The sequence below is a fragment of the Halomonas sp. genome (assembly GCF_029263665.1).
GTDB lineage: Bacteria > Pseudomonadota > Gammaproteobacteria > Pseudomonadales > Halomonadaceae > Halomonas.
The window spans coordinates 1-57671 of sequence record NZ_JAJUFQ010000007.1; the positions used below are offsets into that span (position 1 = coordinate 1).

At 57.1% G+C, this 57671-nt stretch carries 58 protein-coding genes (1 of these 58 running past the window's edge); 11 read left to right on the forward strand and 47 right to left on the reverse strand.

Annotated elements, in window-relative coordinates; translation table 11 throughout:
- On the reverse strand, positions 1-3659 hold a 3659-nt coding region (locus Q1K07_RS09130; RefSeq protein WP_300310036.1), incomplete at its 3' end, for an Ig-like domain-containing protein.
- 868 nt (positions 3660-4527) lie between these two features.
- Entirely contained in the window at positions 4528-4770 is a 243-nt protein-coding gene (locus tag Q1K07_RS09135; protein ID WP_300310038.1) for a hypothetical protein, read from the reverse strand.
- A 174-nt stretch (positions 4771-4944) separates the two neighbouring features.
- On the opposite strand from Q1K07_RS09135, the gene Q1K07_RS09140 reads away from it, so the two are divergent.
- From Q1K07_RS09140 to phrB, 3 genes are all read left to right on the forward strand, one after another.
- Positions 4945-5742 carry a TlpA disulfide reductase family protein gene (locus Q1K07_RS09140; RefSeq protein WP_300310041.1) on the forward strand — a complete coding sequence of 266 codons (798 nt, stop codon included), beginning with the start codon at positions 4945-4947 and terminating at the stop codon, positions 5740-5742.
- Positions 5743-5945: 203 nt separating this feature from the next.
- Positions 5946-8888 (forward strand): RNA polymerase-associated protein RapA, encoded by a 2943-nt coding sequence (gene rapA, locus Q1K07_RS09145; RefSeq protein ID WP_300310043.1) that lies wholly within the window; start codon positions 5946-5948, stop codon positions 8886-8888.
- A gap of 192 nt (positions 8889-9080) precedes the next feature.
- The gene (gene phrB, locus Q1K07_RS09150) at positions 9081-10490 is read left to right on the forward strand and encodes a deoxyribodipyrimidine photo-lyase (RefSeq protein WP_300310047.1); all 1410 of its coding nucleotides are present in this window, start codon (positions 9081-9083) and stop codon (positions 10488-10490) included.
- 106 nt (positions 10491-10596) lie between these two features.
- Here the strand turns inward: phrB and Q1K07_RS09155 are convergent, their stop codons facing one another.
- On the reverse strand, positions 10597-11514 hold the full coding sequence (locus Q1K07_RS09155) for a TIGR01777 family oxidoreductase (protein WP_300310049.1): 918 nt from the start codon (positions 11512-11514) through the stop codon (positions 10597-10599).
- Between the two features lie 182 nt (positions 11515-11696).
- Here Q1K07_RS09155 and Q1K07_RS09160 point away from each other — a divergent pair, with 182 nt between their 5' ends.
- From Q1K07_RS09160 to fabB, 4 genes are all read left to right on the forward strand, one after another.
- On the forward strand, positions 11697-12074 hold the full coding sequence (locus tag Q1K07_RS09160; RefSeq protein WP_300310051.1) for a sirohydrochlorin chelatase: 378 nt from the start codon (positions 11697-11699) through the stop codon (positions 12072-12074).
- Positions 12071-12982: a MerR family transcriptional regulator gene (locus tag Q1K07_RS09165; RefSeq protein ID WP_300310053.1), complete on the forward strand. Its 912-nt coding sequence runs from the start codon at positions 12071-12073 to the stop codon at positions 12980-12982. Before Q1K07_RS09160 ends, Q1K07_RS09165 begins: the two co-directional genes overlap by 4 nt.
- 127 nt (positions 12983-13109) lie before the next feature.
- Positions 13110-13625 carry a 3-hydroxyacyl-[acyl-carrier-protein] dehydratase FabA gene (gene fabA, locus Q1K07_RS09170; protein ID WP_300310055.1) on the forward strand — a complete coding sequence of 172 codons (516 nt, stop codon included), beginning with the start codon at positions 13110-13112 and terminating at the stop codon, positions 13623-13625.
- A gap of 13 nt (positions 13626-13638) precedes the next feature.
- Positions 13639-14856: a beta-ketoacyl-ACP synthase I gene (fabB, locus tag Q1K07_RS09175; RefSeq protein ID WP_300310057.1), complete on the forward strand. Its 1218-nt coding sequence runs from the start codon at positions 13639-13641 to the stop codon at positions 14854-14856.
- Positions 14857-14964: 108 nt separating this feature from the next.
- On the opposite strand, the gene Q1K07_RS09180 is transcribed toward fabB, so the two are convergent.
- The 5 genes from Q1K07_RS09180 to Q1K07_RS09200 all read right to left on the reverse strand — a co-directional run bounded on the left by Q1K07_RS09180 (position 14965) and on the right by Q1K07_RS09200 (position 19566).
- The gene (locus tag Q1K07_RS09180; protein WP_300310059.1) at positions 14965-15723 is read right to left on the reverse strand and encodes a 1-acyl-sn-glycerol-3-phosphate acyltransferase; all 759 of its coding nucleotides are present in this window, start codon (positions 15721-15723) and stop codon (positions 14965-14967) included.
- Entirely contained in the window at positions 15720-16625 is a 906-nt protein-coding gene (locus Q1K07_RS09185; protein WP_300310061.1) for a sugar nucleotide-binding protein, read from the reverse strand. The genes Q1K07_RS09180 and Q1K07_RS09185 overlap by 4 nt, the downstream gene beginning before the upstream one ends.
- Positions 16626-16767: 142 nt before the next feature.
- Entirely contained in the window at positions 16768-17829 is a 1062-nt protein-coding gene (locus tag Q1K07_RS09190) for a Gfo/Idh/MocA family oxidoreductase (RefSeq protein WP_300310063.1), read from the reverse strand.
- Positions 17826-18605: a ThuA domain-containing protein gene (locus Q1K07_RS09195; RefSeq protein WP_300310065.1), complete on the reverse strand. Its 780-nt coding sequence runs from the start codon at positions 18603-18605 to the stop codon at positions 17826-17828. The genes Q1K07_RS09190 and Q1K07_RS09195 overlap by 4 nt, the downstream gene beginning before the upstream one ends.
- Before the next feature lie 178 nt (positions 18606-18783).
- The gene (locus tag Q1K07_RS09200; RefSeq protein WP_300310067.1) at positions 18784-19566 is read right to left on the reverse strand and encodes a helix-turn-helix transcriptional regulator; all 783 of its coding nucleotides are present in this window, start codon (positions 19564-19566) and stop codon (positions 18784-18786) included.
- 270 nt (positions 19567-19836) lie between these two features.
- Here Q1K07_RS09200 and Q1K07_RS09205 point away from each other — a divergent pair, with 270 nt between their 5' ends.
- Entirely contained in the window at positions 19837-21558 is a 1722-nt protein-coding gene (locus tag Q1K07_RS09205; protein ID WP_300310069.1) for a 2-isopropylmalate synthase, read from the forward strand.
- 12 nt (positions 21559-21570) lie between these two features.
- Here Q1K07_RS09205 and Q1K07_RS09210 read toward each other — a convergent pair whose 3' ends face one another.
- From Q1K07_RS09210 to Q1K07_RS09225, 4 genes are all read right to left on the reverse strand, one after another.
- Complete coding sequence (locus Q1K07_RS09210) at positions 21571-22350, reverse strand: sulfite exporter TauE/SafE family protein (RefSeq protein WP_300310070.1); 780 nt, start codon at positions 22348-22350, stop codon at positions 21571-21573.
- 65 nt (positions 22351-22415) lie between these two features.
- The gene (locus tag Q1K07_RS09215; protein WP_300310072.1) at positions 22416-23387 is read right to left on the reverse strand and encodes a LacI family DNA-binding transcriptional regulator; all 972 of its coding nucleotides are present in this window, start codon (positions 23385-23387) and stop codon (positions 22416-22418) included.
- Between the two features lie 102 nt (positions 23388-23489).
- Positions 23490-24152 (reverse strand): single-stranded DNA-binding protein, encoded by a 663-nt coding sequence (gene ssb / locus Q1K07_RS09220; protein WP_300310074.1) that lies wholly within the window; start codon positions 24150-24152, stop codon positions 23490-23492.
- 191 nt (positions 24153-24343) lie between these two features.
- Complete coding sequence (locus Q1K07_RS09225) at positions 24344-25729, reverse strand: MFS transporter (RefSeq protein WP_300310076.1); 1386 nt, start codon at positions 25727-25729, stop codon at positions 24344-24346.
- 174 nt (positions 25730-25903) lie between these two features.
- Here Q1K07_RS09225 and uvrA point away from each other — a divergent pair, with 174 nt between their 5' ends.
- The 3 genes from uvrA (at position 25904) to Q1K07_RS09240 (ending at position 33230) form a co-directional block, all read left to right on the forward strand.
- Positions 25904-28804: an excinuclease ABC subunit UvrA gene (gene uvrA, locus Q1K07_RS09230; protein WP_300310078.1), complete on the forward strand. Its 2901-nt coding sequence runs from the start codon at positions 25904-25906 to the stop codon at positions 28802-28804.
- A gap of 628 nt (positions 28805-29432) precedes the next feature.
- Entirely contained in the window at positions 29433-32210 is a 2778-nt protein-coding gene (locus Q1K07_RS09235; RefSeq protein WP_300310080.1) for a flavocytochrome c, read from the forward strand.
- A 60-nt stretch (positions 32211-32270) separates the two neighbouring features.
- Positions 32271-33230 carry an FAD:protein FMN transferase gene (locus tag Q1K07_RS09240; protein WP_300310082.1) on the forward strand — a complete coding sequence of 320 codons (960 nt, stop codon included), beginning with the start codon at positions 32271-32273 and terminating at the stop codon, positions 33228-33230.
- A 340-nt stretch (positions 33231-33570) separates the two neighbouring features.
- Here the strand turns inward: Q1K07_RS09240 and Q1K07_RS09245 are convergent, their stop codons facing one another.
- From Q1K07_RS09245 to rpoB, 35 genes are all read right to left on the reverse strand, one after another.
- Complete coding sequence (locus Q1K07_RS09245) at positions 33571-33792, reverse strand: hypothetical protein (protein WP_300310084.1); 222 nt, start codon at positions 33790-33792, stop codon at positions 33571-33573.
- A 379-nt stretch (positions 33793-34171) separates the two neighbouring features.
- Positions 34172-34558 (reverse strand): 50S ribosomal protein L17, encoded by a 387-nt coding sequence (gene rplQ / locus Q1K07_RS09250; protein ID WP_300310086.1) that lies wholly within the window; start codon positions 34556-34558, stop codon positions 34172-34174.
- A 39-nt stretch (positions 34559-34597) separates the two neighbouring features.
- Entirely contained in the window at positions 34598-35596 is a 999-nt protein-coding gene (gene rpoA / locus Q1K07_RS09255) for a DNA-directed RNA polymerase subunit alpha (protein WP_149283047.1), read from the reverse strand.
- 80 nt (positions 35597-35676) lie between these two features.
- On the reverse strand, positions 35677-36297 hold the full coding sequence (gene rpsD / locus Q1K07_RS09260; RefSeq protein ID WP_300310091.1) for a 30S ribosomal protein S4: 621 nt from the start codon (positions 36295-36297) through the stop codon (positions 35677-35679).
- 12 nt (positions 36298-36309) lie between these two features.
- Positions 36310-36696, reverse strand: a complete 387-nt coding sequence (gene rpsK / locus Q1K07_RS09265; protein WP_013331014.1) for a 30S ribosomal protein S11 — start codon at positions 36694-36696, stop codon at positions 36310-36312.
- Positions 36697-36793: 97 nt separating this feature from the next.
- On the reverse strand, positions 36794-37150 hold the full coding sequence (gene rpsM / locus Q1K07_RS09270) for a 30S ribosomal protein S13 (protein WP_300310092.1): 357 nt from the start codon (positions 37148-37150) through the stop codon (positions 36794-36796).
- Positions 37151-37274: 124 nt separating this feature from the next.
- Positions 37275-37388 carry a 50S ribosomal protein L36 gene (gene rpmJ, locus Q1K07_RS09275; RefSeq protein WP_008959154.1) on the reverse strand — a complete coding sequence of 38 codons (114 nt, stop codon included), beginning with the start codon at positions 37386-37388 and terminating at the stop codon, positions 37275-37277.
- 97 nt (positions 37389-37485) lie between these two features.
- Positions 37486-38817 carry a preprotein translocase subunit SecY gene (gene secY, locus Q1K07_RS09280; protein WP_149283041.1) on the reverse strand — a complete coding sequence of 444 codons (1332 nt, stop codon included), beginning with the start codon at positions 38815-38817 and terminating at the stop codon, positions 37486-37488.
- On the reverse strand, positions 38818-39252 hold the full coding sequence (gene rplO, locus Q1K07_RS09285; protein ID WP_149283039.1) for a 50S ribosomal protein L15: 435 nt from the start codon (positions 39250-39252) through the stop codon (positions 38818-38820).
- A 3-nt stretch (positions 39253-39255) separates the two neighbouring features.
- Positions 39256-39438: a 50S ribosomal protein L30 gene (rpmD, locus tag Q1K07_RS09290; RefSeq protein ID WP_149283037.1), complete on the reverse strand. Its 183-nt coding sequence runs from the start codon at positions 39436-39438 to the stop codon at positions 39256-39258.
- 6 nt (positions 39439-39444) lie between these two features.
- Complete coding sequence (rpsE, locus tag Q1K07_RS09295; RefSeq protein WP_149283035.1) at positions 39445-39945, reverse strand: 30S ribosomal protein S5; 501 nt, start codon at positions 39943-39945, stop codon at positions 39445-39447.
- Positions 39946-39956: 11 nt separating this feature from the next.
- Positions 39957-40307 carry a 50S ribosomal protein L18 gene (gene rplR / locus Q1K07_RS09300; RefSeq protein ID WP_149283033.1) on the reverse strand — a complete coding sequence of 117 codons (351 nt, stop codon included), beginning with the start codon at positions 40305-40307 and terminating at the stop codon, positions 39957-39959.
- A 9-nt stretch (positions 40308-40316) separates the two neighbouring features.
- Entirely contained in the window at positions 40317-40847 is a 531-nt protein-coding gene (rplF, locus tag Q1K07_RS09305; RefSeq protein WP_300310099.1) for a 50S ribosomal protein L6, read from the reverse strand.
- Between the two features lie 9 nt (positions 40848-40856).
- Entirely contained in the window at positions 40857-41249 is a 393-nt protein-coding gene (gene rpsH, locus Q1K07_RS09310; RefSeq protein ID WP_300310101.1) for a 30S ribosomal protein S8, read from the reverse strand.
- A gap of 32 nt (positions 41250-41281) precedes the next feature.
- Entirely contained in the window at positions 41282-41587 is a 306-nt protein-coding gene (gene rpsN / locus Q1K07_RS09315) for a 30S ribosomal protein S14 (RefSeq protein ID WP_149283027.1), read from the reverse strand.
- 10 nt (positions 41588-41597) lie between these two features.
- A complete protein-coding gene (gene rplE / locus Q1K07_RS09320; RefSeq protein ID WP_149283025.1) occupies positions 41598-42137 on the reverse strand; it encodes a 50S ribosomal protein L5 in 540 nt (179 codons plus the stop codon).
- An 18-nt stretch (positions 42138-42155) separates the two neighbouring features.
- A complete protein-coding gene (gene rplX, locus Q1K07_RS09325; protein WP_149283023.1) occupies positions 42156-42473 on the reverse strand; it encodes a 50S ribosomal protein L24 in 318 nt (105 codons plus the stop codon).
- Between the two features lie 14 nt (positions 42474-42487).
- Complete coding sequence (gene rplN, locus Q1K07_RS09330; RefSeq protein WP_149283021.1) at positions 42488-42859, reverse strand: 50S ribosomal protein L14; 372 nt, start codon at positions 42857-42859, stop codon at positions 42488-42490.
- Between the two features lie 53 nt (positions 42860-42912).
- Positions 42913-43173: a 30S ribosomal protein S17 gene (gene rpsQ / locus Q1K07_RS09335; protein WP_149283019.1), complete on the reverse strand. Its 261-nt coding sequence runs from the start codon at positions 43171-43173 to the stop codon at positions 42913-42915.
- A gap of 1 nt (position 43174) precedes the next feature.
- Positions 43175-43366 carry a 50S ribosomal protein L29 gene (gene rpmC / locus Q1K07_RS09340; RefSeq protein WP_021819611.1) on the reverse strand — a complete coding sequence of 64 codons (192 nt, stop codon included), beginning with the start codon at positions 43364-43366 and terminating at the stop codon, positions 43175-43177.
- Positions 43366-43779 carry a 50S ribosomal protein L16 gene (rplP, locus tag Q1K07_RS09345; protein ID WP_021819610.1) on the reverse strand — a complete coding sequence of 138 codons (414 nt, stop codon included), beginning with the start codon at positions 43777-43779 and terminating at the stop codon, positions 43366-43368. Before rplP ends, rpmC begins: the two co-directional genes overlap by 1 nt.
- Before the next feature lie 15 nt (positions 43780-43794).
- The gene (rpsC, locus tag Q1K07_RS09350) at positions 43795-44493 is read right to left on the reverse strand and encodes a 30S ribosomal protein S3 (protein WP_149283016.1); all 699 of its coding nucleotides are present in this window, start codon (positions 44491-44493) and stop codon (positions 43795-43797) included.
- Positions 44494-44504: 11 nt separating this feature from the next.
- Complete coding sequence (rplV, locus tag Q1K07_RS09355) at positions 44505-44837, reverse strand: 50S ribosomal protein L22 (protein ID WP_021819608.1); 333 nt, start codon at positions 44835-44837, stop codon at positions 44505-44507.
- 18 nt (positions 44838-44855) lie between these two features.
- On the reverse strand, positions 44856-45131 hold the full coding sequence (rpsS, locus tag Q1K07_RS09360; protein WP_021819607.1) for a 30S ribosomal protein S19: 276 nt from the start codon (positions 45129-45131) through the stop codon (positions 44856-44858).
- A gap of 33 nt (positions 45132-45164) precedes the next feature.
- A complete protein-coding gene (gene rplB / locus Q1K07_RS09365) occupies positions 45165-45995 on the reverse strand; it encodes a 50S ribosomal protein L2 (protein WP_149283014.1) in 831 nt (276 codons plus the stop codon).
- A 17-nt stretch (positions 45996-46012) separates the two neighbouring features.
- Positions 46013-46309 (reverse strand): 50S ribosomal protein L23, encoded by a 297-nt coding sequence (gene rplW / locus Q1K07_RS09370; protein WP_300310111.1) that lies wholly within the window; start codon positions 46307-46309, stop codon positions 46013-46015.
- Entirely contained in the window at positions 46306-46914 is a 609-nt protein-coding gene (gene rplD / locus Q1K07_RS09375) for a 50S ribosomal protein L4 (protein ID WP_149283010.1), read from the reverse strand. Before rplD ends, rplW begins: the two co-directional genes overlap by 4 nt.
- A gap of 14 nt (positions 46915-46928) precedes the next feature.
- Positions 46929-47567, reverse strand: a complete 639-nt coding sequence (gene rplC, locus Q1K07_RS09380) for a 50S ribosomal protein L3 (protein WP_300310114.1) — start codon at positions 47565-47567, stop codon at positions 46929-46931.
- Between the two features lie 158 nt (positions 47568-47725).
- Entirely contained in the window at positions 47726-48037 is a 312-nt protein-coding gene (rpsJ, locus tag Q1K07_RS09385; RefSeq protein WP_010626466.1) for a 30S ribosomal protein S10, read from the reverse strand.
- A 159-nt stretch (positions 48038-48196) separates the two neighbouring features.
- The gene (tuf, locus tag Q1K07_RS09390) at positions 48197-49390 is read right to left on the reverse strand and encodes an elongation factor Tu (protein ID WP_300310118.1); all 1194 of its coding nucleotides are present in this window, start codon (positions 49388-49390) and stop codon (positions 48197-48199) included.
- A gap of 29 nt (positions 49391-49419) precedes the next feature.
- A complete protein-coding gene (gene fusA / locus Q1K07_RS09395) occupies positions 49420-51540 on the reverse strand; it encodes an elongation factor G (RefSeq protein ID WP_300310120.1) in 2121 nt (706 codons plus the stop codon).
- A 78-nt stretch (positions 51541-51618) separates the two neighbouring features.
- A complete protein-coding gene (gene rpsG / locus Q1K07_RS09400) occupies positions 51619-52089 on the reverse strand; it encodes a 30S ribosomal protein S7 (protein WP_021819599.1) in 471 nt (156 codons plus the stop codon).
- Positions 52090-52201: 112 nt separating this feature from the next.
- A complete protein-coding gene (rpsL, locus tag Q1K07_RS09405) occupies positions 52202-52576 on the reverse strand; it encodes a 30S ribosomal protein S12 (protein WP_149283002.1) in 375 nt (124 codons plus the stop codon).
- 200 nt (positions 52577-52776) lie between these two features.
- Positions 52777-56994, reverse strand: coding sequence for a DNA-directed RNA polymerase subunit beta' (rpoC, locus tag Q1K07_RS09410; RefSeq protein ID WP_300310123.1), 4218 nt, complete (start codon positions 56992-56994; stop codon positions 52777-52779).
- Between the two features lie 86 nt (positions 56995-57080).
- On the reverse strand, positions 57081-57671 hold the final stretch of the coding sequence (gene rpoB, locus Q1K07_RS09415; protein WP_300310125.1) for a DNA-directed RNA polymerase subunit beta. 3489 nt of this gene lie beyond the right edge of the window; 591 of the gene's 4080 nt are visible here — the last part of the coding sequence; the start codon falls outside the window, past its right edge; it ends in the stop codon at positions 57081-57083.

Below are 57671 nucleotides of genomic sequence, written 5' to 3' on the forward strand. Positions count from 1 at the left end.
CCGTCAGCGGCAACGATTCCCTCGTAGGACTTGCCGTTGAGTTCGACGTCGACCTTGTCACCCGCCTCCAGCTTGGAGGTCGTACCCGTGATGGTCAGCGCCTGCTCATGCTCGCTGGCATTGACGATATCATCACCCGCAATGGTATCGATGGTGATCTTCGGCAGGTTCTCAGCACTGGCCACCACGCTGAAGTCACGCTGATCGGTGCCGGTGTTGCCCGCAGCATCGGTCACGGTGGCGGTCACGGTGTAATCACCATCGGCCAGCGCAGCAACGTCCGCAGCCGCTACATCCACTGACCAGCCGCCATCTGCAGCAACAGTTGCCTCGTAGGAGTTACCATTCAGCTCGACATTGACCTTGTCACCGGCCTCCAGATTAGTGGTGGTACCGGAGACAGTCAGTGCTTGCTCATGCTCAGTGGCGTTGACGATGTCGTCACCGGCGATGGTGTCGATGGAGACCGTCGGCAGATTGGCAGCATCAGCGACCACGCTGAAGTCACGCTGATCGGTGCCGGTGTTGCCCACAGCATCGGTCACGGTGGCGGTCACGGTGTGATCACCATCGGCCAGTGCAGTGACGTCCTGTGCGCCAACATACAGCTCCCAACTGCCATCGGCTTTCACTGTGGTGGTGTAGTCCTCACCATTCAGCGTCACCGTGACTACTTCGCCACCAGTCAGCCCCGTGGTGGTACCACTCACGCCCAATGCCTGCTCATGCTCGGCGGCATTGACAATGTCATCACCCGCAATGGTGTCGATGGCGATTGTCGGCAGCTTGTCGGTACCGGCAACCACGCTGAAGTCACGCTGATCGGTACCTTGGTTGCCGGTAGCATCGGTCGCGGTGGCAGTCACGGTGTAGTCGCCATCGGCCAGCGCGGCAACATCGGCAGCAGCGACATTTACTGACCAGCTGCCATCAGCAGCAACGTCAACCGCGTAGGACTTGCCATTCAGCTCGACTTCAACCTTGTCACCAGCAACCAGCTTGGTGGTCTCACCAGTGATGGTCATTGCCTGACCATGCTCGGTGGCGTTGACGATGTCATCACCCGCGATGGTGTCGATGGATACTGTCGGCAGGCTGTTAGCACCGGTTGCCACACTGAAGTCACGCTGATCAGTGCCCTGGTTGCCCGCGGCATCGGTCACGGTGGCGATCACGGTGTAGTTGCCATCGGCCAGTGCGGCAACATCCGCAGCAGCGACATTTACTAACCAAGTACCATCAGCGGCAACGATTCCCTCGTAGGACTTGCCGTTGAGTTCGACGTCGACCTTGTCACCAGCGACCAGCTTGGTAGTCGCACCAGTGATGGTCATTGCCTGGCCATGCTCGGCAGCATTGATGATATCGTCGCCAGCGATGGTATCGATGGATACCGTCGGCAGGCTGTCGCTACCGGCCACCACAGTGAAGTCATGCTCGGCATTGCCTTCGTTACCTGCGGCATCTTTCACTGAAGCTGTAACGGTATAATCACCGTCACTCAGAGCCACGACATCCTTGACCCCTACGTTCAGCTCCCAGGTGCCTTCTTCTGTCACCGCAGTCGTATAGGTCTTGCCGTTCACTACCACTGAGACGACTTCGCCACCCACCAGGCCTCCCGCTGTTCCGCCGATCTCCAGCGCCTTGCCATGTTCAATGGCATTGACAATGTCATCTTCGGCGATGGTGTTGATCGTCAGGGTCGGAGGGACGGTATCCAGAATCACGTCGCGAGTCGCGCTACCTGCGCTGTTATCGGTAGTGATAGATGCTGTCACCTCAACAGTGCCGTCGGCGATGCTGCTCCAGGCGCTGGCTGGCACATCGGCAGACCAGCTGCTGTCCTCAGCCACCCTGGCGTAGTACTTGCTACCACCGATATCCAGAATTACGACATCGCCCGCGTCCGCCCCCTTGGCCATACCTGTGATGGTCATGTCCGCGGCTGCCTCGGCAGCATTGACACTGTCATCGCCCGCAATCATGTCGATATCGACATCGATCACTTTCACGGTAGAGTCGACGATGACGGCATGGCTTTCTTCAGCACGGTTTCCGACCGCGTTCTCGACACTCGCCGAGATAATGTGCAAGCCATCTGCCAGATCACCAATCTCGGAACTGTAGATACCGAGGTACCAGCTTCCGTCTGCCTCGACGAAGGTGGTGAAGACCCTGTCATTGAACCCAATGGTAACCACATCACCTTCGTTCTGGCCGGTCGTGGTTCCGCTGATTTCCAGCGGCAATCCCAGCTCGAGCCTGTTGATGATGTCATCACCCGCCACCGGTGTATTGATCGTCAGAGTCGGTGTGAAGGTATCTACATTGAAGGTATGGCTGCCTGTTCCTGTGTTCCCCGCATCCGTCGTCACCGATGCGTTCAGGGTGTTTTCGCCATCAGCCAGAGCTTCTACGTCACTGGCGCGCACCACCACGGACCAGTTGCCTGCTGCATTCACTACAGTGGTATAGCTCTCGCCATTGAGTTCGACAGTGATGACTTCACCACCGTCGAGCCCCGTGGTCGAACCGGTTACCTCGAGTGCCTGGCCATGTTCAACAGCATTGACGATGTTGTCTTCGGCAAGCTCATTGATGGTCACCGTAGGAATCACGGTATCCAGTTCAATGTCAGTCTCAGCTTGGCCGATGTTACCTTCGGCGTTGGTCACTGTTGCCGTAACATGGATCTCACCATCCGCCAGGCGCTCCCAGAGGGAAGTTGGCAGTTCGACACTCCAGTTACCGTTTTCATCGATCTGACCAGTAAATTGGCGGTCCAGCAATTCCAGGACGACTGTTCCACCATTCGGTGCGTTGGTGGCTGAGCCAGTTACCATCAGGGGTGACGTGATTTCTGTCGCATTGAGCAGACCATCAATCCCAATCGGGTCAATGTCGACCTGTACACTACCGAAGATGACGAAGATGCTGTGGCTATCTTCAACAGCCTCGCCGGATGCTGTCTCGGCAGAGGCTGTGATCGTCACGACTCCCGCTGACAACTGTTCTGTGACTTCGGGCAGCAACACCACGCTCCAGCTACCATCAGCCTGCACCCCAGCCGGATACTCGGAGCCGCCGACATCGACGGTAACGATATCTCCCTCTGCCAATCCGGTGGAAGTACCGGTGATGGTCAGAGACTGGCCATATTCAGCTGCACTGATGACGTCATCATCAGACAAGGGAGAGGTGATCGTGACAGAGGGTTCATCGGCAGTGTCGTCTGCGGTAGGGGCGGACGCTTCAGGCTCCTCCAGGGTTACTGCCGTACCACGGGCGATTACGGTGTTTTCCTGTGAGAGAGGTGCAACAGATGAAACCAGCCCGACGGTTTCTCCGGGTGCAGGAGCTTCAGGCTGATTGTCGAAGATCACATGGGAGCTTCCCTGATCTGCCTCGCCCACGACGAGCTCACCCAGGTTGCCTACAGAGTCCTGTGTAAAGAACTGTGACACCTGAATGACACGGCCATCATTGTGGATGAGCAAGTCGTCACCCGTGCGCTCATAACGCATGGCATCGCTGATAGGTTCTTGAAGAAACACCACGCTGGGCTCAGCAAGTTCGACAACTGCCGTGTCACTTGCCGAGAAAACCTGCCGGCGGTCCTGATTAGCGATAGTAATAAGCGTAATCATCGTTTCCATGAACGACCTCTTGATATAGGTGTTAATACTCTCCGCGACTTAATGCATTCAGTCGGAAAATATCGATGCCAAAGCCCTTTGGCATAATTACCGGGAGTCTTGACTCATCCTGAATCGAGCAATGTTTGCGTAATGAGACAACGCTCTTGATTCCTCAGTGAAGAGTCTGCCTTTGCATACAAGGTCAACGAGGCCCACTCTTTCATCAGCCAACCTGGACAGGCATGCCGTGCGGACTTCGTAAGAAGTCTCCCAGTAAGCAGCAACCGGAATAAGTCGGACATTTCTTACATCAAGAGTCCGACTTCCCAATGCCCCTTTAAAAAGAAGCCATATAAAAAAGCCGGTCTTCACTACATCAGTGATAGCAACAAAAAACCCAGTAAAATCCTGAAGGCTGCTGCATGAATAAATGGTCTATAGGAATATATGAAACACCGCATATGACGATGATGCCTCATCCATCACTGGTGCCCAGACCCATCAACCTGCGTTACCGCCCTTTAGAGAAACTCCTGAAAAGTGAGCAAGAGCCCACAAGAAAGAGTTTGGAGACAAGTACCGCAACCGACATTAGGCTGCAGAGAAGATCACGGAAAATGATCAGACAAGGCGAAATTCGCGGACAGACAGCAAGAGGCGAACGATACGGAGGTTGGCAAAGCGAGCGCAGCGGGAGTACGCCCGTCAAGAAGCGCAGTTTATGGAAGTTGAGGTAGATTGATTCGTCTGCCACAAAGGACAGGTCTACAGGCTGTAGCTCTGCATGTCATGAAAGCGCGGTGTCCGCAAGCGCGATACTGTCGCTCTCTTCTAGACACATCATGAGTTGCACTGGTTCTAGATAACACCATCTGAACAGAGCGCACTACTCATCGTCATCGAGCAACCTGGCACGGCGCTCGTCACGCTCTTTCTGCAGGCGCTTGCTACGATAGCGGCGAACAATGGCAACGCCGAGAGCCACACTGATCATGATGGCCAAGGTCACACCTTGCCATGGGCGAGGAGATTCCAGAGTCGTACCCAATACAAAAATCAGAATGAAACCGATAGCCTGGCTGGCGATGGCCAAGATACGCAGGGAGTCAAAAGCAGGTTGGTGCGCCATGCTGTTTCCACGTCAGATCTGTGTTGGACGGCACCCGAGACATCGAGCGACAGGATGGGCTAGTGTACCCCCAAGCGTTTCTCTTTACCTGCGTGACTGTCTGGCCGGTATCACTAGTTTCAACCAGCCCTTTCAGAACGACTTTCGATATCCGCCTTCAGGAGTCAGATTTTCATGGATGCATTCGCCATCGGCCCCTTGTTGATCAGTGTTCCACGCCTCTATGCCATTGTGGTCACTCTGGTGTTGCTGGGCGCCAGCGCCTTTCTTCTTGGGTTACCGCGCAAGCGGCATGGACGTTGGTTCAATGGCCTGTTGCTCAGTTGGCTTGTTGGCGCTCGCCTGGGATACGTGCTGACACATTGGAGTGCCTATCAGGATGCCCCTCTGGATATCGTCAAGCTATGGCTGCCAGGCTACAGCGCTGTCTGGGGACTGGTCGTGGGGCTGCTGTGGAGCCTGTGGTATCTACGTGACCGCATCGCCCCTCTGCTCGGCGCATTGGGCCTGACCATAGTGGCATCACTCGCATGGTTGGCCCTCGTCACCTGGGGGCCACTGGGATCGGCCCCCATGCCTCGAGAAGTGCCGGCACTTACGTTGGAGGATATCGATGGCCATTCGGTAGAACTGAGCACGCTTTCCGGAAAGCCCTTGATCATCAACCTTTGGGCAACCTGGTGCCCTCCCTGTCGTCGGGAAATGCCGCTACTGGAGAAGGCTGCCAAGCGAGATGACGTTACCGTGGTCGTTGCCAACCAGGGGGAAGACCTGCTCAGCGTGACACGTTACCTCGATGCAGCTGAACTGGATTTTCGCTATGCCCTGCTCGACCCCAGCCAGCACCTGCTCACCGCTTCCGAATCTCCTGGCTTGCCGACGACGCTACTGTTCGACGTCGATGGCAAGCTGGTCGAGCGCCATATCGGCGAGTTGACACAGCCACTGCTGGATGGCTGGCTACAACGTTGAAGCCCTGCTAATGATGAGTACATCAACATGCATAAAACCATATAAAACCATAAGGGCGTCGAGGTACCTTCCCGGTATCTCGACGAGACACTGCTGAAAGACACATCAGACATACTTAAGCCGCAGAGAACTTTGCTGTAAGATACCGCGCCCTGTTGCCAGCGGGCCTCCTCCCCGCCATCACGAACCTAATCCGAGGCATCATGAGCGAATTCTCTCCCGGCCAGCGCTGGATCAGCGACGGCGAGGCCGAACTCGGCCTGGGCACCATTCTCAGCTGCGATGCTCGCAGCGTGACCGTGCTCTTTGGCGCCAGCCAGGAAACCCGTACCTACAGTACCCGCCAGGCCCCTCTCACACGGGTGGCCTTCGGCAGCGGTGACCGTATTCAGTCAGCCGAAGGCTGGCAGATGATTGTCGATGACACCAAGGAAATCGGCGGCCTGGTGGTCTATATCGGCGAGAAGGACAATGGCGAACTATGCGAGCTGAGCGAAGCTCAACTCTCCGACAGCATGCAGTTTGACCAGGCCAGGGACCGACTGCTCACCGGTCAGGTGGATCGTAACGACTGGTTCGACCTGCGCTTCCGCACACTGCACCACTATCACAGAGTGGAACAGAACCCAGCATTGGGCCTGGCTGGCGCCCGCATCGACCTGATTCCGCATCAGCTGTTCATTGCCGAAGAGATCACTCGGCGTCAGGCTCCACGGGTATTGCTGGCGGATGAAGTCGGCCTGGGCAAGACCATAGAAGCCGGGCTGATTCTCCACCGCCTGCTGCTGACCGGGCGCGTGGAACGAGCACTGATCCTGGTCCCTGCAAGTTTGACCCATCAGTGGTTGGTAGAACTACTGAGGCGCTTTTCCCTGTCGGTTACCCTGCTAGATGAGCAGCAGAGCCTGGCCCATGGCGATACCAATCCCTTCGAGACAGGTCAATTGATCCTGGCCAGCCAGGACTGGCTATTCGCCAATCCCCGTCGCCAACGCCAGGCCGAGGCATGCCAGTGGGATCTATTGATTGTCGACGAAGCGCACCACCTGGAATGGAGCGAGGAGCAGACCGGCCCCGGATACGCCTGTGTCGAAACGCTGGCAGCAGCAACTGATGGCCTGCTCCTGCTGACCGCCACACCGGAGCAGATGGGCTTGGCCAGTCACTTTGCGCGCCTGCGCCTGCTTGATCCTGAGCGTTATTCCAGCCTGGAGGAGTTCCGCACAGAAGAGCAGGGCTATGTCGCCGTGGCAGAGGCCATTGATGCCCTGCTGGATGCCAGTGACTCGGCACCCCTGAATGCTGCCGCCCGGGACACCATTGGCGCTGTCGCCGATGATACTGATAGCCAGGCCCTGCTTCAGGCGTTGTCGGCGCCGGAATACAGTGAGGCCCAACGTGCCAGTGCACGTTCACAGTTGCGCGACCAGTTGCTCGATCGCCATGGCACAGGCCGAGTCATGTTCCGCAACAGCCGGCGGCATGTGGGAGGATTCCCCGAACGCCGCCTGCATGTCGAGCACCTGGAGTTGCCATCTTCCTACCGCCGCGTGCTGCGTCGCCTGGCTCGGGACGAGGATTATCTGGACGAGCTACTGATCGAGACAGGCCTCGACCACCCGGAAGTCATGATCTATCTCGATAGCATGTACCGAGCTCTGCCTGACGACCCCCTCAATACCGAACCTTGGTGGCAATTCGACCCACGTGTCACCTGGCTGCTCGAACGCCTCACGCATCTCGCCGATGAGAAAGTTCTGGTGATTGCCCATGAGCGAGAAACGGCGCTAGGTCTGGCCGAAGGTTTACGGGTCCTTGGCGGTATCCAGGCTCCGGTATTCCATGAGGAGATGTCTCTCATCGAGCGTGACCGTGCTGCGGCCGCCTTTGCCGATGAGGAAGACGGTTGTCAGGTGCTGGTATGTTCGGAAATCGGGTCTGAGGGCCGCAACTTCCAGTTCTGCCATCACCTGGTGATGTTCGATCTGCCATTGCATCCGGATCAACTCGAACAACGTATCGGTCGCCTCGACCGGATTGGCCAGCAGCATCCTATTGACATCAGTGTGCCGGTATTTTCCGACAGCCCAGGGGAAAAGCTGCTGCGTTGGTACCAGCAAGGTATGGATGCCTTTGCCGCGCCTCATGGCCTGGGCAACGACATGTACGATGCCTTTGCCGACGACCTGGCCGAAAGCCTGCTCGACGACGAGTCGCTGGATGAGGTAGTCCAGGAGACTCGAGCATTGTTCGAGACCAAGCTGGCCGAGCGCGATGCCGGCCGTAACCGGCTACTCGAGCTCAATGCCTGCCATCCAGATCGCGCAGAAGCGGTAGCGACAGCGATTCGTGAGCTGGATGAGGACCGTGCCCTGCCACGCTACCTGGAGCAGGCGCTGGATATCTTCGGCGTGGATAGCCGCGACCTGGGTGGAGATATGGTCCACCTGATCCCCGGTCCCCAGATGCTCGACGGTCTTCCCGGTCTGGTGAAGGGGGAAGACGGTTTTACCGCGACCACGTCACGTGCCCGAGCCCTGGCACGCGACGACGTTCAGCGCCTGTCCTGGGAGCACCCTCTGCTGCGTGAAATGATGGCACGCATTCTGGATGGCAGCATGGGCAATACCGCCCTTGCGCTGCTCAAGCACCCGGCGATTCCCGCAGGAAGGCTGATGACTGAGCTGGTTTTCCGCACCCACTGCCCTGCACCAAAGCGGCTGCACCTCAATCGCTTTCTGCCACCTACTGCGGTACGCGTGCTGCTTGATGAGTCCGGTGCCAACCTGACTGACAAGGTGTCCTTCACCGGCCTGTCAAAAAACCTGCGCAAGGTAAAGAAAGCAGTTGCCAGAGACCTGATCAAGAGTCGCCATGATCAATTGCGAGACCTGCTCGACAAGGCTGAAACCGAAGCACAGTGTGAGCTGCCGAGCATCATCGAGGCCGCCCAGAGCCGCATGCGTTCTGCCCTGGATGCGGAGCTGACCCGGCTCGAAGCACTTGCGCAGCGCAACCCCTCGGTGCGTGCCGACGAAATCGAGGCGCTGCGTCATGAACGTCATGCATTGGACGCTGCCATCGAAGGCACTCGGCTACGCCTGGACTCAATACGGGTGATCGTCACCATCGGCGACGACAAGTAATCTCAGCGCCATACCTCCATCACCTCCGTGCTTTCCATGGCGGAGGTGGTGGCGGGACAGACTCAAAGTCTCTCTCCATTACCCTCTCGCCATACCTCACCATGTTCATCTGCACGCTTGCACGTTATATGATGGCCCTCGCTGCCTTCTTTCCCACTTTGCTTTACATCATTTCGGTCTTACAGGAACTCTATGTCACTCACACTGATGTGGTTTCGTAGCGACTTGCGAGTGCATGACAACACCGCCCTGCATATGGCAGCACGCCGTGGCCCCGTCGTTGCCGTGTTTCTTCGCAGTATGGAACAGTGGCAACAGCACGGTCATGGCGCCAACAAGATCACCTTCTGGCTGCAAGGAGCCAATGCTCTGGGAAAGGCCTTGGCCGAGTACAACATTCCGCTTCTTCACCGCCATGTGCCAACCTTCGATGCCGCACCTGGCGCCTTGTTGGCACTGGCTGAAATGCTTGGCGCCACATCGCTCTATTTCAACCGCGAATACCCATGGAATGAGTGGCAGCGCGACCAGGCTGTCATCAACTCCTTCCGTCACGCAGGCCTTGATGTGCAGTCCTTCAGAGACACCATTGCCTTCGAGCCGGGCGAGCTGACCACAGGAAAGGGAGACTTTTATTCTGTCTTCACACCGTTCTCCCGAGCCTGGCATCGTAGTATTGAAGCATCTCGCCTCAACATGTTCGATGCGCCAGCATGTCAATCACTTGCCAGCATATCGGCCGACCCTGAACCTGAATTACCGGCCTTGAGCACTCATTCCGTTGCCACACAACAGTGGGTCTCGGGTGAGCAGGAAGCCTCTAACCATCTTCACCACTTCCTGAGCCAGCAGGTACATCGCTATGCCAGGGATAGAGATTTTCCCGGTATGTCTGGCACCAGTCTGCTTTCCCCCTATCTCAGCCTCGGCATGATCTCGTATCGCCAGTGCATGCAGGCAGCAATGGCGATGAATGAAGGCCTGCTTACGGAAGGAAACCCCGGACTTGCCACCTGGGTCAAAGAGCTTATATGGCGCGAGTTCTACCAGCATGTCGCCTTTGGATTCCCGCGCGTCTGCAAGGGCCGTGCCTTCCAGCCACATACCGAGATGCTGGCCTGGCGCAATGATCCAGAAGACTTTGCCGCATGGTGTGAAGGGCGCACAGGTTACCCCATCATCGACGCTGCCATGCGCCAACTGCGAGAGACGGGATGGATGCACAACCGCCTGCGCATGATCACCGCCATGTTCTTGACCAAGCACCTGCTGACAGACTGGCGCAAAGGCGAAGCCTTTTTCCTGCACCATCTCGTCGATGGCGACTTCGCTGCCAATAATGGCGGCTGGCAATGGGCAGCATCCACGGGTACCGATGCCGCGCCATATTTCCGCATTTTCAACCCAACGACCCAGTCCAAGCGTTTCGATCCTGATGGCCAGTTCATTGGCCATTGGCTGCCTCAGCTTCGTGAACTACCGGCAAAACAGCGGCATGCTCCTGATCCCGCTCTTCTCTCGAGAGCCGAATACCCATTCCCGATTGTCGATCATCGAGCAGCTAGGCTACGCGCACTCGAGGCTTTCAAAGCCCTTTCCTAGCGCCAGACACATTCCAGACAGAAGTTCTTGGGGCAATTTCTCAGAACAGCTTTCGCCACGACAAGACGAAGACTGCCTTGCACCGTCATGGCCCGCTGAGGCGCCATCACCGGCCCATAATGTCATCAAGTGCTTCGTCCAGCGTCGGATAGCGAAATGCAAATCCTGCCTCCAGAAAACGCTTGGGCACCATACGCGCCCCGGTCAGCAACAGGCATGACATTTCACCAAGGGCCATCTGCAGCACCACTTCGGGTACCGGCAACAAGGTTGGGCGATGCAGGTGGCTGCCCAATGCACGGGTAAATTGAGCATTGGTGACAGGATTCGGTGCACTGGCGTTGAATGCTCCTGACAGATCCTCCCGATTCAGCAGCATAACTATCATTTCGACCAGATCCTGTCGGTGGATCCACGGCATGTAGTGCTCTCCGCGGCCCATGCGCCCTCCCAGCCCCAGGCGGAAGGCAGGCAACATGCGTTTCAGCATGCCACCATCCTTGTCCAGCACCAGCCCTGTACGCAGAATGGCCAGACGCACGCCATGGGCCGTGACGCTCTGGGCAGCTTCCTCCCAGTGCCGGCACAGGCGATGAGCGAATTCATCGTGGGGTGGTGTCTCTTCATCGACCTCCGGTGCATCGCTACCTTCTGCCTGTGCACCATAGAATCCCATGGCTGAGCCTGATACCAGCACTGTCGGTGCCTGGGCGGTATGTTCCAGCTGCTCGCATAGCATCACCAGCTCACGGGTGGCATTGAGGCGGGAATCACACAGCACTTCCTTGTGCTGGACACTCCAGCGTTTAGCGGCTATCGGCTCTCCTGCAAGATTGACCAGGGCAGCGGGGGGACGAGTGACAAAATCCAGCGCACTGGTGCGGATATCCACTCCCTTGGGCAGACGTTTCCGAGCGGCTTCGGGTTTTCTGGATACCACCTGTATACTATGGCCACAGGCCTTCAAGTGGCGGCAAAGACTCTGGCCAACAAAGCCACTGCCCCCGGTTATCAGAACCCTCATGGAAATCTCCTTGTCCACTGTCTCGGCTAGCGTCCCACCTGCACTGCGTGGGTTTTGGAAATCGTCTTTCCCTTAGCCTAGTCCTGGTGGTCTGTCGTTGAAGCGAATGACCGCATTCCTTTGTTACCATGAAGCGAACGGCCTGTCCGATCCAGACAGACTGACACCTCAGGAATGCCGCCATGTCCTACGCCCTGATTCTGCTCGCCCATGGTTCCAGCGATCCTCATTGGCGCGCCCCTTTCGAACGCTTCCGCGAAGCACTGGCTCCTCGGTTGAACACCCCGATCCGATTGGCCTATATGGAGATCAGCGAGCCCTCCCTGGAGAGCACCGTTGCCGAGTTGGTTGAGTCACAGGTCTCGCGCATCGAAGTACTGCCACTATTCTTCGCTGCAGGCCGACATCTGCGTCATGATGTCCCCGCCCAGATTGCCGCCCTGCACACCGTTCACCCTGGGGTAGAAGTCACTTTGCTGGCTCCAGTCGGTGAGCACCCCGCCTTCATCGAGGCTCTCTCCTGTGCAGTAGCGGACCAGGTGGGAGAAAACCTGGCATGAGCGACCCAGCATTATCCGCCGAGTTGCCGCTCTATCCCATTCGCGAAGTATCGCGCCTCACAGGCGTCAATGCGGTCACCCTGCGAGCCTGGGAGCGACGATATGGCTTGATTGAGCCTCGCCGTACCCCCAAGGGGCATCGTCTCTACGCGCGCGAGGATATCGTGCGTATCGAACGTATTCTGAAATGGCTCAACCGTGGCGTTCCTGTCAGTCAGGTCAGAGCGCTACTGGAACAGCCAGAGCCTGCCGATTCCGCCCACTCCTCCTTGGGCAACTGGGCCAGCCAGCGCAAACAACTGCTGGCAGCGGTGGAAGCCCTGGATATGAATCAACTGGAACGCCTTTACCAGCAAGGGCTAGCGCTCTATCCGGTAACTACGGCTATCAGCGAACTATGGCAGCCAGTGGTCCAGGACCTGGAAGAGTCCTGGGGTCACCAGCCGGGAGCAGCATTGCAACGTCGCTGCCTGGAATCCTTCCTGCGTACTCGTATTGGTATCCGCCTGTTCCATGCCAACCAGGATACTGCGGGTCCTGCACTGTTGATCGATACGCTGCCCGGCGATGATGGTCCACTCTGGTCCCTGATCATAGCCCTTGCAGCGAGTGATCGTGGGTATCGAGTACAACTCATGGATGCACCGTTGTCCCTCAGCGAGCTTCCTCTGGCAGTGGAACGGTTGGACAGTGACGCAGTCTTACTTTGTAGCGGCAAGGCAGAACGTCCTGATATGATTCGTCGCCAGTTGCCACGTCTGGCCGATCAATTACCTATTCCGCTGGCCTTGTGCGGTCCTGTTGCACGTATTCGCAGCGGTGATTTGTCCGATAGCACAGTGGCTGTGCTGGGCGATGATATTCCCCTTGCACTGGATCGCCTGCGTCCTCTGGTCAAGGTATCTTGAATGCCAGTATAGATCTCTTGAACGACCGTGACGTGCATTCATCCTGTGTGGACAGTAGACTAGACAGGCCGCGCTGCGGCAGGTTGCCGTGCGCGGCGTACATCACTTCGACTTTCGGAACGACCCTGTGACCAAGCAACACTCCTTTGATCGCGATGAACTGCTGGCTTGCAGCCGCGGTGAGCTGTTCGGCCCGGGCAATGCCCAGCTGCCGGCCCCCAACATGCTGATGCTCGACCGCATCACGCGTATCCACGAAGAAGGTGGAGAGTACGGCAAGGGTGAACTGATCGCCGAACTCGACATCTGCCCTGACCTCTGGTTCTTCGATTGCCATTTCCCGGGCGATCCTGTCATGCCTGGCTGCCTGGGCCTCGATGCCATGTGGCAACTGGTAGGGTTCTATCTTGGCTGGCTCGGCCATCCCGGCAGGGGCCGCGCCCTCGGCTGTGGCGAGGTCAAGTTCAGTGGCCAGATTCTGCCTGAAGCCAAGAAAGTCACCTATCGTATCAATATCAAGCGCGTCATCAGCCGCCGCCTGATTCTGGGCATCGCGGACGGTACTCTCTCCGTTGATGGCCGCGACATCTATCAGGCCAACGATTTGCGAGTCGGCCTGTTCACCTCCACCGCGAATTTCTGATCAGGAGGCTTCCATGCGACGAGTGGTAGTCACCGGCCTGGGCATTGTGTCCTGCCTGGGCAACGACCAGCAGCAAGTCCTCGAGGCTCTCAAGAACGGCCGCTCCGGCATTCGTTTCAAGGAAGAGTACGCTGAACGAGGTTTCCGCAGTCATGTGGCGGGCTCCGTGGATATCGATCTGGATGCCCTGGTCGACCGCAAGTTGCGTCGCTTCATGGGTGATGCAGCAGCTTACGCCTACGTTGCCATGGCTCAGGCCATTGAAGACTCCGGCCTGTCGCCGGAGCAGGTATCCAACGAGCGTACTGGACTGATCGCCGGCTCCGGCGGTGCATCCAGTGCCAACCAGGTCGAAGCCGCCGATGTGATGCGTGAAAAAGGTCTGCGCCGCGTAGGCCCCTACCGTGTCACGAGGACCATGGGCAGCACGGTTTCCGCCTGTCTGGCCACCCCGTTCCAGATCAAGGGCGTCAACTACTCCATCTCTTCTGCGTGCGCGACTTCAGCTCACTGCATCGGCAACGCCATGGAGCAGATCCAACTAGGCAAGCAGGACATTGTGTTCGCCGGTGGTGGCGAGGAAGAGCACTGGACACTGTCCTGTCTGTTCGATGCCATGGGCGCGCTGTCCACCAGCTACAACGATGCCCCAGCAACCGCATCTCGCCCCTATGACACCAGCCGCGACGGCTTTGTCATCGCTGGCGGTGGCGGCATGCTGGTGCTTGAGGAGCTGGAGCATGCCCGAGCCCGTGGCGCGAAGATCTATGCTGAGGTCGTGGGCTATGGTGCGACTTCCGACGGCAAGGACATGGTAGCCCCGTCCGGCGAAGGTGCCGTGCGCTGCATGCGTCAGGCACTGTCGACCGTCGATGGCGGTATCGACTACGTCAACACTCATGGCACTTCCACTCCCGTCGGTGATGTGGCTGAACTCAAGGCCATTCGCGAAGTGTTCGGCGATACCACTCCCGCGATGAGCTCCACCAAGTCCTTGACCGGACACTCGCTGGGAGCCACTGGGGTGCAGGAAGCGATCTACTCCTTGCTGATGATGAAGAACAACTTCATCGCGGCATCTGCCAACATCAAGGAGCTTGACGAGCAGGCTGCTGGTTTCGATATCGTCATCGAGACCCGCGAAGGTGTGCAACTGGACCGGGTGCTGTCCAACAGCTTCGGCTTCGGCGGAACCAACGCCTGCCTGGTGATGCAACGTTACGAGGGCTGATAGCCCTCAAGCGTTGCCCCACCGCAATGAAAACGGCGCCCCGCTCTTTTGCAGGGGCGCCGTTTTCATTTTCCAGCCCGGACTGGCATCCATGTCACGGATTCGGGATCAGGACGCCACTCTTGTCCTGGAATGAGGCTCCATGGGGGGACGCGGCACACGCGAGACCTCGCTCAAGCGGGCCTCTATCCAGGCTTCAGTCTCGACCAGAACATCCTCCGGGCTGCGCCCCTCGGTCACAATAGGCTCGCCCACTACCAGGCTGATGGTGCCTGGTTTCTTGATCCAGTGGCGTCCTGGCCAGCATTCTCCAGCATTATGGGCAACAGGCACGACTGGCAAGCCCGCACGACAGGCAATCACCGTCCCACTCTTGTTGTAACGCCGCCGCTGGCCGGGATCGACACGGGTCCCCTCAGGAAAGATCAACACCGACAGCCCTTCCTGGAGTCGCTGCCCCCCTTGGACCAACACCTGCTTCATGGCCCGAGCCGGTTTGGAACGATCAAGCGCAATAGGGTGAAGCAGACGCAACCCCCAGCCAAACAGGGGGATATTCAGTAGTTCCTTTTTCAGCACCGTACAGACAGGTGGCTTGATCAGCTGCAGATAGACCGTCTCCCATTCGCACTGGTGGTTGGACAGGATAACCACAGGTCCGGCGGGCAGGTTCTCTCGCCCGCTAATCTCGTAACGCACCCCGCAGGCGATGCGAAACCAGGCGATGATGAAATGGTTGTAGAGATTGAGCAGGCGGTAGCGCGAACGCAAGGGCAAGAAAGGAGCTGGCGGCAGGAACAATACGCCACAGACCAGCATCGCGAGAAAGTAACCGATATAAAAAATGATGCTGCGTATCAGATTCATGCAGGGCTTTTTCCTTCGTCCGTAGGCTCATCCGTTGAGATGTCGTCTTCCTGGGCACGGCACCATAGGTCCAGCATCCGCCCAACCTCCAGACGCCAGGGTTTCTGGTGCACACCAAACACGTCCAGCACCCGACGGCAGTTCAACACTCGACGCAGCGGCTGATCGTGATGATGGCTGAGCGCCTTGACCTCTCCTAGCGCAATGTCCTGTCCTCTACCTTCCAGACAGGTGCTCAGTTGGGTTCGCACATTGGAAACGAAGGTATAAGCACTGACTGGCTCTACTCCAGCCAGATGATAACTCCCCCAGGCATCAGCACCATTGGCCTGCTGATGCAACATGCCAATCAGTGCCATCGCCACGGAGTCTGCTGACGTCGGGCACAGAATCACATCGGCCTCAGCGCGCACCATGCCGCCCGCCACCAGGGTATCTACCAGCTCGCTCAGCCAGGCATGACTGCCCTCAAGTGCGAATAACGGTCCGAGGCGAACAATCAGATGATGTGGCAACTCTGCCCGAATCCGGTCACCGACCTCAACTAACCGACGCAACCCCTCATCGCGGGGCGCAGGCACGACATGCTCATCTATGGGCGATACATGACCATCCTCATATAGCTGGTCTGACACGCACCACACCAATGGCACCCCAGCCTCTCCACAGGCTTCCATGCAAGCGGTAACGGCATCGGCATGTTCCCCGACAGCGGCGGGCGGCACACTGAAGGGACGCGACAACGGTGGAATGATCAGCGCATCAGGCTCCAGCTCTTCCAGCGTCTCACGGGTCACTCGATTGGAAGGCTGAATGACCAACTGTGTATCACTACGCCGGCTGCTGGCACGCACCAGCGCCAGTGACAAGCAATGACCGGCATCTAGAATCAGCAGCTTCACGACGACTCCTCGTCCTGAGGGGAGAGACCCGGAACTCCGTCAGTCCTGTCAATCCTCTGCCCCTGGCGTTATGACCGACACTCTGCCCATTTCATCTCCGCCAAGGAGAGAGAAGCAGAACAGAGCGTCAAAGGGCCATATTCTACACCAAGACGTCGCCATGCAGAGTACAAGCCGTATCACCTGCATCAGCCTCGAAACAGGCATCCAGCACTTCCTGCAATTCTGCACCACGAGCAAAGTCCGGCGCATCATTGACACCATGCATGATACTGGCAACGAAGCGCTGATAAATCGACGGTGTGGCAGGTGCTTCCACCTCGGTCCAACGCGATGTGTGCACATCCTCGCCCAGGCACACATCAAGGTGATCCCAGGCTTTGTCCAGGTCCAGACGCAGCGCACCACGGTCGCCATGAATGCTTAGTGCTACCGTGTTCTGATGTCCGGTCGCCCAGCGCGTAGCCTGAATGCAGCCCAATGCACCACCATCGAACTCCACCGTCATCACCGCACTGTCATTGGCGTCCAGTACATAGTCACCGATCCGGTTGTCAGGTGCTTTGTCGAAACATTTCAGGCGACAGTTCACCCTGGAGATATTGCCAACCGGGAAGCTGGCAAAATCGAGGATATGGACCCCCACGTCTCCCAATACCCCTTTGCTGCCATGGGCCTGGGACAGGCGCCACAGCCACTGGGGGTCCTTGTCCCAGCGCCCCCAGGCATGGCTGACCAGCCAGCTCTGGGAGTAGCGGGCATCGACGTGCATGATCCTGCCTAGTGCTCCCGAGTTCACCAGCTCTCGTGCTTTATGCAAGGCTGGTGCATCTCGATAACTCAGGTTGATCATGTTGATCACGCCAGCCTGACGAGCGGCCTCTGCCATCTCTTGAGCATCTGCAGCATTGGTTGCCAGTGGTTTCTCGCACAGTACGTGCTTGCCAGCGGCGATGGCGGCCAAGGATGTCGCTTTATGGACACCATCGGGAGTGACGTTACTGATCGCCTGGATATCTTCGCGTGCCAACATCTCGATGAGATCATCATGGACATCAGCGATACTATGCTGATGCGCAAAATCACGCGCCTTGGCCGCATCCAGATCGCATACTGCCACAATCTCCACATTGTCCATGGCATTGAACTGGCGAGCATGTTCCGCCGCCATGCCACCAGCCCCAAGAATCGCCAGACGTATCATCGGAAGCCCTCCTCACCCGGCTTGTGCAGGCTTTCACCTTTGACCTCAACTGGGTTGGGGGCCTGGTCCGGCGGTACATTAGGGCAACTATCCACCCAGCGCGATCCCTCGGGGCGCAGCCAGTGAACCGCATTACGCAATACCCGCCGCACTTTTGCATCGTAATAAATGGGGTAGGTCTCATGGCCTGGTCGGAAATAGAAGACCTTGCCGTTGCCACGCTTGTAGGTCAGCCCTGAGCGAAACACCTCTCCGCCCTCAAAGGCACTGATGAAGACAACCTCATCCGGGTTGGGTACGGCAAAGGGCTCGCCGTACATTTCGGTATGAGGCAGCTCGATATAGTCCCCCACTCCCTGGGCAATGGGGTGCCCTGGATTGACCACCCACAATCTTTCTCGCTCACCGGCCTCGCGCCATTTCAGCGAGCAGGTGGTACCCATCAGACGCTTGAAGATCTTCGAATAATGGCCGGAATGCAGCACCATCAGGCCCATACCTTCCAACACCCTCTTCTGCACTCGATCGACGATTTCGTCGCTCACCTGGCCATGTGCGGCATGTCCCCACCAGGTCAATACATCCGTGTTTTCCAGCACGTCTTCGCTGAGCCCATGCTCTGGCTCCTGAAGCGTGGCGGTACGCGCCTCGATGGCATCATCCTCGTTGAGCGCTTCGGCAATACACGCATGCATTCCCTCTGGATACAGGCGGGCCACGATATCATTCGTCTGTTCGTGGACATTCTCACCCCATACTGTCACTCGTAGCGTCATTGGCTTGACTCCTTGGAGGCTTGACATTGTGCATATCAACGGAGCAAAACGTAAACGTTTACTCTTCAATAGTAAACGTTTACTTTCGTCTTACTCCAAGCACAATACTGCCAGGAGACTATTTCTCTTCTCTTTCTTCATTGATTCGCACTGCACCATTGGAAAGCGCCGTGAAATCTCAATCTGCCAGGTTATCCGGGAGAAAGAAGGCTGAAGGTGGCACACCAAATTGACGCTTGAAAGCTGCCGCAAAGGCACTCTGGCTGTCGTATCCGTGCTGAAGAGCCACTTCCAGAACGGGGCGGCCCTGTGCCAGAAATTCCAGTGAATTCAACAAGCGGGCCTGCTGTCGCCAGCGGCCAAATGTCACTCCAGTGCTGTGCAGGAAACGGCGGTGAAAAGTCTTGCTGCTCATGGCGAGCTGTTGAGCCCACTCATCTGCCGTCATGCTGATCGCGGGCTGCTGGCTCAGTGTCAGGCAAACAGAGGCAATACGCGCATCATCAGGCCATGGGAGATGAAAGGACTGCACTTGCACAGCGCCTAGTTCATCAAGAATCAAGCGCATTAGACGCCCGTCGCGACTATCACTGGAATATCCTCCAGTTACTTGAGTAGCGGCCAGGATCAGCTCGCGCAACAGAGGAGAAACGCTGATAACGCAGTTGTCCTGAGGAAGGCCAACGACGGCATCAGGATTGACGAACAGGCTTCGCACCCGCGTGACACCACGCATGCGCAACGAATGCTCAATGCCTGCATGCACCCAGACACCATGCGAGGGGGGTGTGATCCAGCGTCCTGCCGGTGTCTCGACCACCAGCACTCCCTCTATGGCATAGACCAGCTGTGCACGCGGATGACGGTGAGGCTTGACGATATGACCACTGGGATAGTCGACAGAGACGCCAGTAACCGGCGTCTCCAGCGAGTCGTAGTCAGGCTGACAGATGTCGACCATATCTTGTCCACAAAATGACCATTTCACGATAATGAATGACCATTTAACGCGATATCAACCAGGAAATAGAAGTTTATGCTGACTGGCACCTCTCATGGAGTCTTCAGACGTATGTGCAGCCATTCCTTGCCATCACTATCCCTGGCCCAGCGCCGGGGACTGCCGCCAAGTGAATATTGGTCGATTTCCCCCTGTCCCCGGCCTCGAACGACCTGCTCCAGCAGGTAGGGGAAATCGTCGACTTTCCTTTATCCGTTCGAGATCATCACTATGCTCCAACATCCTGAGCACAAATACCGCCCCTTCCCAAACGTAGATTTGCCATCTCGTCGCTGGCCCTCGCGCACTATTACCCACGCTCCTGTCTGGCTCTCCACCGACCTGCGAGATGGCAACCAGGCGTTGTTCGAGCCGATGAGCGTCGAACGTAAGCTGTACCTGTTCAACGAGTTAGTGCGTCTGGGCTTCAAGGAGATAGAAGTCGGCTTTCCTGCCGCCTCACGTACCGACCATGACATGGTCCGTCGGCTCATCGATGAGCAGCTCATCCCCGCGGATGTCACCCCGATGGTGATGACCCAGATGCGTGCCGACCTGATGGAACAAACCGTACACAGCGTCGCAGGAGCAAAACGCGTCATTATCCATTTATACAACGCCATCGCTCCCGTGTGGCGGCGTGTCGTCTTTGGATTATCGGTCTCAGAAGTCGAACACCTGGTAGCCCATCACGTACAACTGCTTCGTCAGGAAATCGAACATCACCCTGAAACTGAATGGGTACTGCAGTATTCACCTGAAACGTTCTGCATGGCAGAGCTGGAGGTTTCTCTGCGCATCTGCAACACGGCCATTCGCTGCTGGGAGGCAGGACCAGGACGTCCGATCATCATCAACCTGCCCACGACAGTGGAAGTTTCCACAGCCAACGTTTTCGCCGATCAGATCGAGTGGATGAGCGAACGTCTTGAGCGCCGCGAACATGTGGTGCTTTCCGTACACCCTCATAACGATCGTGGCACAGGTGTCGCATGTGCCGAACAGGCCCTGCTGGCTGGAGCCCAACGGGTCGAAGGTTGCCTGTTCGGCAATGGTGAGCGCAGCGGCAACCTCGATCTGGTGACATTGGCCCTCAACCTTTATACCCAAGGCATCCACCCAGGGCTGGACTTCTCCGACATCTCGGCAGTGGCTCGTATCGCGGAGAAATGCACGGCCTTACCCATACATCCTCGCCATCCATATGTCGGTGATCTGGTCTTCACTGCTTTTTCGGGTTCGCATCAGGATGCCATTGCAAAAGGCTTGGCAGCCCAGGATGCCGAAGGCATCTGGGAAGTCCCCTATCTGCCCATTGACCCTCATGATCTGGGACGTACCTACGACGGTATCGTGCGGGTCAACAGCCAATCGGGAAAAGGCGGGATTGCCTTCCTGTTGCAGCGTGATCATGGCATGAAGATACCCAGGCGCATGCAGGTCGAGTTCAGTGCCATCGTTCAGAAACAGGCCGACTCCAATGAAACAGAACTGAGTAGCCAGGATATTTGGGAGCTGTTCGATACCACCTATCTGGCACCGGCACGGATAGGAGGTGTACTGGCCTACCTTGGTCACCGCCTGCATGATACCGACGAGGGGCATGGTATCGACATCGACATTGAGCTTGCCGACGGTACTCGCCTGCGATTGTCCGGAACAGGCAATGGCCCGATTGATGCTACGGTCGCGGCGCTGGGCATGCCGCTGCGTATCGACAGCTATGAAGAACGTAGCCTGGAGAGTGGTGCTGACGCTTCCGCTCTGGCTATCGTGGAAGGTAGCTGGTCAGGCATACCGGGGTCGCACTTCGGTGCCGGCCACCACTCGAACATCACCATTGCGTCGATACAGGCAGTCCTCAGTCTCGCAGCACGCTTCGTTCAGGCTTCAGGTAGCCAGCCCGTCATCTCATCGTCCGCCTTCAATTCACCGCCGCAGCATACTGCCTGAGGCCACGGTTCCTCAGTGTGGTGAGGCGACCAGCCCCACCACACTGACCAGAACCAGCACAGCACCGAGTACACGGAAGAACACTTCCGAACGTGCCCCCACCAGGTAGCGATGCACACGCTCGCCAAGCATGTGGCCGACCCAGGCACAGGGTAATAGCCACAGGTGATGGATCAACTGCAGGTCAACACCTGCAATGATGAATGACACCATCTTGATCACCACCAGGATGAACCACAGCACAAACAAGGTGTCACGCAACTGGTGCTTGGCGACATGGGAAGCAAATACCGCCACGATCAGGGGAGCACCGATCAAGGAAGTCCCGCTGACGTATCCTCCCAACGCCAGAAGTACAACATCCACCACCTTGCTGTTGCTTCTAAAAGGACGATTCAACGCATAGCTGGCACCATAGATGATGACAATGGTGAAGATCACTGTCGTCATCAGCGATGCGGGGAGCGTCAGCAGTCCCACTACACCAATGATCTTGGGCACTATCATGATCGACAGCGCCTTGCCCAGATAACGCCAGTCGATGTTACCATCGCGCGCGGTATCCCCCCCGGCAAGTTTTGCCTGACGATGGCCTTGCCAGGCGATCCAGCTGGAAAATATCAACAGATGGACAGCGATGAGAGGCAGGAAAATCAGAGGGCGGTTGACTACCAGCAACAAGAAAGGTAACGCCAGCACTGCACCACCGAACCCCAGGCTGGAGCGGACAAAACCACTCCAGCAGAAAATCAGGCCAATGAGTGCGTACTGATACCAAAACAGATCGGCCATTCTTTCCTTCCTTGTGAGTCTGCAGAATCTCGCTAGTCAGCAACGCTTCAAGACAGCTTCAGCCATCAGCCAGTCTCCCGTGGAACCAGCTCGACCGGGATCATCATATGACGTGGCGGCTCCCCTGCCAGCGCCTCCACCAACAGCGCCACTGCTTCTCTGGCCAGCAGAGCAATATCCTGACGTACTGTGGTCAGTGACCCAGCCAGAGCGGGCAAGTCATCGAAACCGGTCACTGCCACCTGGTCGGGGACAACGATGCCATGATCCTCGAGTGCCGCCACTGCCCCAAGAGCCAGCTCATCTGTTTCACATACCAGGCCATCGAAATCCAACCCGTATCGCTTCAGGTGCCGGGCCAGCTCACGATAGGCATCCAGGGCAGATTCAATGGTGAAAGGCAGGCTGATGCTACGCTCAGCCAGTCCCGCATCCTGCATGACCTGCTGGTATCCTGCCAAACGGTGACGACAGTACGGCAGTTCCAGCTCACTACCAAGAAACACCAAACGCCGACGTCCTTTGTCGATCAGGTAACGGGTTGCCAGCTCGATACCATAACGATCATCCGGAGCCAGGGAGAACCCTTCCCCGGCACTCCCGACACGCACCCAGGGAATGCCTTTTTCCGTCAGAATGCGGGCCCGGGTGTCATCAGGAGATTCCCCCAGAAGAATTGCTGAGCCGGCCTGGTCGGACAGAGTCTCGAATTGGTCATGGGCAAAGAACATCGGCACCCGACCATGCTGATGCAGCGCAAGAGTCAGATGCTGGTAAAGCAGGATGTAGTAGGGGCGCAGCTCAATTTCCTGGCGTCCAAGAGAGATCCCCACCACAGCCGCCTTACCGCTGATCAGCGCCCGTGCTGCGGCACTTGGCCGATATTCCAGTTCACGGCTTATCTTGAGAATGCGCTCGCGCAACGCTTCACCGATCCCTGGCTTGCCGTTCAGTGCGCGGCTCACAGAAGCGATCGACACCCCCGCACGACGGGCTATTTCGTGGATGGTGGAGGACTTGCGGGAGTCTCGGGTCATACTGATGTCTCAATGGCGAAGGTTTCAGTGGCGAACCATCGCAAGAAGCCCCTGCAAAACAGGGGCTCCTCGACGCACGGGCAGGTAGACAAACGCCTGTTCTTAGAACGGGATCTCGTCATCAAAATCATCGAAGCTGCCGGGATCCGGAGCACCGAAACCGCCTTTCTGGCCGCCTGAACTGGGCTGCTGGGGCTGCTGGGGCTGTTGTGCCGGCTGGCCACCACCATAACCGCTACCTTGCTGACCGTTGAAGCCGCCTCCCTGCTGGCCGGCGAAGTTGGACTGCTGCTGTGGAGCCTGGGCCTGCTGAGGCGCAGCCGCGCCATAAGCCGCCTGCTGGCCACCGCCAAAGCCGTCGCCCTGCGGGGCGCCATAACCACCTTGCTGGCCACCACCGAATCCACCAGCCTGTTGGCCACCATCGCCACGCCCATCGAGCATCTGCATGTCGTTGGCGACGATCTCGGTGGAGTAACGATCCTGACCATTCTGATCCTGCCACTTGCGAGTCTGCAGGCGGCCTTCGATATACAGTTTGGCGCCCTTCTTGACGTATTGCTGGGCGATTTCAGCCAGCTTGTTGAACAGCACCACACGGTGCCACTCAGTCCGCTCCTGACGCTGCCCGCTCTGGCGGTCCATCCAGCTATCGGTCGTCGCCAGGTTGAGGTTGGCCACCGCGGTACCGGACGGAGTGAAACGGACCTCAGGATCCTGACCGAGGTTACCGATGAGGATGACCTTGTTGATGCCACGGGCCATGGTTGACTCCTTTAACTTGGGCTATGCAAACCAGGGCTATGCGAGCCCTTCAAAATTCAATGCGAAAGTTGATCCCGCTACTATACGCGAGATCCCGATATCACGCCGCAGTCATCAGCGTATCAGCATTGGCTGTAAGACAAGAGCAACATGACATGCAAGACATTCATGCACTATCGGATCAACCTGAGTCAGGCGGCATGGCCTTCCTGATTCTCGGTCAAGCGTGCTAAAGCTTCACGATCAAGCATGGTGCGGTCAACCTTGAGATAAACCGTGCGTTCTTCCGGCACGACCATCACGTCTTCGACACCAGCCACTGCAGCAAAGCGCTCCATCAAACTATCGAGCGTATCACCTTGCTGCTCTGGCCCCAGCGCCACTACCTCACTGGAAAGATGTCTTGGTGGCGTCATACCGAGCATCAGCAGGAACCAGACGAACCCAAATACGGCTGCACCTATGAATACCGCTGTCAGTCCATATTGCTGGGACAACCAGCCACCCAGTACGCCGCCCAGGAAGGCCCCCAGGAACTGGCTGGTGGAATAGATGCCCATGGCGGTGCCCTTGGCCCCGGCAGGCGCCATCTTGCTGATCAATGACGGCAGCGTCGCCTCCAGCAGGTTGAAAGCCGTGAAAAAAGCAAACAGCCAGGCCATGAGAGCCACCAGTCCAGAACTGGCCAGTCCCAGCCCTATCAGGCTGAGAGTAATGACGGCAATGGCTCCCAGACACATCAGTTTCATCTTGCGCCGCTTCTCGGCAACAATCACCAACGGCACCATGGCAATGAAGGACAGCCCCATCACACCGAGATAGACCAGGCCATGATGCGCCTCATCAATGCCAGCATTGATCAATCGAAAAGGGACGGCAGTGAAGATTGCCATCAGGATCAGGTGCAGTCCAAAAATGGAAGCATCCAGACGCCATAGATCAAATCGTCCGAGAATGCTTTTGAGCTGGCTGCGATCCATACCGACATCCTGGTGTCCACGGCGCTGTGGTGCCCGAGGCACCAGCTTCCAGAGCACCAGTAGACCAAGTGCCGCAAGCCCTGCCGTCAACCAGAACACTCCGGAAAGGCCAAAGTGGGTACTGACAAATGGGCCAAGTACCATGGCCACACCGAAGGCAACACCGATGGACAGTCCAATGGTAGCCATGGCGGCCGTTCGTACCTGCTCCCGGGTCTGATCAGCAAGCAGTGCCATGATGGCAGCCGCCACAGCACCACTTCCTTGAAGGCTGCGCCCGAGAATCAGTGTTGCAATGGAATCGGCTTCCGCAGCCACGATGCTGCCCAGCAGGAACAGCAGCAGACCGCCGGCAATGATCGGCTTGCGCCCGATGCGGTCGGACAGTAACCCGAAAGGAATTTGCAATACGGCCTGGGTCAGGCCATAGATACCTAGTGCCAGACCTACCAGCAGCGGGGTTGCACCAGCATAGTGATCTGCATTGAGTGCCAGAACAGGTAACACCATAAACAAGCCGAGCATGCGCGTGGCGTAAAGGCCGGCCAAGCCGACAATGGCCCGCCGCTCGGTGGCTAGAAGCAGTGCCTTGGACATAAAAAACCTGGTGTTTGAAAAGAGGACATGAAGCCCGGAGACGGAGCGCGCATTCTACCGTTTTCGTGCCCAACCGTGAAATGCCGAATCACCTTGAATCAGGCGTCCTTTACTTTGCCGCAGCACTGCTTGACCCCCTATAATTGATCTTTTTTCCGCGGCCGCGAGGTAGCAATGGACAAGATTCTGGTCAGGGGTGCACGCACCCATAACCTCAAGCAGATCGACGTCGAGCTCCCTCGGGACAAGCTGATTGTCGTCACAGGTCTGTCAGGCTCCGGCAAGTCTTCCCTGGCCTTCGATACGCTCTATGCAGAGGGCCAGCGGCGTTATGTGGAATCGCTCTCCACCTATGCACGCCAGTTCCTGTCGATGATGGAAAAGCCCGATGTGGATCATATCGAGGGCTTGTCGCCAGCTATATCCATCGAACAGAAATCCACGTCCCACAACCCGCGCTCCACGGTCGGCACCATCACCGAAATCTACGACTACCTGCGGCTGCTGTTCGCCCGGGCCGGTACACCACGCTGTCCGGAGCATGGCGAAGACCTCGAAGCCCAGACCGTGTCACAGATGGTCGATCAGGTCATGGCACTGCCTGAAGGCAGCAGGTTGATGCTGCTGGCCCCTGTCGTCAGTGGGCGCAAGGGCGAGCACCTGCAATTGATGGCCGAACTGCGTGCCCAAGGTTTTGTACGCGCCATGATCGATGGCCAGGTGCTGGAACTGGATGACGTCAAACCGTTGGACAAGAACCGCAAGCACGACATCAGCGTGGTCGTGGATCGTATCAAAGTCCGTGACGGCCTGGCCCAGCGCCTGGCAGAATCCTTCGAGACAGCTCTCGGCCTTGCGGATGGCACCGCTACCATTCACTTCATGGATGGTGAGCACGATGACATCGCTTTTTCTGCACGCTTTGCTTGCCCGGTATGTGGCTACTCGATTGCCGAGCTCGAACCTCGCATGTTCTCGTTCAACAACCCGGCGGGAGCCTGTTCCACCTGTGACGGGCTGGGCGTGGAGCAGTTCTTCGATCCCGACAAGCTGATCAGTCACCCGGAACTCTCCGTGGCAGAAGGAGTGATCAAAGGCTGGGACCGACGCAGTGTCTATTACTTCAATCAACTGCAGGCTGTGGCCGACCACTATCGCTTCACCCTGGAGACGCCGTGGCAAGAGCTTGCCCGTCATGAACAGGAAATCATTCTCCACGGCAGCGGAAAAGATGAAGTTTCATTCACCTATGTCAACGACCGCGGCAAGAAGGTCACTCGCGAACATCCTTTCGAAGGCGTGCTGCCCAACCTTCGTCGTCGCTATCGCGAAACGGAATCCAGCACAGTTCGCGAAGAACTGGCTCGCTATATCGCCGTGCAACCCTGCAAGACCTGTGAGGGCTCCCGCCTGCGCAAGGAATCTCGCCACGTCTATGTGGATAACACCACGCTCCCGGAGGTGGTGCGCCTGCCTATCGGCGACGCTCAGCGCTACTTCGGCAATCTGGTATTACCCGGGCGGAAGGGTGAGATCGCGGTAAAGATCCTCAATGAAATTTCTGCGCGCCTGGAATTCCTGGTCAATGTAGGTCTCGATTACCTGACGCTGGAACGCAGTGCCGAAACATTGTCTGGAGGCGAAGCGCAGCGCATTCGTCTGGCCAGCCAGATCGGCGCGGGCCTGGTCGGCGTCATGTACATTCTCGATGAACCTTCCATTGGTCTGCACCAGCGTGACAACGACCGTCTGCTCAAGACGCTTGAGCATCTGCGCGACCTGGGTAACACCGTCATTGTTGTCGAGCATGACGAAGACGCTATCCGCGCAGCCGACCACGTCCTGGACATCGGCCCCGGCGCGGGCGTGCATGGTGGCGAGATCGTCGCAGAGGGTACCCCCGAGCAGATCATGGCCAACGAGCGTTCTCTGACCGGCCAGTATTTGTCAGGTGCCAGAGCCATTGACGTGCCGCCCTGGCGTATTCCAGGCAACCCCGAGAAGGTACTGCGACTGGTCGGCGCCACCGGCAACAACCTGCAGAACGTCACCCTCGAACTCCCCCTGGGGCTGCTGGTATGCGTGACCGGCGTCTCAGGTTCAGGCAAGTCAACGCTGATCAACACGACCCTGATGCCGATTGCCGCCCGAGAGCTGAACCGCGCCACAACCCTGACGCCCTCTCCCTACACCAGCATCGAGGGCCTGGATCAACTCGACAAGGTCATCGATATCGACCAGAGCCCTATCGGCCGCACTCCTCGCTCGAACCCAGCTACCTACACCGGAATCTTCACGCCGATTCGCGAGCTGTTTGCCGGTACTCAGGAAGCACGCTCCAGAGGCTACAAGCCTGGCCGTTTCTCCTTCAACGTCAAGGGAGGGCGCTGCGAGGCCTGCCAGGGCGAAGGCATGATCAAGGTCGAGATGCACTTCCTGCCCGACATTTATGTTCCTTGCGATGTGTGCAAGGGCAAGCGCTATAATCGCGAGACTCTGGAGATCCAGTACAAGGGCAAGACGATCGACGAAGTGCTGGAGATGACCGTCGAGGAAGCGTTGGAATTCTTCAGCCCAGTGCCCGCCATCGCCCGTCGCCTGCAGACACTTACCGATGTGGGTCTGACCTATATTCGCCTGGGGCAAAGCGCCACCACCCTCTCCGGAGGTGAAGCCCAGCGCGTCAAGCTCGCTCGTGAACTTGCCAAACGCGATACCGGCAAGACACTGTATATCCTCGACGAACCCACCACCGGCCTGCACTTCGAAGATATTCGCCAATTGCTTACCGTGCTCCACCGCCTGCGCGACCATGGCAACACCATCGTCGTCATCGAGCACAATCTTGATGTGATCAAGACGGCAGACTGGATCATCGACCTGGGCCCGGAAGGTGGGTCAGGTGGTGGCCAGATCATCGCCGAAGGCACTCCGGAGCAAGTCGCAGACATGGATGTCTCACATACAGGGCGCTTCCTCAAGCCACTGCTCGGACGTCAGCCCCATCACACAGATGCCGAAGCCAGAGGCAATCGCAAGACAGGGAAAGGCGGCAAGGAAAAGGTGACTGCCTGACGGAAATGCCAGCCCCCATCAGTGACGGTGTTATTGTCATTGATGGGGGCTGGCCCCCCGGAAGTACTGCGCTCATGACCACCTCAATGGGCCTGAAGCTATCCTTGATGGCTTCGGAGCCCGAGGAGGCCATCCGGGCCACCAACCACCGTCGCAAGACTCCGTCCCTACAATCTCCCCCAACATTCACCTCGAAGATCAGCATGGATTCTTCCTGAGTACCCCAAGATAAATATGTCCCCTACTGTCATCGGGAACTGGCTGCCAGGCCAGACAAGCATAAGCTTGAGACAGGACAACACCAGGCAAGGTCAAATCGTCAAATAATGGAGCCAGCTTTCGAGAAGGGATACTGGCTCGGGCAGTAATACAAGCGCCGTTTATATGTGGAGAACGACTACTGTGCCTCACGGTTTCAGTCGCTCTCGGCTCATGAGCAACAACAACTGAAGCGCACCGGCGCCATCTTAAAAATCACTCCTGACATCACAAAAGCCAAATAAATAAAAACCACTGGCCATTCAGATAGAGAAATGCCCAAACCAACAGCATGCAATCGGGCCACTTGATCACATTTGAGAAAGGTCCACCGGGCAGCCAAGGCTTTTAATTCTGGAGTTGATCATCAGTGAACAAGCTCACCCCCATTCTGAATTCTCTTACACTGCCAGGCGGTGCCGTTCTGAAGAATCGTCTCGTGATGGCACCGATGACCACCTGCGCTGGCTTTCATGACGGCACTGTCACCAGCGATCTGGTGGAATATTACCGGTCCCGTGCGGGGTCTATCGGTACGGTCATTGTGGAATGTTGCTTCATTGACCCCAAAGGACCAGCCTTTCCTGGCGCTATCGCGATCGATAGTGACAACAAGATCCCCGGTCTGAAAAGAATTGCAGACGCTATCAAATCTGAAGGATCACGGGCGATTCTACAGATCTATCACGGCGGCCGTATGGTGGAGCCCGAGCTGATTGGAGGAAAAACACCTGTCGCGCCAAGCGCCATCGCAGCACCACGCGAAGGGGCAACACGGCCCCTGGCGTTAACTGCTGAAGATGTTGATGTGATGATCACCAAATTTGGTGATGCAGTGAATCGTGCGATTAAAGCCGGATTCGATGGTGTGGAAATTCATGGTGCCAATACCTACCTGATTCAACAGTTTTACTCACCAAACTCCAATCAGCGTGAGGACAAATGGGGCGGTAGCCGAGATAACCGTGCACGCTTCCCACTGGAGGTGCTGGAAATCACTCACAAGATGGCCGATCGCTTTGCTCATGAAAGTTTTATCATCGGTTATCGCTTTTCTCCTGAAGAGATCGAAGCGCCAGGCATTCGCTTCGATGACACCATGTATCTGTTGGAGAGACTGGCAGCGCGTGGTCTTGATTACATCCATTTTTCTGTCGGCCAATTGCTGCGCTCCTCCATTGTCGATACCGGCGACCCGACGCCCTTGATCACCAGATTCTGTGAGCAGCGCTCTGAAACCCTGGCGAAAATCCCGGTGATCGGCGTGGGCGGAGTGATTAACAAGGAGGATGCCGAGTCAGCGCTGGAACATGGTTACGACCTGGTGGCGATCGGAAAAGCCTGTATCGCCTATCCGGATTGGGCTGATCGCATCATCAATGACGACAAGCTGGAGCTGTACATCGACAGCACCCAGCGCGAGGCGCTGCATATTCCTGAACCGCTGTGGCGTTTCTCGCTGGTGGACGCGATGATTCGCGATATGAGTGATACTGGCCGCAAATACAAGGCGGGCGTATACCAGGAAAAAGTCGAAGCTGAAGCATGGAAGCTGAAGATAAATGTCACCCTGGATACTGACCGTATCACTGATATTTCACTGGTTCCTGATGACACACTGGATGTCGACTTCACCACCACCTTCGAAAGTCTTCGTACGAGAATGCTGGTGGCCAATAGCCCCCATGTCGACGCAATAAGTGGCGCAACCACTCAAAGTGAGGCGCTGAAGAAGGCCGTGTCTCGTGCCATGGCCACCTCAAGCAAAGAGCACGTGATTGAAGAAGGAGGTAACCCCGCGGCACCACAAGACTTCGATGTAGTGATTGTCGGCAGCGGCGGCGCAGGACTGGCAGCCGCCATTCAGGCCCATGATGACGGTGCCCGAGTGGTGATCATCGAAAAAATGCCAACCGTTGGTGGTAATACCATCAAGGCCTCAGTGGGCATGAATGCGGCAGAAACCCGTTTCCAGAATCTGAAAGGCATTGAAGACAGCAAAGAGCTGTTTTATGAAGAAACCTTGAAAGGTGGAAAGTTCAAGAACAACCCTGCTCTATTACGTGAGTTTGTCGAACAGGCGCCGGAAGCCATCGACTGGTTGGAACATCATGATATCGCACTGAGTGATATCACGATCACCGGTGGCATGAGTCGCGATCGCACCCATCGCCCAGCTGACCGTTCTGCGGTAGGTGGCTTTCTGATCAGCGGGTTGGTCAAGAACATCAACAGACGCAATATCGAGATATTGCTGGAAACCACGGTATCGAAAATTCTGCATGAAGATGGTGCAGTGACCGGTGTCAAAGTGGCCGATGAATACAACGAGACTCGCATCATCAACGCCAAAAGCGTGATTGTGGCGACCGGTGGGTTCAGTGCCAACCGGGAGATGGTGGTTGAGTACCGTCCTGAGCTGGACGGCTTTGTCACGACCAATCATAAAGGTGCGACCGGCAGTGGCATTACCATGCTACAGGAAATCGGTGCGGATACCATCGACATGGGTGAAATCCAGATCCACCCTACCGTCGAGCAAACCACCTCATACCTGATCTCGGAATCCATTCGTGGCGGTGGTGCAATTCTGGTGAGTCAAGCCGGCCAGCGGTTCTTCAACGAAATGGAGACTCGGGACAAAGTATCCGCACAGATTATCGCGTTGCCTGAAAAAAGTGCGTGGATAATCTTTGATGAACAGGTTCGGCTCAACAACAAGGCAGCGGATGAATACATTGCAAAGGGATTTGTGACCAGCTCAGCAACGATTCAAGAGCTGGCAGCGAAGCTCAACATCGATCAACTCTCACTGGAGACGACACTGAACCGCTACAACCAGTTTGTCATCAAGCAGCGGGATGAAGATTTCGGGCGAACCACTGCACTGCGTCATCCATTGAATGAAAGCCCATTTTACGCCATTCGTATTGCCCCCGGTGTACACCACACCATGGGTGGCGTCACCATCAACACCGATACCGCGGTATTGGACAGCCAGCAACAGGTCATCCACGGTGCCTGGGCGGCAGGTGAAGTGGTCGGTGGCATTCACGGTGCCAATCGTATTGGCGGCAATGCGGTCGCCGACATCATCATTTTTGGCATTCTGGCGGGACGTAACGCTGCAGCGTTCGCCAAACACTGAACCAAGAGTGGCCCCCGATCATGTGTGGGCCGTATTTCCCGATCATGAGCAGAGACGAATATGCCTAAAGAGCAGCAGGTCTACGCTTATTCGACTGTGCTGATGGGATCGCCCATCCTACTCAAACTCTTCGAACACAATGAAGCGCTGGCCAGGCAGGTGTTCCACTTGATCAAGCATTACGAGAACCTATTGACGGCAAATCGTTCGCCTTCTGAAGTCATGAGTATCAATCTTGCTGCCGGCGTGCACCCTGTCAGAGTCAACCCAGCAGTTTTCGAGCTTGTTCGTATCGCAAAATTCATCAGCCTGTTTCCGGGCAGTCTTTTCAACCTCACCATCGGCCCGCTGGTGAAGTGCTGGAAAATCGGTTTCCAGGGCAACAGAGTGCCGCAAGAGGAGGAATTACAGTCACGACTCCTGCTATGCAATCCACAAGACGTGTTGCTGGACGACATTGCGCAGACAGTATTCCTGGCCAAAACCGAGATGGAAATCGACCTTGGCGCCATCGCCAAAGGCTATATCGCTGATTGTGTGCAGGCCTTTCTGCGTCAACGAGGCGTCAGCAACGCACTGATCAACCTCGGAGGCAATGTACAGACACTGGGGAAGCCTCCTGACGCAACAGGCTGGCTGATTGGCTTGAGAAAACCGTTTGGTGCCCCGGATGAACTGGTTGGCATCATTGAAGTCATCAACAAGTCAGTGGTGACATCCGGCATTTATGAACGCTTTTTTGAGCAAGATGGCCAGATATACCATCACATACTGGATGCCAACACCGGCTATCCGTTAGATAACGAGTTACTCAGTGTCACCATCATTTCCGAACGCTCGATTGATGGCGATATTTACACCACACTGTTTTTCGGAATGGGGGTGGAGAAGAGTACCAGTTATCTGTCAGACCTTCCTGATATCGAAGCTATCTTCGTCACTCGCGATCAGCGGGTGATCTGTTCATCACAGCAGCACTTCCGTTTTACGCTTCTGGACAACAGATTCTGTCAACATTGATCTACCAGAGTAACATTTCAGCAGAGAAGAGGTGATGGCCAGATCATCACCGAAGCCACTCCTGGACAGAGCGCTATAATGGATATTTCTCATACTGGCCACTTCCTCAAGCCGCGGCTGGAACGTTAACCAGCCTCAGGTAACGAAAGCCAGGAGGGTAAACAGACTCTTGCTTGGTACGCCCTGCCGACTCACTTGCCAGCAGGGCTTTATTGCACCGCCACACGAAAGCCCCATCTCCTGGTAGTTGGACTTCGTACCAGAAGCCATGACAAGCCAGGTCCAATGAGACTACGCACACGGCCCAGGTGAGAAAATCTTTACTGGACCGCCTATGGCATCACTTCTCAGCAGGCTCTTCCATAGTTGACATGAGGAGCTCTTCCAATTCTTTCACCTGCTGCTCAAGAGCAGCAATACGGCTAGCCTCACTGGCATCTTCAGCATGCTTCGAGATTTCTTCCATGCGCTTTTGAAGGGCGGCAGAATCCATGCCAGCATAAGCGCTGCCAGCAGCCAGAAGAGATACAGCCAGAACAGCCGGGATCATTTTGATCTTCATTGTTTTCTCCTTTTCGAGAATGTCATCTTTCTTTCTGAGAGTGTGCTTGAGAACCTTTCAGCCCCTTTAATCCCGTGCTATATGCCCTGAGGCTTCAGGGTGGGAGAAGCCATCAGGTTTCAACCATCCTTCATTACAAATAAAGGCAGTCGAGTTTTACCTATGGAAAAGACTACGTCGATCCCCACACAGCCTTATCAGAAATACCTTCAATCATTTAGGAATATACCTACACAGAAGATGCAACTTGAACAGCTAGCCCATGCCCATCCACCATTATTTTTCTTCTGCGCTAGAAAGCAGCCAAATTTTCCTCAAAAAAAACCGGCTCCCTAAGGGAGCCGGTTTGCGTCGAGCAAGAGTCATTGCACAGGAGTGATTACTCCTCGGCAGCAGCCTCTTCCACGACGGGACGATCGACCAGTTCGACGTAGGCCATAGGTGCGTTGTCACCAGTGCGGAAACCGCACTTGAGGACACGGACGTACCCGCCCGGACGATTGACGTAACGCGGACCCAGCTCGTTGAAGAGCTTGCCGACCGCTTCTTTAGAGCGAGTACGGCTGAAGGCCAGACGACGATTGGCGACGCTATCCTGCTTGGCCAGAGTGATGAGCGGCTCGATATGACGGCGCAGCTCCTTGGCTTTGGGCAGGGTTGTCTTGATCACTTCGTGCTCGATCAGCGACACGCTCATGTTCTTGAACATGGCCTGACGATGCGAGCTCGTGCGATTCAGATGACGACCACTCTTACGATGACGCATGGTTGTGATTCCTTACCTAACTGGGACTCGAGCCGACGCCTAGGCGGTGGCCTTGTCGTCCTTCAGACTGGCGGGTGGCCAGTTTTCCAGACGCATGCCGAGGGATAGACCACGTGCCGCCAACACATCCTTGATTTCATTCAAGGACTTCTTGCCGAGATTCGGCGTCTTCAGCAGCTCGACTTCTGTGCGCTGAATGAGGTCACCGATGTAGTAAATATTCTCGGCCTTGAGGCAGTTGGCACTACGGACGGTCAACTCGAGATCGTCTACAGGGCGCAACAGGATGGGATCGATATGATCCTCTTCCTCCACCACTTCCTGTTCCTTGTCAGCTTCCAAGTCGACGAAGGCGGCCAGCTGCTCTTGCAGGATGGTCGCACTACGACGAATAGCTTCTTCCGGATCCAGGGTGCCATCGGTTTCCAAGTCAATGACCAGCTTGTCGAGGTTAGTACGCTGCTCTACACGAGCAGCCTCGACAGCATAGGAAACGCGACGCACAGGGCTGAAGGTCGCATCCAGTTGCAGGCGACCGATGGCGCGTGATTCATCTTCGGCTTCGCTGCGGACATCCGCAGGCTCATAGCCACGACCACGGGCCACCTTGAGCTGCATTTTCAGCTCGGCGCCTTCATTGATGTGTGCGATGACATGCGCAGGATTAACGATCTCAACGTCATGATCGACGGCAATATCTCCCGCAGTAACAACGGCGGGGCCCTGCTTGTTCAGCGAGAGCACCGCCTCATCGCGGCTGTGCATCTTGACCGCCACATCCTTGAGGTTCAGGAGGATTTCGATGACATCTTCCTGTACGCCTTCGATCGCACTGTACTCGTGGTCCACGCCTGCAATTTCGGCTTCCACCACGGCACAGCCTGGCATGGAAGAAAGCAGGATACGACGCAGAGCGTTGCCGAGGGTATGGCCGAAGCCACGCTCGAACGGCTCAAGCACGATCTTTGCGTGATGTGCGCTAATCTCTTCGACCTTGATGTCACGAGGACGGAGAAACTCTGTCACTGAACGCTGCATATGAACACCTTTCAGGCTGCCAAACGGATACTCGGTAATAACCACCGCCCTCCTGAAGGAGGGCGGCACGGGCTAGCCGCTTACTTCGAGTACAGCTCGACGATCAGTTGTTCGTTGATGTCGGCAGACAGGTCACCACGCTCAGGCAGCGCCTTGAAGGTGCCTTCCATCTTCTTGGCATCAAGCTCGATCCAGGCCACTTCGCCACGATTGGCAGCGATAGCCAGGGCGCTTTGGATACGCGCCTGGTTCTTGGCCTTTTCACGGACAGACACCACGTCGCCGGGCTTGACCTGGTAGGAAGCCACATTGACTGTCTTACCATTGACGGCAATCGCCTTGTGACTGACCAGCTGACGCGCCTCGGAACGAGTTGAGCCAAAGCCCATGCGGTAGACGACGTTGTCCAGTCGGGATTCAAGCAGTTGCAGCAACAGCTCACCGGTCGCACCCTTCAGACGGGCAGCTTCCTTGTAGTAGTTGCGGAACTGCTTTTCCAGTACGCCGTAGATACGACGTACTTTTTGCTTCTCACGAAGCTGCAAGCCGTAGTCGGAAAGACGCTGACGGCGCTGGCCGTGCACACCCGGGATCTGCTCGGATTTGCACTTTTTCTCGAAGGGAGTGACACCGCTCTTGAGGAAGAGGTCGGTACCTTCACGACGAGACAGTTTGCACTTCGGTCCAATGTAACGAGCCATGAATCTGTCTCCTTAAACGCGGCGTTTCTTCGGCGGACGGCAGCCATTATGGGGAATGGGCGTCGCGTCGGTGATGCTTTGCACGCGGAAACCGGCGGCGTTCAGTGCGCGCACGGCGGATTCACGGCCAGGACCGGGGCCCTTGACCAGCACGTCTACGTTTTTCACACCATACTCGGCTGCAGCAGTCGCTGCACGCTCGCTTGCCACTTGAGCCGCGAACGGGGTGCTCTTGCGAGAACCACGAAAACCCGAACCACCGGCAGTCGCCCAAGAAAGAGCGTTGCCCTGGCGGTCTGTGATCGTAATGATCGTGTTGTTAAAAGAGGCATGGATATGCGCTACCGCATCCACCACCTGCTTTTTAACCTTTTTACGGTTGCTACGCGGGTTAGCCATGTTGATGTCTGTTCCTGTCTTTACACTAAAACTAAGTCTGTACGAAAACTGTTCGGAGTTGCTAAGTTCGCCGACTCATCGCACAGAACCTAGTGTGTTATTTGCGGATCGGCTTACGCGGTCCCTTACGGGTACGCGCGTTGGTCTTGGTACGCTGACCACGCAGCGGAAGACCACGACGATGACGCAGACCACGATAGCAACCCAGGTCCATGAGACGCTTGATGTTCAGCGTCACATCACGACGAAGATCGCCTTCTACGGTGTACTTGCCAACTTCACCACGCAGGGTGTCCAGCTCTTCAGAGGACAGGTCCTGAATCTTGGTGGTCGGCGCGATGCCGGTCGCTGCACAAATTTCTTGTGCACGAGTGCGGCCAATCCCGAAGATATAGGTCAGCGAGATCGCCGCATGCTTGTTGTCCGGGATATTGACGCCTGCAATACGGGCCATCAGCTTACTCCGAAATTTGAGCGGCTTGCTCGGTTTAATCAACTACAAAAGGCGCAATAGCATACCCCTTCCCCTCCAAAAGGGCAAGAGGCATGCCAGCACCCGGTTCATTGCAGGCCAGGGATCAGCCCTGACGCTGCTTGTGCCGCGGCTCGCTGCAGATGACGCGTACAGCGCCATTGCGACGAATGATCTTGCAGTTGCGGCACATTTTCTTCACGGAAGCACGAACTTTCATCGTTCTCTCTCCAAAGTTGGCTCACGACACGAGCCGAACAAACGGCTCGCGACGTGCCCAATCGGCTTGCAACGCTCTAGCCTGAATTCCTGCGGGCTCAGCGCATGATGCCGCCGCTACCATAGCCTTTCAGGTTGGACTTCTTCATCACCGACTCATACTGGTGCGACATGAGGTGCGACTGCACCTGAGCCATGAAGTCCATGATGACCACTACCACGATCAGCAACGAGGTTCCGCCAAAGAAGAACGGCACGTTCCAGGCCACGATCAGGAACTGGGGCATCAGGGAAACCGCAGTGATGTAGAGGGCACCGAATAAGGTCAGACGAGTCATAACCTTATCGACATAGCGAGCGGTCTGTTCTCCGGGACGAATCCCGGGCAGGAAAGCTCCCGACTTCTTGAGGTTGTCGGCAACATCCTTGGGATTGAAGACCAGCGCTGTGTAAAAGAAGCAGAAGAATACCACCGCCGCCGCGAAAAGCAAGATGTACAGAGGTTGACCAGGGGCCAACGCCTGGGAAGCACGCTGCAGCCACTCCATACCTTCACCAGCACCAACCCATTGACCGAGCGATGCAGGGAAAAGCAGGATGCTGGAAGCAAAGATGGCCGGAATGACACCCGCCATGTTCACCTTGAGTGGCAGATAACTGCTCTGCCCAGCATACATCTTGTTGCCCACCTGGCGACGTGGGTAGTTGACCGTGATGCGACGCTGACCGCGTTCGATAAACACGACAAACGCCACAGTGGCAATTCCCAGCAGGGATAGTGCCAACAACGGCAACACATTCCACGCACCTTCATTGCGGGCCAGTTCAAAAGCCTGGGCCACGGCGCTTGGCAGACCGGCGACGATACCGGCGAAAATCAGCAACGAAATGCCGTTGCCAATTCCCTTCTCGGTAATCTGCTCACCCAGCCACATCAGGAACACCGCCCCACACACAAAGGTAATGATGGCGGTGAAATAGAAACTGAAGTCGGCTGCGTAAGCGATGCCTTGGCTCCCCAGACCCACGGACATGCCCGCGGCCTGGACGAGGGCCAGCACCACCGTGCCGTAGCGCGTGTACTGGCTGATCTTGCGGCGACCGCTCTCGCCTTCCTTTTTCAACTGCTCGAGGCGAGGTACGACGGCGGTCAACAGCTGCATGACAATCGACGCCGAGATGTAGGGCATGATGCCCAACGCGAAGATACTCATGCGCTCCAGGGCACCACCCGAGAACATGTTGAACATGCCCAGGATGGTACCCTGCTGCTCCCTGAACAAGGCAGCAAGCTGGTCAGGATTGATACCGGGAACGGGGATGTGGGCACCGATACGGTAAACCACAATGGCGAGGAGCACGAAGCGCAGACGCGCCCACAGTTCACTCAGACCGCTGCCCATCGCCGGCATATTTCCTGACTTGGCCATTTAGTCCTCTACCTTGCCACCAGCGGCTTCAATCGCAGCGCGAGCACCTTTGGTGACACGCAGACCGCGAACAGTAACCGCCTTGTTCAGTTCGCCAGAAAGGATGACCTTGGCGTACTTGGTCGCATCCTTCAGCACGTTGGCTGCCTTGAGGGTTTCCAGGGTGACTTCGTCACCAGCAACCTTGGCCAGTTCGGCCAGGCGTACTTCTTCGGAAACCAGAGACTTGGCCGAGGTGAAGCCAAACTTCGGCAGACGACGCTGCAGAGGCATCTGACCGCCTTCGAAGCCCGGCTTGACGCTGCCGCCGCTACGCGACTTCTGGCCTTTGTGACCACGGCCACCGGTCTTGCCCAGACCGGAGCCAATGCCACGACCGACGCGCTTTTCAGCGTGCTTGGAGCCCGGTGCCGGGCTCAGGCTGTTAAGTTTCATGGATTACTCTCCCTCAACTCGCACAAGGTAGTTGACCTTGTGGATCATGCCGCGAACGGCAGGGGTGTCTTCCAGCTCAACCGTGTGACCGATGCGGCGTAGGCCCAGGCCACGCATAGTGGCCTTGTGCTTTTCCAGAACGCCGATGGTGCTACGGATCTGGGTAACCTTGATCGTTGCTGCCATGGTGTCTTACCCCGTGATCGCTTCAACAGAGAGACCGCGCTTGGCGGCTACATCTTCAGGGGACTGCATGGAAGTCAGACCCTTGACAGTAGCGCGCACCACGTTCACCGGGTTGGTGGAACCGTAGCACTTGGCCAGGACGTTATGGACACCAGCCAGTTCCAGCACGGAACGCATGGCACCGCCTGCGATGATACCGGTACCGTCGGAAGCCGGCTTCATGAACACCTTGGAGGCGCCATGGCGAGCCTTGACCGGGTACTGCAGAGTACCATTGACCAGGTTGACCTTGACCATGTTGCGACGAGCCTGGTCCATGGCCTTCTGGATAGCGACCGGCACTTCACGTGCCTTGCCGCGACCGAAGCCGACCCGGCCGTTACCATCACCAACGACGGTCAGAGCGGTGAAACCGAAAATACGGCCACCTTTGACCACCTTGGCGACACGGTTGACCTGCACGAGCTTTTCCTGCAGATCGCCGTTTTGCTGTTCGTTCTTCGCCATCGTAAAACCCTTTAGAATTCCAGGCCGCCTTCACGAGCGGCGTCGGCCAGGGCCTTCACACGACCGTGATACTTGAAGCCAGCGCGGTCGAAGGCCACCTGGGTGATGCCTGCTTCCTTAGCGCGTTCCGCAATCAGAGCACCCACCTTGGCGGCAGCATCAGAATTGCCGGTCGCACCCTCACGCAGGCTCTTGTCCAGCGTGGAAGCGCTGGCCAGGACCTTGCCACCATCCGGCGAGATAATCTGCGCATAGATGTGACGAGGGGTACGGTTCACGCACAGGCGAAACACGCCCAGCTCGCGGATCTTGGCGCGAGCGCGGCGGGCACGACGGAGACGAGATTCTTTCTTCGCGTTCATAACCCTGCCTTACTTCTTCTTGGCTTCTTTACGGCGGACATGCTCATCCGCATAACGTACACCCTTGCCCTTATAAGGCTCAGGCGGACGATAAGCGCGGATTTCCGCTGCGACCTGGCCGAGCTTCTGCTTGTCCGCGCTCTTCAGCACGATAGTGGTGTTCTTCGGAGTTTCCGCAGACACACCTTCAGGCAGTTCATAATCGACCGGGTGAGAAAAGCCCAGTGACAGATTGAGCGTCTGGCCTTTCGCTTGAGCGCGATAACCGACGCCGACGATTTCGAGGGTCTTGGTGAAGCCTTCAGATACACCAGTGACCAGGTTCTGGACCAGGGCACGAGTGGTACCGACCATCGCCCAGCTCTTGGCGGACTCGCTCGGGGTGAAGGTCAGCTGACCATCTTCCTGGCCGATGACCACATCGCTGTGGACAGCCAGAGAAAGCGTGCCCTGACCGCCCTTGGCAGTCAGAGTGCCGTCATCGAGCTTGACCTCGACGCCGGCAGGCACTTTAACTGGATATTTGGCTACGCGGGACATTCCAAACTCCTAGAATACGGTGCAGAGGACTTCGCCGCCAACACCAGCCTGGCGAGCAGCGCGGTCAGTCATCACACCCTTGGAGGTGGAGACGATCGCAACGCCCAGGCCATCGGCGACCTTCGGCAGCGCATCCTTGCCCTTGTAGTTACGCAGGGAAGGCTTGGAAACCCGCTGCAGGTGCTCGATAACCCCCTTGCCTTCAAAGTACTTGAGGCTGACGGTCAGCTCGGGCTTGGCTGATTCGCTTACCGCGAAGTCAGTGATGTAACCCTCTTCTTTCAGCACACGGGCCACTTCAATCTTGAGCTTGGAGGACGGCATGGTAACCGTCTCCTTAGTGGCCTGCTGCGCATTGCGGATACGGGTAAACATATCCGCCAGAGTGTCTTGCATGCTCATTTAACTTGCACTCCTGATGATTCTACGTGGCGTTACCAGCTGGACTTCTTGAGTCCGGGAACGTCGCCACGCATGGCGGCTTCACGCAGCTTGTTACGGCCGAGGCCGAACTTGTTGTAGTAGCCGTGCGGACGGCCAGTGACACGACAGCGATTACGCTGACGCACCGGACTGGAGTCACGCGGCAGCGACTGCAACTTGAGCTGCGCATCGAAGCGCTCTTCATCAGAAGCGTTCACGTCCTGGATGATCGCCTTGAGCGCAGCGCGCTTGGCAGCGAACTTTTCCACCAGCTTGGTACGCTTGAGCTCGCGCTCTACCATGCTTTTCTTTGCCATGATCCCACCCTTATTTCTTGAACGGGAAGTTCAGCGCGCTCAGCAGCGCACGACCTTCTTCATCGGTGTTGGCAGTAGTGGTGATGGTGACATCCAGACCACGAATCCGGTCGATCTTATCATATTCGATCTCCGGGAAGATGATCTGCTCACGCACCCCCATGGAATAGTTGCCACGACCGTCGAAGGACTTCGGGTTGAGACCACGGAAGTCACGAACGCGGGGGATCGCGATATTCACCAGGCGATCGAGGAAGTCCCACATACGCTCACTGCGCAGAGTGACCTTGACCCCAATCGGCCAGCCTTCACGCACCTTGAAGCCCGCGATGGACTTACGTGCCTTGGTCACCATCGGCTTCTGACCAGAGAGCTTCTCCATGTCACCGATGGCTGCGTCGATCAGCTTCTTGTCGCTGGTCGCTTCGCCGATACCCATGTTCAGGGTCACCTTGGTGATCCGGGGTACCTGCATAACGTTGGCGTAGCTGAACTGCTCTTTGAGTTGAGCCACCACCTCGTTTTGATAACGTTCTTTCAAGTTCGCCATTTTGCTATCCGACTCGCGTTAGGCGTCGATCTGCGCTTGCGTCGACTTGTAGATACGTACCTTGGTACCGTCTTCCTGGATCTGGAAGCCGACGCGATCCGCTTTGCCGGTCTCCTGATTGAAGATCGCCACGTTGGACGCGTGAATCGGTGCCTCGCGCTCGACGATACCGCCCTGGTTGCCCGCCATCGGATTGGGCTTGGTGTGACGCTTGATCATGTTCACACCGGACACTACAAAGCGATCGTCCTTGAGGACGCGCTTCACGGTGCCGCGCTTACCCTTATCCTTGCCGGCGATGACGATGACTTCATCATCACGTTTGATCTTTTGCATATTCGCCTCGCTCCTTACAGCACTTCAGGCGCCAAGGAAATGATCTTCATGAACTTCTCGTTACGAAGTTCACGGGTCACCGGCCCGAAGATACGGGTACCGATCGGCTGCTCGTTGGTGTTGTTCAACAAAACGGCCGCATTTCCATCGAAGCGAATCAGTGAACCGTCGGGACGACGAACACCACTCTTGGTGCGAACAACCACCGCCTTCAGCACCTGGCCTTTCTTGACCTTGCCGCGCGGGATGGCTTCTTTCACCGTGACCTTGATGACGTCGCCAACACGAGCGTAACGGCGGTGGGAACCACCGAGCACCTTGATGCATTGCACCCGGCGCGCCCCGCTGTTGTCAGCAACATCCAGCATTGTCTGAGTCTGAATCATCGGTTTTCTCCAAACCTAATCTGACTGCACTGAATTGATAGACCCAGGGTCTATCAACCCTTGGCCTGCTCGACGACCTCGACCAGAGTCCAAGCCTTGTTCTTGGACAGCGGACGGCATTCCTGAATGGTTACCGTATCGCCAGCCTTAGCCTGGTTGGTCTCGTCGTGGGCGTGCAGCTTGGTGGAGCGCTTGACATATTTGCCGTAGATCGGGTGGCGCTCACGACGCTCGATCATGACAACGATGGACTTCTCCATCTTGTCACTCACCACCTTACCGGTGAGCTTACGGGCTTTTTTCTCTTCGGCCATCTCAGACACCTGCCTTTTCATTGAGCACAGTCTTCACGCGGGCGATATCCCGACGAACCTGCTTGAGCAGATGAGTCTGGCTCAGTTGGCCGGTAGCCTTCTGCATGCGCAGGTTGAACTGCTCGCGGAGGAGTTCGAGAAGCTGCTCCTGGAGCTGTTCTACTGACTTTTCACGAATTTCCTGGGCTTTCATCACATCACCGTCCGTTTCACAAAGGTGGTGGAGACCGGGAACTTCTGAGCGGCCAGTGCGAATGCTTCGCGAGCCAGCTCTTCAGAAACACCTTCAATCTCGTACAGGACCCGACCGGGCTGGATCTGTGCGACCCAGTACTCGACGGAACCCTTACCTTTACCCATCCGGACTTCCAGAGGCTTCTTGGAAATCGGCTTGTCCGGGAAGACACGGATCCAGATCTTACCGCCACGCTTGACGTGACGAGTGATGGCACGACGGCCAGCTTCGATCTGGCGGGCGGTGACACGACCACGGCCAGTGGCCTTGAGGCCGTACTCACCGAAGCTCACCTTGCTTCCGCGATGCGCCAGGCCACGGTTGCGGCCCTTTTGCATCTTGCGGAATTTCATACGCTTTGGTTGCAACATCGAATCGCTCTCCCCTTACCTGGAACCTTTCTTCTTGGAAGGCGCGGCTGCCGGCTGCTTGGCCTTGGCGCGAACTTCCTCGATGCCCCCGAGGATTTCACCCTTGAAGATCCAGACCTTGACACCGATGATGCCGTAGGTGGTCTTGGCTTCGAAGGTGGCGTAATCGATGTCCGCACGCAGGGTGTGCAGCGGGACACGACCTTCGCGGTACCACTCGGTACGGGCGATTTCCGCGCCACCGAGACGACCGGAGAGCTGTACCTTGATGCCGCCGGCACCCAGACGCATGGCGTTCTGGACAGCGCGCTTCATGGCACGGCGGAACATCACACGGCGTTCGATCTGACCGGCGATGTTCTGAGCAACGAGCTGGGCATCCAGCTCAGGCTTGCGAACTTCCTCGATGTTGACGTGAACCGGCACGCCCATCATCTCGGTGACGTCGCGACGCAGACGATCGACATCTTCGCCCTTCTTGCCAATCACGATGCCCGGACGAGCAGTGTGAATGGTGATGCGCGCATTGTTCGCTGGACGCTCGATGGTGATTTTGCTTACGGAGGCGTTCTTCAGACGCTCTTCCAGAAAGCTACGCACCGCGAGGTCGTTGTTCAGCTTGTCGGCATAGGCGCCGCGCTCGGCGTACCAGACAGAGGTATGGTCTTTGACGATACCCAGTCGGATGCCTGTTGGATTGACTTTCTGACCCATCTGGTCGACTCCTACTTCTCGGCTACCTTGACGGTGATGTGGCAGGTGCGCTTCAGAATGCGATCCGCACGGCCCTTGGCACGAGGACGGATGCGCTTGAGCGTCATACCCTCATCGACACAGATGGTCGAGACGCGCAGCTCGTCAATGTCCATGCCGTTATTTTCTTCCGCATTCGCGATGGCGGACTGCAGCACCTTCTTGACCAGCTTGGCGGCCTTCTTCGGTGAGAAGGTCAGCAGGTCGAGCGCCTCGGCGACAGGTTTACCGCGCACCTGATCAGCCACCAAACGGGCCTTCTGTGCGGATAAAGCAGCGCCACGCAGCTTTGCTGTGACTTCCATCTCTAAATCCTCTCTGGCTTACCGTTTGGCTTTCTTGTCCGCCGCATGACCGCGATAGGTGCGGGTAGCAGCGAATTCGCCCAGCTTGTGGCCAACCATTTCCTCGGAGACATGCACCGGGACATGTTGGCGACCGTTATGGACTGCAATGGTGAGCCCGACCATGTTGGGCAGGATCATAGAACGACGCGACCAGGTCTTGATCGGTTTGCGATCGTTCTTTTCCGCTGCAGTCTCAACCTTTTTCAGCAGATGAAGGTCAATGAAAGGACCTTTCTTCAGTGAACGTGGCACAGCCGTTACCTCTTAATGTCTTGGCGTGGGATCTTAACCGCGAGCCTTACGGCGACGGACGATCAGCTTATCGGTGCGCTTGTTCTTGCGGGTCTTGTGGCCCTTGGTGGGCATACCCCACGGGGACACCGGGTGACGACCACCACTGGTGCGGCCTTCGCCACCACCGTGCGGGTGATCCACCGGGTTCATCGCAACACCGCGAACGGTAGGACGCACACCTCTCCAGCGCTTTGCACCGGCCTTGCCAAGTTGACGCAGGCTGTGCTCGGAATTGCTCACTTCACCCAGGGTGGCACGGCACTCGGCCAACACCTTGCGCATCTCGCCAGAACGAAGACGCAGAGTGGCATAGTTACCTTCACGAGCCACCAGCTGGGCGCTGGTACCGGCGCTACGGGCCAGCTGAGCACCTTTACCCGGCTTCAGTTCGATGCAGTGAACTGTAGAACCAAGCGGGATGTTGCGCAGCGGCAGAGCGTTGCCCTTCTTGATCGGCGCGTTGACGCCGGACTCGAGACGATCACCCGCTTCAACACCCTTGGGGGCGATGATATAGCGACGCTCGCCGTCGAGGTACTTCACCAGCGCGATGTGCGCGCTGCGGTTCGGGTCATGCTCCAAGCGCTCGACGATGGCCGGAATGCCATCCTTGGTGCGCTTGAAGTCAACGATCCGATAATGATGACGGTGACCACCGCCCACATGACGGGTAGTGATGCGACCGTTGTTGTTACGACCACCGGACTTGGACTGCTTCTCGAGCAGCGGCCCATAGGCGCGGCCTTTGTGCAGACCTTCACCAACGATCTTGACGACGTGGCGACGACCAGCGGAGGTCGGTTTAGTCTTGACGATTGCCATGATCCGTACTCCTGCCTTTACTCGGCGCCAGAGAAGTCTTCAAGCGTCTCGCCGGCGGCCAGTGTCACGTACGCCTTGCGATAACCCTTGCGCATACCAATACCGTGCGCCGTGCGCTTGGTCTTGCCCTTGACGTTCACAACCTGAACGCTGTCGACCTTCTTGCCGAACAACTGCTCGACGGCGACCTTGATCTCGGGCTTGGTTGCGTCGCTTGCCACCTTGAACACGTACTGATTACGCTCGGCAGCCATAGCGGCCTTCTCGGTCACGTGCGGACCAAGCAGAACCTTGAATACACGCTCCTGGTTCATGCCAGCTTCTCCTCGAATTTGCGCAGAGCAGAGACAGTAGCCAGGACCTTGTCAAAGGCGACCAGGCTAACCGGGTCAGCGGCAGCAACGTCCACTACATCCACGTTAGGGATATTGCGGGCGGCCAGGTACAGATTCTCGTCGACTTCTTCAGTCACGATCAGCACCTTCTCAAGGCTGAGTTCCTTGAGCTTGGCGACCAGCTGCTTGGTTTTCGGAGAGTCGACGGTGAAGCTTTCAACCGCAACGAGACGCTCCTGACGGACCAGCTCGGAAAGAATCGAGCGCATGGCCGCACGGTACATCTTGCGGTTGACCTTCTGGGAGTGATCCTGCGGGCGAGCCGCGAAGGTCACACCACCGCTGCGCCAGATCGGCGAACGGATAGTACCGGCACGAGCACGGCCAGTACCCTTCTGGCGCCACGGCTTCTTGCCGCCACCACGAACGTCGGAACGGGTCTTCTGTGCACGGCTACCCTGACGGCCACCAGCCAGATAGGCAGTGACAACCTGGTGAACCAGTGCTTCGTTGAATTCTTTGCCAAAGGTAGCGTCGGACAGTTCAACAGTCCCGGCGCTTGCACCTGCAAGATTCAGATTCATTGGAAATTTCCCCTTCAGCCAGCTTTGACGGCGCTGCGCACGATGACATCACTGCCGGTAGCACCAGGAACGGCGCCTTTGATCAGCAGCAAGTTGCGCTCGGCATCGACACGGACGATTTCCAGGCTCTGAACGGTGCAACGCACGTTGCCCATCTGGCCGGCCATCTTCTTGCCCTTGAATACGCGACCCGGAGTCTGGCACATGCCGATAGAACCCGGCGCACGGTGGGACAAGGAGTTACCGTGGCTGTTGTCCTGGGTACGGAAATTCCAGCGCTTAACAGCACCCTGGAAACCTTTACCCTTGGAAGTGCCGGTCACGTCAACGCTTTGACCAGCTTCGAAGAGGGATACAGTGAGTTCGCCACCGACTTCCGGAGCATCTTCACCTTCATTCAGGCGAAACTCCATCAGGGAGCGACCAGCCTCGACACCTGCCTTTGCGAACTGGCCAGCTTGGGCCTTGGACAGATGCTTGGCTTTGCGGGAGCCAGTTGTCACCTGAACCGCTGCGTAGCCGTCAGTCTCAACAGACTTGACACGCGTTACACGGTTAGGCTCAACCTCAATAACGGTTACGGGCACAGACGCGCCATCTTCGGTGAAGACACGGGTCATGCCGGCCTTCCTACCGACCAAACCGATAGTCATTCTCTATCTCCTATAGTGTACGGGGCTATCACCCGCTATGGCTGCCCTTTCCAGAGCATTCCACTAGCACATTGTATGGCGCCATCCCGGCGCGGCGGCTGCTGAAACTCATCTGATCAGATGAAGATCGCTGGGCCGCGAGTGTCTAGTGTAAAAAATCAGTCGAGCTTGATTTGCACGTCAACGCCTGCGGCGAGATCGAGCTTCATCAGAGCATCAACCGTCTTCTCAGTCGGCTCGACAATATCGAGCACACGCTTGTGAGTACGAATCTCGTACTGATCACGGGCGTCCTTGTTCACGTGCGGAGAAATCAGCACGGTGTAGCGCTCGCGATTGGTCGGCAGAGGAATCGGACCACGAACCTGGGCGCCAGTACGCTTGGCGGTATCAACGATTTCCGCGGCGGACTGATCGATCAGGCGATGGTCGAAAGCCTTCAACCGAATGCGAATCTTCTGGTTCTGCATTAGCCCTAACTCCAATGGATCTTGACGGCGCGAGCCGTCAACCCACGCATTCAAAGGATGCGCATTATATGCGCACGGAAATCGAGAGTCAAACCCTCAATTCCGATGCGCAGAAAAGGGGGCTCCGCGAGGAGCCCCCTTATGTCGTTAAGCTGTCGCTTACTCGACGATCTTGGCCACGACACCAGCGCCGACGGTACGACCACCTTCGCGGATAGCGAAGCGCAGACCTTCGTCCATGGCGATCGGAGCGATCAGGCTGACAACCATCTTGACGTTGTCACCCGGCATGACCATTTCAACACCTTCCGGCAGTTCACAGGTACCAGTGATGTCAGTGGTACGGAAGTAGAACTGCGGACGATAGCCCTTGAAGAACGGAGTGTGACGACCACCTTCGTCCTTGGACAGAACATACACTTCCGCTTCGAACTTGGTGTGCGGAGTGATGGTGCCCGGCTTGGCCAGAACCTGACCACGCTCGACTTCGTCACGCTTGGTACCACGCAGCAGCGCACCAACGTTCTCGCCAGCACGACCTTCGTCGAGCAGCTTGCGGAACATTTCGACACCGGTAACGGTAGTCTTGGTGGTGTCCTTGATACCGACGATCTCGATTTCTTCACCAGCCTTGACGATACCGCGCTCGATACGACCGGTAACAACGGTACCACGACCAGAGATGGAGAATACGTCTTCGATCGGCATCAGGAACGGCTGATCGATGGCACGCTCCGGCTCAGGGATATAGTCATCCAGAGCCTTGATCAGGTTGGCAACAGCAGTAGTACCCATGCCGTTGTCATCCTTGCCTTCCAGAGCCATCAGAGCAGAACCGGTGATGATCGGAGTGTCATCGCCCGGGAAGTCGTACTCGTTGAGGAGGTCGCGAACTTCCATCTCAACCAGCTCGAGCAGCTCTTCGTCGTCAACCATGTCGGCCTTGTTCAGGAACACGACGATGTACGGAACACCAACCTGGCGAGACAGCAGGATGTGCTCGCGAGTCTGCGGCATGGGGCCGTCAGCAGCGGAACAGACCAGGATAGCGCCGTCCATCTGGGCAGCACCGGTGATCATGTTCTTGACGTAGTCGGCGTGTCCGGGGCAGTCAACGTGCGCGTAATGACGGATCTCGGACTGATACTCGACGTGAGAGGTGGCGATGGTGATACCGCGCTCACGCTCTTCCGGCGCATTGTCGATCTGGTCGAACGCGCGCATTTCGCCGCCGAAAACCTCAGCAGACACACGAGTCAGGGCCGCAGTCAGGGTAGTCTTACCATGGTCGACGTGACCGATGGTGCCGACGTTGACGTGCGGTTTGGAACGTTCGAATTTTTCCTTAGCCACTGCTATGACCTCTTTACGTTAGCTAACGGTTAACCGTTCTGATTGATGACGGCTTCAACGACGCTTGAGGGAGCCTCGTCGTACTTCGCGAACTCCATGGAGTAGCTCGCACGGCCCTGGGTCTGAGAGCGCAGATCGGTCGCATAACCGAACATCTCACCCAGCGGCACCACTGCGCGGATGACCTTGCCTGAAGAGGAGTCATCCATACCCTGCACCAGACCGCGACGACGGTTCAGGTCGCCCATGACGTCACCCATGAAGTCTTCAGGGGTCACGACCTCGACCTGCATCATCGGCTCCAGCAGGACGGCCTTGGCCTTCTTGGCGCCTTCCTTGATGGCCATGGAAGAGGCCACCTTGAACGCAGTCTCGTTAGAGTCCACGTCATGGTAGGAACCATCGTACAGAGTGACCTTGACGTCGATCATCGGGTAACCCGCGATGACACCATTCTGCAGCTGTTCGAAGGCCCCTTTCTCGACCGCCGGCACGTATTCCTTGGGAACCACACCGCCGACGATTTCGGAAGCGAACTTGAAGTGCATCTCTTCGTCGCCTTCCTTGTCCGCCTCAGTGAGCGGCTCGATACGCAGCCAGACATGACCGAACTGACCGCGACCACCGGACTGACGAACGAACTTGCCTTCCTGCTCGACACTGCCGCGGATGGTTTCGCGGTAGGCGACCTGAGGCTTGCCGATGTTGGCTTCCACCTTGAACTCGCGACGCATGCGGTCAACGATGATATCCAGGTGTAGCTCGCCCATACCGGAGATGATGGTCTGACCAGTCTCTTCGTCGGTCTTGACACGGAAGGACGGATCTTCCTGGGCCAGCTTGCCCAGAGCAATACCCATCTTCTCCTGGTCAGCCTTGGACTTGGGCTCCACTGCCACGGAAATAACCGGCTCCGGGAACTCCATGCGCTCGAGAACAATCTTGTTGTCGATGTCACACAGGGTGTCACCAGTGGTGACGTCCTTCAGACCGATACAGGCAGCAATATCGCCAGCGTACACTTCCTTGATCTCTTCGCGAGAGTTGGAGTGCATCTGCACGATACGACCCACACGCTCCTTCTTCTGCTTGACAGAGTTATAGACGCTGTCACCAGAGTTCAGCACGCCCGAGTAGACGCGAATGAAGGTCAGCGTACCAACGAAGGGATCGGTAGCGATCTTGAACGCCAGAGCAGCGAAAGGCGCATTGTCATCGGCTTCACGAGTCGCGATGGTGCCATCCTTGTCGTCCAGCTCACCTTCGATGGCCTTGACCTCGAGCGGAGACGGCATGTACTCGATAACCGCATCCAGCACCGCCTGCACACCCTTGTTCTTGAACGCAGAACCACAGGTAACCAGAACGATTTCGTTGTCCAGCGTACGACGACGCAGACCAGCCTTGATTTCTTCCTTGGACAGATCGCCCTCTTCGAGGTACTTCTCCATCAACTCTTCGGAAGCTTCAGCCGCCGCCTCGAGCATCTGCTCGCGGAACTCTTCGGCCTTGTCCTGAAGTTCTGCAGGAATGTCGACCAGCTCATAGCTCATGCCCTGGTCAGCTTCATTCCACAGAATAGCCTTCATTTCGAGCAGGTCGATAACGCCCTTGAACTCGTCCTCGGCACCCCAGTTGATCTGGATCGGCACCGCATTGGCGTTCAGGCGGTCCTTGAGCTGCTCAACAACCATGAAGAAATCAGCGCCGGTACGGTCCATCTTGTTGACGAACACCATGCGCGGAACTTCATACTTGTTGGCCTGACGCCAGACCGTTTCGGTCTGCGGCTGAACGCCGGAGGAGCCACACAGAACAACAACGGCACCATCGAGCACACGCAGTGAACGCTCCACCTCGATGGTGAAGTCGACGTGCCCAGGAGTATCGATGATGTTGATGCGGTGCTCATCGAACTGCTGATTCATCCCCTTCCAGAAGGTAGTAACAGCAGCAGAGGTGATGGTAATGCCCCGCTCCTGCTCCTGCTCCATCCAGTCGGTAGTGGCAGCACCGTCATGCACCTCACCCAGCTTATGGGAGAGGCCGGTGTAGAAGAGCACACGCTCAGTCGTGGTAGTCTTGCCCGCGTCAACGTGGGCACAGATGCCGATGTTGCGGTAGCGATTAAGAGGTGTTTTGCGTGCCACGGTGAAAATCCCCGTTGGTTGGAAGCGCCCGGATCACGGGCGCCTCGTGATTGGAAGCGCGCCCTGGTTTCTAAAAAATTAGAAACGGTAGTGAGAGAAGGCCTTGTTGGCTTCCGCCATGCGATGCACGTCTTCACGCTTCTTGACGGCAGACCCTTTACCCTCAGCGGCATCCAGCATTTCACCTGCCAGACGCTGTTCCATGGTCTTCTCACCACGACGACGAGCGGCGTCTACCAACCAACGCATGGCCAGCGCCTGACGACGAGACGGACGAACTTCAACCGGAACCTGATAAGTCGCACCACCAACGCGGCGTGACTTGACCTCGACCATCGGCTGGATAGTTTCCAGCGCCTTGTCGAAAATCTCCAGCGGCTCTTCATTGGAACGCTCGGCAACCCTGTCCAGCGCACCATAGACGATGCGCTCAGCTACGGACTTCTTGCCGCTGATCATCAGGTGGTTCATGAACTTCGCCAGGCGCTCACTTCCGAACTTGGGATCCGGCAGGATCTCGCGCTTGGCCGCAACTCTTCTTCTAGGCATGATAAGCCCTCTATCGAAGGGTCCTTCAGGTAAACTCGAGACTCGCTTTACGCGGCTCGACCTTACTCTTATCAGACCGAATCAAAACTGAATGTAATACGTCGGAAGAGCCTTATGCCTTCGGACGCTTGGTACCGTACTTGGAACGGCCTTGCTTACGATTCTGGACACCAGAGGTATCAAGAGCACCACGGACAGTGTGATAGCGCACACCCGGAAGGTCCTTTACGCGACCGCCGCGGATCAGGACCACAGAGTGCTCCTGCAGGTTGTGACCTTCACCACCAATGTAGGAAGACACTTCGTAGCCGTTGGTCAGACGCACACGACAGACCTTACGCAGAGCGGAGTTCGGCTTCTTCGGGGTGGTGGTGTACACGCGGGTACAAACGCCGCGCTTCTGCGGGCAAGCCTGCAGCGCAGGCACGTCAGTCTTCTTGACCTGACGCTTGCGCGGCTTGCGCACGAGCTGGTTGACTGTTGCCATTTAAGACTCCAATTGGGTTACCTTGACGGAAGCGCTGAAACAAGCACTTGGCGGCCCGTTCGGTAGCTGTTCGCTTCCTGTATTGCGTTCCTTTAGCAGTGTCGCAGGCGTACCCGCCCCACTGTTAAAGGCTGCGCATTCTAATGCTGACACCTGGCGCCGTCAAGCCCGGCGCGCATGCGCGCCGGGCTTGCACCGGGTCAGAGTTCGTCGTCATCCGAGTCAAGGGCGGTAAGCTGGGCTCCCAGCTCCTGCTCGACGTCGTAGGCCGACGGAGCGAACGACCGCTCTGCATCTTCACGCTTGCGGCGACGCTCTTCGTGATGGGTCAGACCGGTACCAGCCGGAATCAGACGCCCCACTACCACGTTTTCTTTCAGACCACGCAGGTAATCGCGCTTGCCGGTCACGGCAGCCTCGGTCCGTACGCGGGTCGTCTCCTGGAAGGAAGCCGCAGAAATGAACGACTCAGTTGCCAGGCTGGCCTTGGTGATACCCAGCAGCAGACGCTGGTACTTGGCCGGGAATTTGTCCTGGGCCTGGAGCGTTGCGTTCTGCTCCAGAACACGCACCAACTCGACCTGATCACCCGGAATGAAGTCGGAATCACCTGCGTCGGAGATCTCGACCTTGCGCAGCATCTGACGCACGATCACTTCGATGTGCTTGTCGTTGATGCCTACGCCCTGCAGGCGATAGACGTCCTGAACCTCGGCGACGATGTACTTGGCCAGCTCAGCAATACCCAGCAGGCGCAGAATATCGTGCGGGTTACTCGGGCCATCCGAGATCACCTCACCCTTCTCCACCGACTCACCTTCGAACACCGCGATCTGACGCCACTTCGGAATCAGCATCTCGAAGGGATCGCCTTCGCTCGGCGTGATGGTCAGACGACGCTTGCCCTTGGTTTCCTTGCCAAAACTGATCACACCGCTGATTTCAGCAAGGACAGCAGGCTCCTTCGGCTTACGCGCTTCAAACAGGTCAGCAACCCGCGGCAGACCACCAGTGATGTCCTTGTTACCTGACGCCTCTACCGGGATACGGGCAACTACTTCACCAACACCAATGTGCGCGCCATTCTCGGCAGTGACAATCGCCTTGCCCGGCAGCAGGTACTGTACCGGGGTGTCTGAACCAGACACGGTCACCGGCCTGCCTGCGGCGTCGTTGAGCAAGATCATCGGACGCTTGTCACGACCGGCCATTGGGCGTGCTGCAGACTCGATGATCTCGATGGATGACAGACCTGTCATCTCATCGACGCTGCGGTGAATAGTCAGGCCTTCATCCATGTCCGCAAACTGCACGGTACCTTCGGCCTCGGCCACGATCGGATGAGTGTGCGGATCCCACTTGGCCACGGACTGACCGGCAGCGACATCATCACCGTCACGTACCGACAGCTCAGCACCATAAGGCAGCTTGTAGTACTCGCGCTCGCGACCATGCTCATCGGCTACCGCCAAGGCACTGGAGCGGGACACTACCACCAGCTTGCCATCACCACGTTCTACGAACTTGATGTTGTGCAGGCGCACCTTGCCACCGTGCTTGACCTGAACACTATCCACTGCAGAAGCACGAGATGCCGCACCACCGATGTGGAAGGTACGCATGGTCAGCTGAGTACCCGGCTCACCGATGGACTGGGCCGCAATGACACCGACTGCCTCACCGATGTTGACCTGATGACCACGAGCCAGGTCGCGGCCATAGCACGAGGAACACACGCCGTGAGTGGTTTCACAGGTGATGGTGCTGCGCACCACAATCTCGTCGACGCCCATGGTGTCGAGCTGTTCACACCAGGCTTCATCAAGCAAAGTGCCACGCGGGATCAACACTTCATCAGTAGCCGGGTCGATCACATCCTGAGCCACTACACGGCCAAGCACGCGCTGGGCCAGGGAGACGATGATATCGCCACCCTCGATGACAGGATGCAGTGTCAAGCCTCTCTCGGTACCACAATCATTCTCGGTGATGACCATGTCCTGAGCCACGTCGACCAGACGACGAGTCAGGTAACCGGAGTTGGCCGTCTTCAAGGCGGTATCCGCCAGACCCTTACGAGCACCGTGGGTCGAGATGAAGTACTGGAGTACGTTCAGACCTTCACGGAAGTTGGCGACGATCGGCGTCTCGATGATCGAGCCATCCGGCTTGGCCATCAAACCACGCATACCGGCAAGCTGACGAATCTGGGCAGCACTACCACGAGCACCGGAGTCAGCCATGATGAACACGCTGTTGAACGAGTCCTGCTCGACTTCGTTGCCATCGCGATCCGTTACGCTTTCCTTGGAAATGCCTGCCATCATCGCCTTGGCGACCTGGTCATTGGCACGCGCCCAGATATCGATGACCTTGTTGTACTTCTCACCCGCGGTCACCAGACCGGAGGAGAACTGGTCCTCGATTTCCTTGACCTCCTCTTCCGCCGCCTCGACGATCTCGGCCTTGGCTTCAGGAATAACAAAGTCGTTGACCCCGATGGAAGCACCGGACCAGGTAGCCAGACGGAAGCCTGTGTACATCAGTTGGTCAGCAAAGATGACCGCAGCCTTCAGACCAGCGCGACGGTACACCTCGTTGATCAGCTTGGAGATAGCCTTCTTCTTCATGGCCTGATCGACCAGTTCGAAGGGCACTCCTTCCGGCAGAATGCGGAACAGCAGCGCACGACCGACAGTGGTCTCGCGCAGACGGCGATGCTCGCTGCGTTCACCGGTCTCCTCGTCAACATCGACTTCCGCAAGACGTACTTTCACCTTCGCGTGCAAGGAGACGTTCTGGGTACCGAAGGCACGCTCGACCTCATTCAGGTCGGAGAACACCATCCCCTCACCCTTGGCGTTGATCCGCTCACGAGTCATGTAGTACAGACCGAGGACAACGTCCTGGGACGGCACGATGATCGGCTCGCCGTTGGCCGGAGACAACACGTTGTTAGTGGCCATCATCAAGGCACGAGCTTCAAGCTGGGCTTCCAGGGTCAGCGGTACGTGCACCGCCATCTGGTCACCGTCGAAGTCGGCGTTGTAGGCAGCGCAGACCAGCGGATGCAGCTGGATGGCCTTGCCTTCGATCAGCAGCGGCTCGAATGCCTGGATACCCAAGCGGTGCAGCGTCGGCGCACGGTTGAGCAGTACCGGGTGTTCGCGGATGACATCGGCAAGGATGTCCCACACTTCAGGCAGCTCGCGCTCGACCATCTTCTTGGCAGCTTTGATGGTTGAGGCCTGGCCACTGGCCTGGAGCTTGGCATAAATGAATGGCTTGAACAGCTCAAGCGCCATCTTCTTGGGCAGGCCACACTGGTGCAGACGCAGAGTCGGGCCAACGGTGATGACCGAACGACCGGAGTAGTCAACACGCTTGCCCAGCAGGTTCTGGCGGAAGCGACCCTGCTTACCCTTGATCATGTCGGCCAGGGACTTCAACGGACGCTTGTTGGAACCAGTGATGGCACGACCACGACGACCATTGTCGAGCAGCGCATCCACGGATTCCTGCAGCATACGCTTCTCGTTGCGCACGATGATATCCGGCGCATTGAGATCCAGCAGGCGCTTGAGACGGTTGTTACGGTTGATCACGCGACGGTACAGATCGTTGAGATCCGAAGTCGCGAAGCGGCCACCATCCAGCGGCACCAGCGGACGCAGGTCCGGCGGCAACACAGGCAGCACTTCCATCACCATCCAGGCCGGATCGTTGCCGGAACCGTAGAAGGCTTCGAGCAGCTTGAGGCGCTTGGACAGCTTCTTGATCTTGGTTTCAGAGTTGGTCTGCGGAATCTCTTCGCGCAGGCGCTCGATCTCTTCTTCCAGATCAATGTCCTTGAGCATGGCCTGAACGGCCTCAGCGCCCATACGGGCATCGAAATCGTCACCAAACTCTTCGAGAGCTTCGAAATACTGCTCATCGTTGAGCAACTGGCCACGCTCAAGCGTGGTCATGCCCGGGTCGATGACCAGGAAGCTTTCGAAGTATAGAACCCGCTCAATGTCACGCAGGGTCATGTCCATCAGCATGCCGATGCGAGACGGCAGGGACTTCAGGAACCAGATATGCGCGACAGGGCTGGCCAGCTCGATATGCCCCATGCGCTCACGGCGCACGGCAGCCTTGGTGACTTCGACGCCACACTTTTCACAGATGATGCCACGGTGCTTCATGCGCTTGTACTTGCCGCACAGACACTCGTAGTCCTTGACTGGGCCAAAGATCTTGGCACAGAACAGACCGTCGCGCTCAGGCTTGAAGGTCCGGTAGTTGATGGTCTCGGGCTTCTTGACCTCGCCGAAGGACCAGGAACGGATCATGTCAGGCGAGGCGAGCGAGATCTTGATCGCATCGAACTCATCAGTCTGAGACTGTGATTTGAGGACTTTCACCAAATCTTTCATTGGGTCGGCTCCGTTGCGGAGTTGTCATGGGCGGGGGCCGAAGCCCCCGCGGACCGTCATTCTTTGAAGCGCCTTGAGCGGCCGCCTCAACTCTCCAGTTCGATATCGATGCCCAGCGAGCGGATTTCCTTCACCAACACGTTGAAGGATTCCGGCATACCCGCCTGCATGGTGTGATCGCCATCTACGATGCTCTTGTACATCTTGGTACGACCTTCCACGTCATCGGACTTGACCGTGAGCATTTCCTGCAGAGTGTAAGCGGCGCCATAGGCCTCCAGGGCCCAGACCTCCATCTCACCAAAGCGCTGGCCACCGAACTGCGCCTTACCACCCAGCGGCTGCTGAGTAACAAGTGAGTAGGAGCCGGTGGAACGCGCGTGCATCTTGTCATCGACCAGGTGGTTGAGCTTCAACATATACATGTAGCCCACGGTCACCGGACGATCGAACGACTCGCCAGTACGGCCATCGTACAGTGTCATCTGGCCAGAGTCCGGCAGGTCAGCCAGTTTCAGCAGATGCTTGATCTCATGCTCCTTGGCACCATCGAATACCGGTGTTGCCATCGGCACACCCTTGCGCAGGTTCTTGGCCAGAGAGATGACCTCCTCATCACTCAGGGAGTCCAGATCCTCGATACGGGCACCTTGAGTAGAGTTGTACACCTGCCCCAG

What these genes read in the sequence shown, in the direction of transcription:
- rpsN (WP_149283027.1), bottom strand. Translation starts at nt 41,587, where the DNA reads ATGGCAAAGAAAAGCATGGTAGAGCGCGAGCTCAAGCGTACCAAGCTG.
- ssb (WP_300310074.1), bottom strand. Translation starts at nt 24,152, where the DNA reads ATGGCCCGTGGCATCAACAAGGTCATCCTCATCGGTAACCTCGGTCAG.
- rplR (WP_149283033.1), bottom strand. Translation starts at nt 40,307, where the DNA reads ATGAACGCGAAGAAAGAATCTCGTCTCCGTCGTGCCCGCCGCGCTCGC.
- rapA (WP_300310043.1), top strand. Translation starts at nt 5,946, where the DNA reads ATGAGCGAATTCTCTCCCGGCCAGCGCTGGATCAGCGACGGCGAGGCC.
- Q1K07_RS09140 (WP_300310041.1), top strand. Translation starts at nt 4,945, where the DNA reads ATGGATGCATTCGCCATCGGCCCCTTGTTGATCAGTGTTCCACGCCTC.
- rplB (WP_149283014.1), bottom strand. Translation starts at nt 45,995, where the DNA reads ATGGCAATCGTCAAGACTAAACCGACCTCCGCTGGTCGTCGCCACGTC.
- Q1K07_RS09215 (WP_300310072.1), bottom strand. Translation starts at nt 23,387, where the DNA reads ATGACCCGAGACTCCCGCAAGTCCTCCACCATCCACGAAATAGCCCGT.
- rpsD (WP_300310091.1), bottom strand. Translation starts at nt 36,297, where the DNA reads ATGGCTCGTTACATTGGACCGAAGTGCAAACTGTCTCGTCGTGAAGGT.
- Q1K07_RS09180 (WP_300310059.1), bottom strand. Translation starts at nt 15,723, where the DNA reads ATGAATCTGATACGCAGCATCATTTTTTATATCGGTTACTTTCTCGCG.
- fabB (WP_300310057.1), top strand. Translation starts at nt 13,639, where the DNA reads ATGCGACGAGTGGTAGTCACCGGCCTGGGCATTGTGTCCTGCCTGGGC.
- Q1K07_RS09135 (WP_300310038.1), bottom strand. Translation starts at nt 4,770, where the DNA reads ATGGCGCACCAACCTGCTTTTGACTCCCTGCGTATCTTGGCCATCGCC.
- rpsH (WP_300310101.1), bottom strand. Translation starts at nt 41,249, where the DNA reads ATGAGCATGCAAGACACTCTGGCGGATATGTTTACCCGTATCCGCAAT.
- Q1K07_RS09165 (WP_300310053.1), top strand. Translation starts at nt 12,071, where the DNA reads ATGAGCGACCCAGCATTATCCGCCGAGTTGCCGCTCTATCCCATTCGC.
- rpmJ (WP_008959154.1), bottom strand. Translation starts at nt 37,388, where the DNA reads ATGAAAGTTCGTGCTTCCGTGAAGAAAATGTGCCGCAACTGCAAGATC.
- rplO (WP_149283039.1), bottom strand. Translation starts at nt 39,252, where the DNA reads ATGAAACTTAACAGCCTGAGCCCGGCACCGGGCTCCAAGCACGCTGAA.
- rplF (WP_300310099.1), bottom strand. Translation starts at nt 40,847, where the DNA reads ATGTCCCGCGTAGCCAAATATCCAGTTAAAGTGCCTGCCGGCGTCGAG.
- rpoA (WP_149283047.1), bottom strand. Translation starts at nt 35,596, where the DNA reads ATGCAGCGTTCAGTGACAGAGTTTCTCCGTCCTCGTGACATCAAGGTC.
- phrB (WP_300310047.1), top strand. Translation starts at nt 9,081, where the DNA reads ATGTCACTCACACTGATGTGGTTTCGTAGCGACTTGCGAGTGCATGAC.
- Q1K07_RS09155 (WP_300310049.1), bottom strand. Translation starts at nt 11,514, where the DNA reads ATGAGGGTTCTGATAACCGGGGGCAGTGGCTTTGTTGGCCAGAGTCTT.
- Q1K07_RS09240 (WP_300310082.1), top strand. Translation starts at nt 32,271, where the DNA reads ATGCCTAAAGAGCAGCAGGTCTACGCTTATTCGACTGTGCTGATGGGA.
- rplW (WP_300310111.1), bottom strand. Translation starts at nt 46,309, where the DNA reads ATGAACCAGGAGCGTGTATTCAAGGTTCTGCTTGGTCCGCACGTGACC.
- rpsJ (WP_010626466.1), bottom strand. Translation starts at nt 48,037, where the DNA reads ATGCAGAACCAGAAGATTCGCATTCGGTTGAAGGCTTTCGACCATCGC.
- Q1K07_RS09245 (WP_300310084.1), bottom strand. Translation starts at nt 33,792, where the DNA reads ATGAAGATCAAAATGATCCCGGCTGTTCTGGCTGTATCTCTTCTGGCT.
- Q1K07_RS09160 (WP_300310051.1), top strand. Translation starts at nt 11,697, where the DNA reads ATGTCCTACGCCCTGATTCTGCTCGCCCATGGTTCCAGCGATCCTCAT.
- Q1K07_RS09195 (WP_300310065.1), bottom strand. Translation starts at nt 18,605, where the DNA reads ATGACGCTACGAGTGACAGTATGGGGTGAGAATGTCCACGAACAGACG.
- rplV (WP_021819608.1), bottom strand. Translation starts at nt 44,837, where the DNA reads ATGGAAGTCACAGCAAAGCTGCGTGGCGCTGCTTTATCCGCACAGAAG.
- rpsL (WP_149283002.1), bottom strand. Translation starts at nt 52,576, where the DNA reads ATGGCAACAGTCAACCAGCTCGTGCGCAAGCCGCGCAAGCGTCAGGTC.
- rplN (WP_149283021.1), bottom strand. Translation starts at nt 42,859, where the DNA reads ATGATTCAGACTCAGACAATGCTGGATGTTGCTGACAACAGCGGGGCG.
- rpsG (WP_021819599.1), bottom strand. Translation starts at nt 52,089, where the DNA reads ATGCCTAGAAGAAGAGTTGCGGCCAAGCGCGAGATCCTGCCGGATCCC.
- rpsC (WP_149283016.1), bottom strand. Translation starts at nt 44,493, where the DNA reads ATGGGTCAGAAAGTCAATCCAACAGGCATCCGACTGGGTATCGTCAAA.
- Q1K07_RS09200 (WP_300310067.1), bottom strand. Translation starts at nt 19,566, where the DNA reads ATGGTCGACATCTGTCAGCCTGACTACGACTCGCTGGAGACGCCGGTT.
- rpsM (WP_300310092.1), bottom strand. Translation starts at nt 37,150, where the DNA reads ATGGCCCGTATTGCAGGCGTCAATATCCCGGACAACAAGCATGCGGCG.
- rpsK (WP_013331014.1), bottom strand. Translation starts at nt 36,696, where the DNA reads ATGGCTAACCCGCGTAGCAACCGTAAAAAGGTTAAAAAGCAGGTGGTG.
- rplC (WP_300310114.1), bottom strand. Translation starts at nt 47,567, where the DNA reads ATGACTATCGGTTTGGTCGGTAGGAAGGCCGGCATGACCCGTGTCTTC.
- rpsE (WP_149283035.1), bottom strand. Translation starts at nt 39,945, where the DNA reads ATGGCGAAGAACGAACAGCAAAACGGCGATCTGCAGGAAAAGCTCGTG.
- secY (WP_149283041.1), bottom strand. Translation starts at nt 38,817, where the DNA reads ATGGCCAAGTCAGGAAATATGCCGGCGATGGGCAGCGGTCTGAGTGAA.
- Q1K07_RS09225 (WP_300310076.1), bottom strand. Translation starts at nt 25,729, where the DNA reads ATGTCCAAGGCACTGCTTCTAGCCACCGAGCGGCGGGCCATTGTCGGC.
- rplE (WP_149283025.1), bottom strand. Translation starts at nt 42,137, where the DNA reads ATGGCGAACTTGAAAGAACGTTATCAAAACGAGGTGGTGGCTCAACTC.
- rpmD (WP_149283037.1), bottom strand. Translation starts at nt 39,438, where the DNA reads ATGGCAGCAACGATCAAGGTTACCCAGATCCGTAGCACCATCGGCGTT.
- Q1K07_RS09205 (WP_300310069.1), top strand. Translation starts at nt 19,837, where the DNA reads ATGCTCCAACATCCTGAGCACAAATACCGCCCCTTCCCAAACGTAGAT.
- rpoC (WP_300310123.1), bottom strand. Translation starts at nt 56,994, where the DNA reads ATGAAAGATTTGGTGAAAGTCCTCAAATCACAGTCTCAGACTGATGAG.
- uvrA (WP_300310078.1), top strand. Translation starts at nt 25,904, where the DNA reads ATGGACAAGATTCTGGTCAGGGGTGCACGCACCCATAACCTCAAGCAG.
- rpsQ (WP_149283019.1), bottom strand. Translation starts at nt 43,173, where the DNA reads ATGGCCGAAGAGAAAAAAGCCCGTAAGCTCACCGGTAAGGTGGTGAGT.
- rplD (WP_149283010.1), bottom strand. Translation starts at nt 46,914, where the DNA reads ATGAATCTGAATCTTGCAGGTGCAAGCGCCGGGACTGTTGAACTGTCC.
- rplP (WP_021819610.1), bottom strand. Translation starts at nt 43,779, where the DNA reads ATGTTGCAACCAAAGCGTATGAAATTCCGCAAGATGCAAAAGGGCCGC.
- rpmC (WP_021819611.1), bottom strand. Translation starts at nt 43,366, where the DNA reads ATGAAAGCCCAGGAAATTCGTGAAAAGTCAGTAGAACAGCTCCAGGAG.
- rplX (WP_149283023.1), bottom strand. Translation starts at nt 42,473, where the DNA reads ATGCAAAAGATCAAACGTGATGATGAAGTCATCGTCATCGCCGGCAAG.
- rplQ (WP_300310086.1), bottom strand. Translation starts at nt 34,558, where the DNA reads ATGCGTCATCGTAAGAGTGGTCGTCATCTGAATCGCACGAGCTCGCAT.
- Q1K07_RS09190 (WP_300310063.1), bottom strand. Translation starts at nt 17,829, where the DNA reads ATGATACGTCTGGCGATTCTTGGGGCTGGTGGCATGGCGGCGGAACAT.
- Q1K07_RS09210 (WP_300310070.1), bottom strand. Translation starts at nt 22,350, where the DNA reads ATGGCCGATCTGTTTTGGTATCAGTACGCACTCATTGGCCTGATTTTC.